Raw genomic sequence first — 48902 nt, 5'->3', positions numbered from 1 at the left:
CCTCCGCCAAGCCATCCTGCCTCGTTGAAGCGGTCGGTTCGGCGCTGGCGGCGTCTTGGTCGCCAGCGAGCTTGGCCTTGAACTCTTCGAGTGCCGCAAGCTGCTGACCGGCAGGCATAGCCCGTACCACCTTGGTGGCGAACGCGCGCAGGTCCCGAAGGGGCATGCCCACCGCGGCCTGCTGGACCTCGGGGGACAGCTTCAGGATGCTATTCCGCTGGGAGATGTAGCCGGTCGACCAACCTTCGGCCTCAGCTGCCGCCTTCGCTGAGGGGTACTCGGAGACGATGGCCATCACGGCCTTCGCGTCCTCGAATGCGTCGAAATTTCTGCGGCGGATATTCTCGTCATAGGCCGCACGCATGAGCTTGGCCCGCGACTCGGCCACGGAGTTGTCGAGCAGACAGAACAGCTCCTGCCGCCCCCACTTCACGGCGGCCATGTGCCGGCGACAGCCGTTGACGACGATGTAATCCTTGCCGCGGGTCTTCTCATCCTCATCCGGGTAGAGACCGAGGTACGCGGCGCGGGTGACGATCAGCAGGCTCTGCTGCTGGATGTCGGCGATGGTCTCCAGGTCGCTGAGATCGCCGTACTCGTCGCGGGGGTTGTGCGGGTTGGGCAGCAGGCGGTCGGTCTTGACCGTGATCATGCGCGGGCCCTCGACCGTGGTCGGCCTCTCGGTGCCGGGACCCGCGAACAGATCTGAGGCGTTGACTCGTCGGCTACTCATCAGCGCTCTGCTCCGTTCCGGCGGTCGTTCGCAGTGCGCATCTGCATCTCGAGGGCGAGGTTGGTGAAGTCCTGCAGGCACTCCTGGGCGATCCGGGACTTCGGGTACTGGGTCACCACCTGGCCGACGGCGCCAGCCTTCGCGTGCAACTTGTAGTGGCGGATGACAGTCTTGGCCACGGGCCAGCCGTTGGACCGAGCGAACTTCTTCGTATCGTCCCGATCAGCTTCACCATCGCGCGGATCCCAGTTCGAGACCACGACGGTGTAGGGAAGGCCACGCGGCTTGATCACGTCTTCGATCGTCCTCACGGTCGGTTCCCAGCTCATCGGCTCGGTCTCGATCGGAACGATGACGTGGTCTGCGTTGTCGAGCGCGGCGCGGATTGCGTCGGGCCCTCGGCCTTCACCGATGGGGTCTCCGGAGTTGTCGTCGCGGGCCTCGGGTGGGTACCACCCGGGGGTGTCGACCACGACGTAGTCGACGGCCGTGGCTTCCCGCAGGCGCTTGAGGTCATCGAGATCGTCGTACGCCTCGGCGAAGACGAACGGCAGGTTGTCGCCGACCCTGTCGGCCCACCAGGCCGTTGATCCCTGAGGGTCGACCGATACTGCCGCAACGGGGGCAAGCCGCTTGGTTCCTGCGGGGGTGATCTCGATCTCGTCGGGGGCAAGGACTTCGGCCATCGTCGCGCAGAAGTTCACCGTGATGGTGCTCTTGCCCACGCCGCCCTTACGGCTGACGACGACGAATACGAACGCCATATCTTGTTGTGCTCCATCCGTGGACTTCCCGGGCATATCCCGGTACTTCGGATGTCCGTGGACTTCCCGGCTATCTCCCGGTACTTCGGACTTGGGCATCCTCTCAGATCGCAGGCCGTAGGTTGGACTCTGCCTCACATCCGGTGTGTCTCGGCTGGGTCACGAGCACGGTTTACCACGGTAAATCTGAGGAGATCGCGGCGGCCGACGGTTCGTAGGACGGGACAGCCTGAGGCTTCCGGTAGATCAAGGCTTCAGCCCTCGTGGGGGAGGTAGTATGTGTGAGCCCCGGCGGCTTCTGAAGCGGTCGGCCGAGCCGACGGCCGTGGGTGCCGGGAGGCTCCAGAAGTTGAGTCATCGGGGAGAGGCCTCACTTCGGTGGGGCCTCTTCGTTGTCAGTGTGCGGTAGTCTGCGCCACCGGGTTCGGTCTCGCCTCCTGCGATGCCTGCCGGACTTCTTCCGGCACAAGGCCCTGACGACGTTTACCACGGTAAACACGAGGCGGATCTTTCGGCGCAGGCACTGACACGCTCAGGCTCAAGGTGCTTGTCACTGTGCCGTCCGGTGCACCTGACCTCGTCCGGCTCTACTTGTGACGATTCGCTGATCTGTCCGGGCCAGGTTGGCTAGTCGGCGGCTTCGCAACGGATGATCCAAGTCGTGAACTGCGGGTATCTCCACGTGCAATCCTCTCCACGGTGGCCATCTACGGTCGGGCAGCGGAGGTGCTTCGACGATCAGAATCCAGATCTACCTGAAGGCACTGCCCCGGGGGGTACGGGTGCAGTCTCCGGACGCAGGTCAATGTTTGATCGCCGGACACCTTCGGCTGGACGGGACACCCATCAGACGGTCTACACGACACGCTCGACGGCGGCCTCGAGGCCGTCTTTCATTGCTCAGCGGTCATCGGTTAGGTGGTTCACCGGCCTCCAGTGATGAGCCGCTCGGCGTCGGAAGCCTGGCTGGTGATGTCGCGGTCAGAGAGCCAGTCGGTGGTGATGTCAGCACGGTAGTCGGACAGCTGCCAGTCCCTCAGCCAGTGCTCGGAAAAGGGGTTAGCCGACTGGCCCCGGCTGCGGAACTTCCTGTCGGCTTCCGCCCAGCGAGCGGCAGCTGCAGCAGCAGCCTGTTCCTCGGGCGATGTCCTGGTGGGGTTGCAGTGGTAGCACAGGAGATCGCCGTTAGTCGGGCGGCCGCACAGGCCGTCGTCACCCTGGCACTCGGAGCCAGTACGCCGAGCTGTGGCGTCGGCAACTGATCGGCTCGCCGCCTCGGTACTGCTGTGGCGGGGGCCGGCCCACTCCTGCCACCAACGTTCCGGGTGTGCGGGGACCGTCGGGCCATCAGAGTCCGAGGTCATAGGGGTGACCATGCTTGGGGTCGGCGCCAAGGCAGCAGCGCGGAGTCGACCAGCGACGACGGCGCCGACGCTGGTGGTGAGCTGCGCCGGGTGAGGCAGTTGCCGGCCGGTCAGCAGGGACTCGATTTGTGTCGGTAGCCAACCGAGAGCGAGCAAGCCATCGACAACCAGGCCCTGGTCCCATAGCACGGGTCCGATCACCTGAGACCACCGCGGGTCGTCCAGGGCGAGCTTGGCACAGACTGCCCCGAGCAGCCGGACGCCTTCGGTGACCCGGGTCGGCTCGGTCTTGGCCGGGTCAGGCTTGTGCTGGACCACGTGCTTGCTCGGCCCGTCCGTTTCAGCGCTATCCTCCCGCACCTTGTGAACGGAGGGTTCACCATCGAGCGTTGAGGGAGGAGGGTTCAGCCCCGGCAGAGCTGGACGCCGGTTCTGACCTGCGGCGATCTGGTGTTTGTGCAGGTCAGAGCCATAGTTGATCTTGAATGGCCCATTCGGCAGGACAGGACGTCGGTCGAGGTCTGGGCGCAGGCTGTCAGAAAGGGCGGCAACCGCGGTCTGGGCGTCGGCAAATCCGGCCCGCGCCGTGGCGACGGCGGCCGCGATCGGGGCGATGCACCATCGAGTAAGGCCCATTCGACCGCCCCCGTCGCGAAGTTGCTCGGTGGTTAGCACGCCGGCCTGGCGCATCCGGGCGACGGCCTTGCGGGTGCCGGAGGGAGAGAGGCCCCAGAGCCTGGCTAGCACTCCCTGCTCGCCGAAGAACACTCCGTCCGGGTGCTCGGCGGCGATCTGGAGCAGCCGCCACCGGTCGTCCGGCCCGAGCATAGTGACGTCGGTGTCGGACAGCAGAGCGACGGTCCACCGGGCGAGGACGGCGCACTGGGCCCGGTTCATGCGGCGGGCTGCCCCACGCGCGGCGGCGTCAGTGATCGGTCGGACAGCGACCCGATAGACCGACAGGGAGCCGTCGTGGCGCCGAGTTCGGGCCGCCTTCCGCAGGAAGCCAAGACCGGAGACCCTCGCGAGGTAGTCACCCGCGCTCTCGGCGTCGACTCCAAGGAGTGCGCCGACCCGGGCCAGGCCGGGTGTGGCGAACCCGTCACTGCCCGCGTGGGCGACGTACAGGTGCGCGGTCAGACGCTCGCCGCCGCCTAGGCGCGCGAGGTAGGGGTGGGCGTTGATGTGCCGGACGACGTCGCGTACGCGGGCAGCCTGGTCCGGGCCGAGCGACAGGGCAGGTAGACCGCTGGCCTCCTCAACCGCAGCGACCTTGGCACGGGCGCGCTCCAGCGCGGCCACCGTCGAGGGTGCGTTGCCCCGGCGGCGGGAGCTCGAGGCCTCGTACCTATCGAACTTAGATTCGAATTCGAGGTCGGGCGAGCTCTGTGGCGGGTGTGCGGTGTGGGCGGAAATGTCCCCCGAGAGAGTGGAGATTCGGTCGACATCCCGAATTTGGGCAGTCTCAACCTGACAAAGGGCAGGGGAATCCTGCATCATTGGTTTCGTCCTCAGTTCAGACGAGGGCATGCAAAAGGCCGCCCTCGGCGTCCCCGGATCTTGATCCGGGTGGTCGCTGGTGGTGGTTCTGGGAGAACCAAGAAGGACCCGCCCCGGGAATGGGGGCGGTGAGCGGTGTCCCGCAGCCGGGGTGGAAGCCGGAAGCGGGCCCTGGTCGGACAGGCCGAGGCGGGAACTTCGGCGAGGTCGACCGTGGCATGACGGTCGCAGCACAGGTGCGGGAACACCTGGAGCGGCCTGGACGGTGGTGAGTGAGTGCTTTCCTCGGGAAAGGGAAGCGTCAGAGCACCGCCGGAGAGACTTAGCTCAAGGCGACCAACTCCTGGAGGAGTGTGTCGACGAGCGGACAACCGAACCCGGAACGCCTATACGGCTGCATCGGGACGGACATCTGAGGAGAAAGAGTCGGGGGATCGAGCCGGACGGCCTCAGACATGACGCGACCCACCGGGCCGACGCGGAGCGTTCATGCGCGCGACGGGGTGGGTCTTCTTGTGTCCCTCGGGGGGTACACGGGTACCATCAATCATGTCGAGACCACCTTCCATGGTCTTGACGCCGATTAGGCCCCGAGCGATCCGTTCCCAGCAGCCGCCAAGCACCTGGGAGCCGAGACCTCGGGGTTCGGCGTTTGTAGGACTCTTCTCTTAGCACCCATCCAAGATCAACCTGCGGATGGTCGGGTATCACATTACCGCTCCTGGAACCCGTGTGGCGATTCATCAGCCCCTGCGCGTCGAAGACTATCCACAGGGATCAGTCAGATGACCATCCGATGAGCTGGCTACCTGCCAGTACCTGCCAAGATCCACGTCGAAGGGGCCACCGATCTCTAGCAGATCTTGGATAGATAGGCCTCCCACCTGCGATGATGCACCCCCCTTTGCTCTGTCTTTCACACAGCACCAGGGTCACGACCTCTTGGCCGATCGCCCAAGACGAGAACCCTCGCATTGGGTTACGTCTTGGACGATCGGCCGTCGTTGACTTCGGATCGCGCTCTCCTGAGGCGTCGGATGCTCAGCCCTTCGTTCACCAGCCACCAGGACGTTTCCGGAATCGGCGCAGGCCTGCTCGATGATGGCGGGGAGAGGCAGTCTGGAGTGAACCGGGCAGACCGGGTCTGGGGCCTCGAGAAGGACACGGTTGGCGATCGGCCCGGCGATCGTCCACGAGGAGTTCAGATGCCATGGCCCCGCAGGCCGAGCAAGGGTAGTCGTTGGCGCCGGGCCGGTTGCGGAGCGTGGGAGCAGATCCATGCGGCGCGGTGTCGCATCGGTACTGAGCGAGCGGTAGACCACCGCGTGATGGCTGCCAGCCACCGGCAGGATTGAACCGTCCTCGCGGGGCAGGACGGGCTGTCGCAGCCGGGCAGGGCCGGAAGGCCGTGGACACGGACACAGGCCAGCGGGCGGGGCCAGCGGCAGAGTGCCGATAGGCGATCGCTGGACCGTGGCCATCCTGGTTGGCCGGATGTACGGGCGGGGTCGCGACGTTCATGCCCCCGTCTCACTGCCGCAGAAACCGGTGGCGTGGGAGGACTGCGCGCCGTGCCGCTGAGGCTGACCAAACTGCGCACGATGCCGTGGTGGTTCGACCGTTCAGGCGTGCTGTTCTATGAGGCTGGCCGTGGCATGACGGTTGCGGCACAGGTGCGGGAACACCTGGAGCGGCCTGGACGGTGGTGAGTGAGTGCTTCCCTCGGGAAAGCGAATCCGTCAGAGCACCGCGATGACGGTTGCCACCGGCAGGGCGGCGGCCTCCGAAGGTGGCGTGTATCTCACCGCGGGAGCGCCGCTTGCTGGCCGGCACCGGCTCCGGTCACTGTCACCTCACCCCTGATGTTCGCAAAGCCGTGAGACCAGGCCTCAGTTGCGGAGGACGATGGATCGACATCGATGAGCAGCACGAGCGGCGGCTGCATGAACGGAGATTCCGCATGGGCAACGTCTGGCGCCTGTTCCTGGGGGACCACGAGATCCTCGAAGGGAGATGGGACGCACCGGCCAAACTCATGACCGTCTTCCAGGAGGAAGACAAGTACATGCACCGACCGTGGGCGCGGATGATCGACAGGGCAAAGGCTGGCTTGCCTGACTTTGACTTCGACGACCCGGAGACCTTCCGCACGTACCCGGACATTGACCCGGAGGCCTACCGATACCAGCGCGCCGACGATGCCGAGCGCTTCGGCTACAGGACAACGGTCGGGACCGCCGTCACCAGGCTCAAGCTGATGGGCTTCACCGCAGAGCGCTGTCGGCAGATGATGACGCTGTCCTACCGGGAGCAGATGCTGCAGGGGGACGTCATCGAGGCTCCGGACGGGAAAGCCGGGCCTGGCGGCGAACCAGAATTTTACGTGGTCCACGGCGACGACGTCACCGACATTGGGCTCCAGGCCTACCTCAAGCGTGCCGCCGATTGGAGTTTCGCGGGGAGGAACCTGACCGAGCTGGAGCAGCTCTGCCTCCAGAAGCTCGAGCACTACTTCGGGGCCGAACCAGACCAACGCTGGCTCCTTGCCGGGCTCCTGGGAGGACAGGACCCGCAGACCGTCCTCCGGCTTGACCTCGGCGACCTTCTGGCGGACGGCGCGTTCAGGAGCACCGATAACGTCGCGGCGCAAGCACTCCAGGATCTCCGCAACGAGACGGCCAGCACGGGGCCCGTCATCGTGATCACCGAGGGCAGGTTTGACTCCCGTGTCCTGCCCCAGGCACTGAGACTCGTCCGACCGGATATCGCCGGGTACTTCAAGTTTCTCGACTTCGACGCCGCGAAAGCCCAAGGCGGAACCGACCGGGTCGTGGCGACCCTGAAGAGCTTCGCCGCAGCCGGGGTAATGAACCGGGTGATCGGGCTCGTCGACAACGACACCGCCGGCCGGGAAGCGATCAGGCAACTCGCCAGTATCACACTGCCCAGTCACTACAGCGCTTGCCTGCTGCCCGACCTCGACTACGCGCACTCCTACCCAACCCTGGGGCCCTCCGGCGAGAGTAACGACAACGTCAACGGCCGAGCATGCTCGATCGAGTTCTACTTCGGCCTCACGACTTTGCAGGGCCCCGACGGGGCCCCGACCCCAGTTCAGTGGAAGGCCTTCAAGGAGTCGGTCCAGGACTACCAGGGCGAGTTGACCAACAAGCAGTACATCCAAGGCAGGATCGACGCCTTCCTGGCCGCGGCCGAAGGCGGTGCTCCCCTCGACGAGTCATGGGAGCCAATGCGACTGATCGCTCAGACACTGATCGACAAAGCCGAATCGCGCTGACCAGGCGGGTCAACGATCAGCCCCAGCGACCGCTGCTCAGGTTCACCCGGACCGGGGGAGCGGTCGCTGAGCAGCCTCGATCGCCCCAGCCGGTGGGAGACAACGGCCACCCGGCGCCGATCGCACGCCCCGGTGTCTGTGAGGTCCGAGGAGATGCTTGACACTCCGGTGCTGAAGCTAGCTTGACGATGTCTCGCGATATGCCTAACGGTTCCAGGTGATGCTGTCGGTCAGCGAGTGACGGGACCGCCCGCCTCTGCGGGGGTGGGTGAAGATCTTGACGTCGCTGTTGAGGACGCGGAAGCAGGTAGGCGCGGTTGAGTCAGGGGGCTGGCGACCCGCCATGGGCGTTGCAGACCGACCGTTTCCTTGCCACGGAAGGGTGGGTATCGGCGGCCCGTGGGCGTCGTACCGCTGGGGGCGGGCCGAACTCAGCATGGTGCCGGGGTGGCGCTCTGCTTCCAGCCGTGCTGTTCCATGAGGTCGGCCACCCAGGCACGGAGGTCGGTGCTGGAGATCTCGACGACCCAGGTAACCGGGCGGCGTAGGTGGTTGGGGCACGTCAGCGTTGCTGAGAGGGCCGCGGGGAGTGGGTGCTCGAGCTTCACCCGCACCGCTGGGAGCGCCTTGCACGGTGCGTGGTGCTCTGTCGCGCGGAGCCGCTCGGTGATCAGACGGGTCAGGTACCGCGGCGGAAGGGTGCCGTCGGTGCGGCATCCCTTGCAGGCGAGGAGGTGCCGGACCACGCCCGGGGCGGCGATACCCGGACCATCGGGCCAGTCCCACAGCCCGGTGCCGGCTGCTTCGCTGGAGTTGCAGCTCGCACACACAGGTCCTCGGACAAAATGATGCAGGTGGCAATGGTCCCAGGCCGCGGCCTGCGTGGTGCCGCAGGCCGAGCACAGGTAGTCGTCGGCGCGGACCCGCTTTCGGCGCGTACTCTCATACAACACCCCGAACATGGTGCCGGCGTAGCGCTGGAAGGTTCGGGCCGCGCACTTCGGGCAGCGCGTGACCCAGCCGCTCTGGCCGGAGGTGCGCCAGGCCCAGGAGGCCTCCTCGCCGCCGTCCGTGCTGCAGTCGACGCAGATGCAGCTGGCCGCGAACATCTCCTCGGAGCGCCGCTGCCATGTGTCGAGAACGGCGAGCCAGGCCGTGGGCAGACACCACGAACCGTCGGCCCGGCTGAGCAGATCGAAGACAGGGAGCCCCGCGATCGCGAGATCGCTCCTCCCGCCGGGGTACCCGTGACGGTCACGCATGCGCTCGAGTGCCGCCGTGGCCTGGAGCAGCAGCGCCGGGTCCGCGTCGGCGTCGAGCAGGTGCGATCCGTCGGCCGTCGGCTCCCCAGCGACCCGCGTGAACAGGTCCCGCTGGACCTGCAGGCGCCAGTCCAGGTCGCGGCGGTCGGAGCGGGGTTCGATGCCGGTCCAGACGAAACGTGCAGGCACGAGCTGGCCAGGCTCGGCGGCGGCGCGAGTGAGTGCCTCGATTGCCGCTGGCAGGTCGCGATCGTCGACGTGCCACCTGTTGCTGCGCTTGTAACCCCGAAGAGGAGTGGCGCCGAGGAAGAGATGGCCTGTGGTACGGAGCCAGTGGGCTTTGAGCGCACGGGGCATGTGCCGGAACAAAGGCCCCGGCAGGGCCTCGCGCACTGAACGCTGCGCTGACGGCAGGGAGATGAGCACCAGCGGACCATCCCATGCAGCAGTGACATCGCCCATCCGGTTGAGGATTGCGGCCGGTGAGGGGGTGAGCTGATGCCCGCGGCGGACAGGCTGGTGTTGAGTAGGTCGGCACAACCGGACCGGGCAGTTTGATGGGCCGCACGCCAGGGGGGATTGTCCTACCGGGTCGGATCGCATGCCAGCTCTGCGTCTCACGGGCCCAAGGCCTCGTGGAGGCCATCGCTGTCGATCCGGCGAGCGCGTTCGTGCGCTGGAGAGTCATCCGACGCGACGGAACTGACTGCCGTTCCGCCCGCGCCACTCGGACACGGTGATCACGCGGCCGCGTTGTCGTTTCGTATCGTGTGCCTGGATGCGGACGACCGCTGAGCATGCGGGCTTGATGCTGCGGAGGTCAGCGGTTCCGGTGACCGGCCCACACTGATTCGACCGTGCCTGACCGGTCCAGCCAGGCGTCGCGGATCGCGCGGGTGGCGGCGGCAGCGTTGTGTTCGAGGAACCCGATGCCGTGCGGCTGGGCGGTCAGGTTCACGTACTGCCACCATGCCCAGTGTCCGCCCCACCCCTTGTGTATGAACCGGCGGTTGATGTCGGCGCTGACGGCTGGGTCGGTGCAGTAGATCCCGTAGAAGGGCCGCAGGTAGTTGTCGTCGGGGTCAGGACCGCAGTGCTGGTCGGTCTCACGGCGGATGCCGAGTCCGAACCCGAGCACTGGGGTGTCGCCGGTCAGCCACTGTGGCCGGCTCATTATGACGGCCGTCTCCGGGTAGCTGGCTTCGTTGCCTTTGGCTATGTACGGGACTGTGGCGACGGTGAGGTCTTCTCCGATCTCCGCCGCCAGGGCCGTGAGGGCAGTGGTCATGTGGGCGGGCAGCAGCTTCAGGAGACGGCGCGCGGCGTCCTGTGCGGCCAGGAGCGCGGTGCTGTGCGTGATCCAGAACCGGGCGTCGTCATCGTCGTCGGTGCTGATACCCACGGTTGTCTCCAAGTCGTCCAGGTAGTTCTCTGCATGGCGGCGGCCTACCGCTGCTGGCCCGGCCATCGGCATGGCGAGTAGGCGTGCGAGCTGGCCGGCGAGGTCGCGCAGGGCGACAGGTCGAAATCGCTTGTCCCGCGCGGGCTCGCCAGCGGCGGTGAGATAGACGAAGACCGGGTCGGGCAGGTCCGCGAAGTCGTCTCCTTGGCGGGTCGTCTGCTTGTTGCCTTCCGGCGCGTCGACTTTCAACTCGATGACGACCGACGCCGCGGGGCTGGTGACGATGAGGTCCGGCCGGCTGGTGGCACCGCGGACCTGCTGGTGTACGTGTGCCCGGGCCAGGCGGGGGTTGGCGGCAAGCTCGGTCAGCCCCGCGAGGCTCAGCAGGGCGCTCAGCATCCCCGTCCCGAGACCGTGGACCTCGCGGGGGGCGAGGAGGAACTTCAGGTATTGCTCATGATGGGCCTCCTTGCGTTGCCCGTTCAGGATCTGCAGCGCGCTCGGTCCCCGGCCGCGACGCCGGGACCGCGGCAGCGTCAGCAGGTCGGCTTCGATATCCGACCAGCGTGTGGCACCGATGGTCACCTCGGTGCGGGTGGTGTGCTCCTCGGCAGCCGGAGCCGACTGCTGCTTGGGGATGGTCATGGTTGGTCCCTGGTGACGTGGTGAATGGCAGTGCGGACCGTCGGGTCCACGCTCGTCTCGCGGGTCTCGATCGTCTGCGGACCGGCGCCGGTCGCCATCAGCAGATGCGCGCGGCCCTCGAAGTCGTACGCGACCTGCGGCCCGTTGATGGGTCCCCTGGTCACCTCGCACTCCTCGTCCGGTACCTCCAGCAGGCGCCGCACCAACACGAGCAGCTCGGTGAAACCCGTCAAGGCAGGCGTCCGGCGCCAGCTCCCATAGGCGACCGGCCAGTCCAGTCCCGTGTTTGTGTCCGCGCCCATGCTCCGCCCCTGGTCGACCGCCGCCCGCCCCTGGGTTCGGCGCCTCACATTCTGGCCCACGCCGCGGACACCCGGTAGCGAGTTGTGAGCCCGCGTACTGGGCGAGCGGGGCCGGCCTCCACAGGCAGTGCGAAGTGGCATCCAGGCCCGCTGCGGGCGCACTCCGCGCGCAGCTGTCCGTGACCTGGACCAGGGACCCCAGCACAGGGTACTCGCCGACGTGCAGGTGACGTGCAGCGAGGGCGGGCGGGCCCATTGGCTCTCATCCGCCGATGCCCGCAGGGGACGGAGCAATTGTCAATTCCTGTGGATCGCCTGGGCAATGCAAAGGGGATGACGGGCGTGGAGCTGAGTCGCCGAGGCTAGGGGTGGCGGCTGGCTCGGGGCGCTCCGTTCAGTCCGGCGGGCTCGCCTACTGTGGCAGCATGACGATGCACAAGGCTGGCCCAGTGAGTGTTGACGCGATGATCGAGGACCTGAGGACACTCGTCGATGTCGAGTCCCCGTCGCGTGACATCGATGCCTTGACGGCATCGGCCAAGGCTGTCGCCGGTGTTATCGAGAACCGTCTCGGCGGGCAGGCCGTCTTCTTTGAGACCGATGCCGGGCCGCACGTCCAGTGGTCCGCCGGTGGCGACCCCAAGGTACTGATCCTCGGGCACCACGACACGGTGTTTCCGCTGGGCACTCTCGAACGCCGACCGTTCACGGTCCGGGACGGGCACGCCACCGGCCCCGGGGTCTTCGACATGCTGGGCGGTCTCGTGCAGGCCATTCACGGGGTGGCGCTGCTCGACGACCGGTCGGGCGTGGAAATCCTGGTGACCTCCGACGAAGAGGTCGGCTCCCGTACCTCGCGGGCCCTCATCGAGGAACGAGCCCTTGCCTGTGACGCAGTACTCGTCGTCGAGGGCGCGGCCGAGGGCGGGGCCGTGAAGACCGGGCGCAAGGGATGCGGCACGTTCGAAGTCACTGTCACGGGCCGGGCTTCGCACGCGGGCCTTGAGCCCGAAGCCGGCGTCAATGCCCTGATCGAGGCATCTCACCAGGTGCTGGACATCGCGGCGCTCGGGCGACCCGACATCGGCACGACCGTCATCCCCACCGTCGCGTCGGCGGGCACGATGGACAACGTCGTTCCCGCCGAGGCGACGATTCTCGTCGACGTCCGTGTCACGTCATCCGATGAGAAGGACCGCATCGAGTCCGCATTCGCCTCTCTGGCCCCGCACCTCGACGGGGCGGAGATTGCGGTCCAAGGAGCCGTCACCCGGCCCCCGATGCCAGAGACCGCCTCGGCCGATCTCTTCGCGGTGGCGCGGCTGCTCCTTCCCGACCTCGAAGGCAAGGCGGTCGGGGGCGGAAGCGACGGCAACTTCACGGCCGCTCTCGGCGTGCCGACACTCGACGGCCTGGGAGCAGTCGGCGGCGGGGCGCACGCCGACCACGAGTACCTGGTGATCGACGCCATGGCCGAGCGGGCACATCTCATCGCCGGCCTCGTGAACGCGATCCAGAACTCGTAGAGAGAGGCTGCCGAACGGTCCTGCTCACGCGGCCTCCTCCTGACGCTCGACCAAGACGCCGTTCTTGAACCGTGTGCCCGCGCGGACCAGGGGGACCAGGTGGGCGCCGGTGATCGCGCGCCATCGCGCTTGGGCGGACTCGACGAGCTTGAACACCATGGCCAGGGCTGCGGCCGGGCTGCCGGCGCCGCGGGTGACCTTGGTGCGGAGCTTGACGGTCGAGAACGTCGACTCGATGGGGTTCGTGGTCCGCAGGTGGATCCAGTGCTCGGCTGGGAAGTCGTAGAACGCCAGCAGTTCGTCCTGGTCGTCGGTGATCTTCGCGACGGCCTTCGGGAACTTGGCGCCGTAGGTCTTCGCGAACGCCTCGATCGCCTTCTCGGCGTGGCCGCGGTCCTCAGCGTTGTAGATCTCCTGCATCGCCTTCGTCGCCCCGGGCTGCGCGGACTTGGGCAGGCAGTTGGTGATGTTGCGGGCTTTGTGAACCCAGCACCTTTGCGGCCGGGCAGCGGGGAACACCTCGGCGAGCGCCCGCCAAAGACCCATGGCGCCGTCGCCGACGACCAGCTCGGGGTCGCGCATGCCGCGTCGGCGGCAGTCCCGCAGTAGGTCGGCCCACGACTCGGTGGATTCCCGCAGGCCCTCGGCGAGCGCGATGAGCTCCTTGGTGCCGTCCAAGCGGACGCCGAGCAGGACCAAGACGCACGAGTGGGCCTGGCCGAGGCGGACCTTGGGGTGCACGCCGTCGGCCCAGACGTAGACGTAGTCGCGGTCGGACAGGTCCCGGGTCTGGAAGGCGGCGTGGTCGTCGCTCCATTGCTTGGTCAGCCGGGTGACGGTGGCGGGCGACAGGCCGGCGGTGCCGCCGAGGAACTGCTCCATCGCGGGTACGAAGTCCCCGGACGACAGCCCGTGCAGGTAGAGCAGCGGCAGCACCTCGGAGATCTTCGGGGACTTGCGGCACCATGGCGCGAGGATCTTCGAGGAGAACCGCTTGCGCTCGCCGGTGGCGTCGTCGACGCGGCGGTCGTTCACTCGCGGGGCCCTGACCTCGACGGGACCTGCCGCGGTGACCACGGTGCGGGACCGGTGGTGGCCGTTACGGACCACCAGGCGGTGCCCGCGCTCGTCGGCCTCGGCGGCCAACTCGGCTATGTACTGGTTGACTTCCGCCTCCAGCGCGGCGGCGAGCATCCGGCGGGCGCCTTCGCGGACGATCTCATCGATCAGGGAGCCGGACTGGGTGGAGCCGTCGTCGGTGACTACGCTGAGCACGGGCGTGCCCTTCCCGACCCGCGGTGCAACGCGGGCCTACTCGGAGACCTTACGGATCATTGGGGAAGGTATGCCCTCTATGCGCCCTCCCGGGACTGATCCACAAGTCCTGAGCATTGCTCCAGGGGACGGGCGGCCTGGTGCTGACGACGGTGCATCAGGGGCTTTGGGCCCCGTGATCCTGCCGCGCGGGAACCGTCGCCGGATGTTCCCGGGGCACGGCATCTGGCCACTCCCAGGGGCGCATGGCCGCCCGCCGGATAGGGGCGTCTCCTATCGTGCAAAGCCTCCAGGGCAGCGTGCCGCCGGACAAGCCGGCCACGTGCGCGCTGCGACACAGAACGACAGTCGTCGCCACTCGAGACCCGCGGCGGTGCGGACGGGGGCGAGCCGACCAGGCGGTGGCCGATACGGCAAGACCAGAGCCCGCCCTCCTCCGCCGCACGCGTACGGCGCTCTCCGCGCCGCCTCATGCCCCGAGCCGTCAAGAGAGAGGGACCGCAACGGATGAGTGCCGGGATCGTCAGCGTAGGAGCCTACGTACCTGCCCGCGCCGTAACGAACAGCGACCTTGAGCCGCTGACCGGTCTCAAGGCTACGTGGATCCGTGAACGCACTGGGATCGAGGAACGTCGCCACTGCGCCAAGGACGAAGACGTGGTCACCATGGCTCACAAGGCCGTGGCCAACGCCTGTGCCCGCGCGGGGATCGCCGTGGGAGACATCGATGCCGTAGTCACCTCGACCAACACACCGACGTTCATCATGCCCGGGCTGGGTGCCCGCCTCATGGCACAGTCCGGCCTTACCCCGCGCTCGGCGCCCGTTGACATCGTAGGACCGGGGTGCGCGGGCGCAGTCAGCGTCCTGCAGGTCGGAGAACAGCTCGTCCGGTCCGGCGTGAAACTCGTAGCTGTCGTCCAATCGGAGGCGAGCAGCACCTTCATGGACTTCGACGACATCAGCCCTCAGTCAGCGTTGGCGGCCAGCATCTTCGGGGACGGCGCCTGTTGCTGGCTGCTACGTCCCTGCCGGCCAGGCAGCGGCATCGTCTACAGCTCTTCCCGCACCGTGCCCGAAGGGTATGAGGGGCTGGTCTTGCAGGGCCAGAACCTGCGTGGTTTCAGCATGGACGCGAGGGCCGTGAAGGGCTTCGCCATCAAACAGGTCCCCGCCCTCATCCGCGACCTGGAGGCCGGCAGCGGGAGCGCCGTTCGGGACGCCGGCCTGGTGCTTTTGCACCAGGCCAACCTGCGGCTGATTGAGAGCGTGCTGGCGGGCCTGGACGTGCCGATGTCGAGGACCTGCACAACCGTCCAGGACCTGGGCAACACTGCCTCGGCATCTGTCGGCATCAGTGCCGCTCGCGCCATCGACGCCGGTCTCATCCAGCCGGGCGTGACCGTCTTCCTCGCGGGTTTCGGATCCGGGTGGACCACCGCAGGATCCGTCCTGCGATGGTGCGGATCATCCGACTTCGACCTCTGACCTCCGGGGTCGATGTCCCGGCCTGGCCGGGCTACGGCCAGGAGATGGTCGACGTCGAGCAATCGCCTCTGTGCTGGATCACGGTGTGTGCCGACGTCCTCGACACCACAACGCGCCCGGGCTGCCGCACACCGGGAAGCACTACAGCAGCGGCCGGAGCACCGACACTACGGGCCCTCGTTCCAGCGCACCGAGCCACAGTCGGCAGGGCACCGCTGGCGAATACGGCGAGGCTGACCTGATCCGTGACAGGAGCTGGCGGGCGGGCCACTCACTCCGCCCTCCCGCCCGGCCCGACCCCCACTCGGTCGTCCTCACCGCCTGCACACTGCGCACCGCCGACGAGCAAGTACCGCGCTGGTGAAGACCGCCGGCTTGGCCAGGCCTTCACCGATCCCGTGCCCGCTGAGCCATCCCGGCCGGTCTACCGGTTGATGCGGGCACCAGGCCCCGGGCGTTCTCAGCTGAGCACTTCCATGAAGGAGTTGGCGAGAGCGCGACTGCCCCGCCCTGCCGGGTCACGAACGGGTCAGGGCCTCTTCCCGCAGGTCGTTGAGTAGCGCCTGCACCTCGCTCCGGTCATCCCCGGCGGACGCGAAGCTGAGGTACGTTTCGAAGACTGCGCGGGCGAGGTTGCCTACGGCCTCGACGCTGGAGTCGGCGTTGTGGGCCCAACCGTGAAGGTAGGCGGTGGTCAAGTCGGCCAGGTGGCCAGGAAGGCTGGCGTTGAACGTCTCCGCGGCCTGCGCCTGCTCCGCCTCTGGCAAACGTCCGATGCCGGTAACGGTCAGCAGCCATTTGTCGAGCATGATCGTGCCGTAGTCGGCGATCAGCGAAGTCAGCGGCTCCTCACCGGGACTGGGGTGAGCCAGCGCAACCAGGGCATCGTCATCATTCTTCCAGGCTGCTTCGAACGCGGCGACCACACGAAGGACCTGGTCCGGAGTCAGGATTTTGGCGGGCATAACCACACGGTAGCCAACCGGCCACGTCTGCGGGCAAGTTCCCGTTCGCCGGTCCGCGTACGGCGGGCCAGGGCGGGCCGCGGCGCCACCAACCGCGCCTCGGTCGGGCCCACCGGCCAGGACGGGTTCCTGCACCGACACCAGTCAGCACGCAAGCGGTCGTCAACTCGGCGCCTCGTGTCGCCGCCGACTGGGATGGTCAAGCCGAGGAGCTGACCCGGTTGCCAATCCCATCCTGGTGACAGCCACCAGATGCAGCACAGCAGCCAGTGGAGATCGCGCGAGACTCTGGTCGAGGAGGACGCTGTCTGCTCGGACGCCCTCGCGGTGCGGCCCGGTCGCTCCAGCCGACGGCACGGCCCGACGGGCGCGGCCAGACGCTTCCCGGCAGGTGCAGACGCACCCGCTCGGCCCGGACAGCCGGATTCCAAATCCTGTCGGACGGGAAGTTGTGGCGGAGTTTCCCGCATCGCGGTCTGCCGGCGCCGTCAACCGCCCTCATCCGGTGCCGGCGAGGAATCCGATGCCTAGCGTGTACCACGAAGCCAGCGGAGAGGCTTCGGAGCTCGGCTCGGCGTTGTCGCGTACCGCCGAGCCGAGCCGGTCGACCTTACCGGCGTGAATCCGCCAAAGGAGCAACCACTGTGGACTGGTTACATTGCCGGATAGCCGAATTCGACGCCCAGGAACGGGCGAGAAAAGCGGAATTCGCGCGTATGGCCAGCCTGCTGCGAGAACGCCCTGGCCGCCGTTGGTGGCCCAGGCGCTCCGGGAACCGCCGGGGGACCAGGAACAAGACCATCGGCCCGCGGACCTGAACCCCACCGCTGCGACCAACGCCCGTACCGCAGCACCTTCGCGGAGGGACCCGAACCCATCCGAACCCCTGGGACCTGCATGCCTGCCCTGACCCGACACCTCACGGCTGCTTCGAGCCGCGACGACCTGGCGGCACCGATGCGAGCAGTCCTCGGCGCGCCTCACGTCCCGCGTGTCCTCACCGGGTCCCTGGTGGGCCGCCTGCCCGTCGCGGCGGCACCGCTGGCCATCCTGCTGTGCTTGGCCGATGCAGGAAGCGGCTACATGTGGGCGAGCGCGGTCGCGGCGATCTACGGACTGGCAGCGACCATCGGACAGCCGGCCCTGGGCCGGCTGGCGGACCGGTACGGGCAGAAGCCGACGCTGCTGGGATCGGCATCGGTGTCCTGCGTCGCGTTCATAGCCCTCGCCGCATTGCCGGCGCGGGCACCCCTGCTGTGCGCCGTGGCTGCCGCAGTCGCCGGGGCCGCCACACCGCCGCTCGAAGGAGCTCTGCGCGCCCTGTGGCCGCGGATGGTCCAGCAACATCTGCAGCAGGCGGCGCTCGGCATGGACGTCGCGTCCCAGTCGGTGCTCTTCGCGCTCGGTCCTCTCCTGGTCACCGCCATCGTGAGCTTGTCGGGGCCTGCAACGGCGCTGGCCCTGGTCGGCAGCATGGGGCTGGTCGGCACGTGGGCGATGGCCAGCAGCGCACCATCGCGCTCCCAGCACGGCCATCCGCGCCACGGTGACTGGCTCGGCCCCCTGCGATCGAGAGAACTGAGGGCCATGGCGTCGGTACTGGGACTCGTCGGGGTCTGCCTCGGAGCCCAGAACGTCGCCGCGACCGCCTGGGCGCAGCAGGCCGGCAGCAGGGCTGGCGCGGGCCTGCTGTTGGGCGCGTTCAGCGCCGGCAGCGCCATCGGAGGCGTGTTCTTCACGCGGCGTCGGGAAACCAGCATCCGTGCACTCGCGCTGTGCCTGCTCGCCTTCACTCTGGGCTGGGTACCGCTCGTGGTGGCTCCCTCCCAGCTGTGGGTGATGACCGCTTTGGCCGTCCTGCCGGGGCTGGCCCTCAGCCCCCTGCTCGGAAGGATCTTCGAGCGGGTCGGCCGCGCGGTGGACCCGGCCTGGGCCACCGAGGCCTTCAGCTGGCTCGTCACCGCAGTGGGAATCGGCAGCGCGGCCGGCACTGCCGCGGTCGGTGCCCTCATCGACCGTACCGGGCCGTCAGCGGCCTACGGATTCGCCGGAGCATGTGCGGCCGGAGCCCTCTCGCTCCTGGCCTTTCAGCAGCCGAGGCCCCGAAAGGAAACGCGGACGCACGCAACTGCACCCGTAGGAAGCTGAAGCACCGCATCACCACGCACAATCCATCCCAACCCCGTGCCACCCCCGCCTGGATGACCGTACGCCACGACACCGGAATGACCGAAACCCCATTATCCGAAAGCCCTGCGGCACCACTTCCACCACCCATTCCTTGAGCCTGGATAAAACCGCCGCAGGCATGGCCGAGAAAAGACAACAATTCCATGAACACCCAGCGCAGACACGCCGTATGGGACTGGAACGGCACCCTGCTCGACGACAACGAAGCCCGCCTCCTGGCCGTGAACGAGTCGCTCGCCGCGATCGGCCAGACTCCCATCACCCTGCCCCAGTACCGCGACACCTACTGCGTCCCGGTCCCCCGCTTCTACGCCAGGCTCCTCGGTCGCCCGCTGACCGTCACCGAGTGGCGAACCGCCGACGACACCTACCAGGCCGTCTACCACGAGCACCTCCCCCAGTCGGGTCACCTCATGTCCGGCGCCCGACAGGCCCTGCTCTCCTGGATCGCCCGCGGCGGCACACAGTCACTCCTGTCCCTGCACTCCCACACCCGGCTGCTCACCGAACTCTCACAGCACGGCATCGGAACACTGCTGCGCGCGGCCGAGGGCCGACGCGGACCGACCGGCGGGACCAAATCCGCCGCGATGCACCGCCACGTCCAGGCGCTCGGCATCCCCAGGGAGCACGTCGTGGCGATCGGAGACTCCGCCGACGACGCCCTCGCCGCCGAGCAGGCCGGCATCGCCGTCGTCCTCTACACCGGCGGATCCCACAGCGAGACCGCTCTCGCAGCCACCGGTGCGCCCATCGCCCACACCCTGGCCGAGGCCGTCGACATGGCGCTCGGCACGCCGGCGAAGACCCGGCCCAGAGCCCAGGCGGGCGCCGCCGCCTGAAAGACCGGGCGCAGCCGTCCCGGAGCTCGGCTTACGAACCGGGCCCTCCAATCGCACCGACCGCTCAGACAAGGACGGAACCATGACCACCTTCACCCGCACCCGCACCCGCGCCACCTCGAGGACGCGCCGGATCATCCTTGGCGCCGCCACCCTGACGCTCGCCGCCGCCAGCGTGATCACCACCACCAGCGCAGCCCAGGCCAGCCCGGCGATCATGGGACCCAACCCCACCTGGATCAATGGGTGGAGCACCTACAGCAACCCGTGGCGCTGCACCACCGGCAGCGACTCCGCCACGTTCTGGTGCCTCTACTACAACTCCAACGCCGAGGGCGCCGCCTACAAGTCGCCCTTCCGGGAGGGCCAGGGCCCGCGCGACTGGACGTACGGGATCTTCCAGGCCGACGCCTACGGCTCGCGCGGCGCGGGCCAGCACATCTGGCACAACGCGGCGTCCGCCGAGAACGCCTCGGGCTGCCCCCTCGGCGTGTGGTCCGGGTACGGCGCCGTCGGCGACTCGAACTGGGTGCCGCCCTACCGCGGCGGCAACCTCACCAAGGCCGTCAAGAACAAGAACGAGTGGGCCGGCGTCTACTGCGACTAGCCCACAACGGCGCTGGCAGAAGCACTGGTTGACATCCATGACGGGCCGGACACCACAGCCCGCCAACGCCGCACCACCGAGGACCGGCCCCGCACCCCAACGGGGCCGGTCCCTCAACCGTCCTTCCCACACCGTGGAGACCCGTGCAGCCCCCTCGAATCACCACCAGCGCCGCGGACGCGGCCCCCACAAGGGTGCAAACGCGGTGGATCCGCCGCGTTCTACGGACGACGGCGGTCCTGCCGATCACGGTCCTCATGCTCGCCGGCTGCTCCGGACCGCAACCGGCTCCGTCGGCTCCGGTGCCGACGCCCAAGGCCACCAACGGCGTCGAGGGCCTGCATCTACCGATCGAGGCCTACATGCTGACGTCGAGCCAAGCGTCCGACTACAACTGGGTACGCCAGGTTGCCATGGGCTCATGCATGCGGCGCTTCGGCCAGGACTACCCGGTCCCCCCACAGCCCGCCACAGAGGGCTCCCAGATGTACGGCCTGCTGGAAAGGAGGTACGGCATCGCCGATGCGCAAAGCGCCCGCATCTTCGGATACCACCAGCCCCACAGCAGTGCCGGGCCCGGCGGTACAGCCGCTACCCAACCGGTCACACTCGGACAGCTCAGCGACAGCGCCCGCACCGTCCTGACCGGCGCCGACCCGAAGACCGGCGTCCGCGTCACCGAGTACGCCGGAAAAGCACTGCCCGAACACGGATGCCTCGCCGAGCTCGAGCGGCTGATGCCCAGCGCGGCAGGAGGGCCCGGCGGACCCGCCAGCGGGGGAGAAGGCCTCGTCACAGAGATCAAAGCCCAGACCTTCACCGACTCCCAGGCCGACGCCCCGGTGACTTCCGCCATTGCGGCCTGGTCCACCTGTATGAAGACCCGCGGCCACGACATCCACGATCCCCTCAGCGCAACCGCGAACATGGACTCCCTCTCCGACCCCGCGCCCGACGCGAAGGAGATCGCCCAAGCCGAGGCGGACGTCGCCTGCAAAAGCGACACCAACCTGATCGGCATCTGGTTCGCCGCCGAATCCGACCGCCAGAACGCCCTGATCAACCGCCACGCGGACGAGCTCTCCAAGATCAAGCAGACGCTCGCCGCCGAGGTCACCGAACTCGCCAAGCTGCGAGCCCGCGACTGGAATGCCACAACCCCGTCCTGACCAACCGTCCAAACCAACCAGACGCGTACCCCGCGCCGGAGGCTCTACACAGCGACCTTCTCGCAGTTCCCAATCGGCGGCCGAGTCGTCGTGGGGAACCGGGTGGCCGAGCCTCCGGAACCATGATCGGCAGCGACATGAAAGCCACGCCCGGTCCCCCTGGGTGCCACAACCCTACGAATGGCTGCAGCAGACCCAGGAAGGAAGGTAGAGCGACATGAGGTTCGACATCACACACAGCGACGAACTGGAACCGATCGACATCGCGCCCGGCATCACGGCCCGCCGCTTCCCTCCCGGCCCGGACGGCGCGACCGTGCTCCAGGTCGACTTCTCCGCCGGCGCCCGCTGGCCCACCACGGACGTCCACGAGCTCACCGAGATCATCGTCGTCCAGTCCGGCGACTTCCACGACGGCACCCATGTCCATCCGGCCGGAACCTACATCTACGGCCACCCCGGCAGCGCACATCACCCCCAGAGCACCACCGGATGCCGGCTCCTCGTCATCCTGCCCGACGGCGAGCCCCAGGCCGCGTGAGAGCCCGACCAGGCACGACCCGAGACCACCACAGCACAGCCCGCACCGACCATGCCGCAGCACACGCACCGGTCCTTCCCACGAACCGTCCGACCGACCACATATCGCTACCGACCTGCCAGCACCATCCCGCTCTCACTCCTCCACCGCTACGCCCCTGTGAGAACGGCGTGACAGCTCCCACCCGGCTGCTGCGCGCAGCCATGCCAGCGCAGTGCTTGCCCTGCCGCACCCCGACCGCCGTCCGCGAAGCCGGCCGTGAACGACCGCAGCCGACTGCGCTGTGTGCGGGGATCGCCGCCCAAGGGGCGCGCCCTTCGGGCGCCCCCGTACGCCGTCTACCGGTCGGCGGCGGGGTGAGCGAGGATGGGCGGCTGACCGTGTCCCAGACGCGAGAGGGCAGCAGTATGGGCAAGCACGAGAAGCCGGCACCTGACCCCGGGTCGGGAACGCCTCCGCCCGGCAACAAGGACGGGCAGGTTCCGCCCCCGCCGCCGGGCACCGGCAAGCGGGGGCGGTAGCGCGCAGTGGGCGGCGAGGGTCTGGTGGGGCGCCGGGCGGGCCTGGACGCGGCGATGGAGGACGAGCGGGCGTGGCCGGCCGGGTCCCCGTGGGTGCGTGAGGCCATGGCGGCGCTGCCGCGCGACGCGTTCGCGCCGGAGCGGTTGTGGCGGTGGGACGGCCGGGCGTACGTGCCGGTGGAGCGCGCGGTCGATCCCGAGGGCTGGGCCGGCGAGCTGTTCACCGGGGTCCACGACGCGGCCGTCACCCAGGTGCGCGGCGGCCTGCCGTCCTCGTCGCTGTCCGCGCCCGCCGTGGTGGCGGACATGCTGGACAGCCTGCGGCTGGAGCCCGGGCACCGGGTGTGGGACGTCGGCACCGGCCAGGGCTGGACGGCGGCCCTGGCCGCCTGGCGCGCCGGCCCCGGCCGAGTGGTGTCCACCGAGGTGGACGAGGGCCTGGCCGACTTCGCCCGCGCCCGCCTGGCCGCAGCCGGGCTCGACGCCGAGGTGGTGGTCGCCGACGCGAGCGGCACCGGGGTGCCCGGCGGCGGGCAGGTCGACCGCCTGCACGCCACCTACGCCGTGGAGGCCGTGCCATGGACCTGGGTGGAGGCGGTGCGCCCGGGCGGCCGGATCGTCTACCCCTGGGGCCGGCTGGGGCACGTCGCCCTCACCGTCGCCGAGGACGGCAAGTCCGCGACCGGCTGGGTGCAGGGCCTCGCGCAGTTCATGGCCGACCGGCGCGGCCCCGCGCCGACACCCGCCGGCCACGCCGCCTACACCGCGGTGCGCGGCACCGCCGAACCCGACTCCGAGCGGCTACTGAAACGCAACCTGGCCCCGCTCGACGAGAACTGGGACCTGCGCTTCGCCCTGCGGGTGGCCGTGCCGGACGTGGTGCTGCTCACCGGCCGGGACGAGGACGGCGTCAACGCCTGGGTGCACGACGGCGACCGGTCGTGGGCGGCGCTCGCCGCGCGCGGCGACGGCACCGTGGCGCTCTATCAAGGCGGGCCGCGCCGCCTCGGCGACGCCGTCGCCGCGGCCTGGGATGAGTGGGAGGAACTCGGTCGCCCGGACAGATACGACTACGGCATCACGGTCACTCCCGACGCCCAGTGGGCGTGGCAGTGCAGCCCGAACGGGCCGCGCTGGCCGATCGCGCAACCGGCGCCCTGAGTGCGGCCCGGGCGGGCGGTGCGATCCGGCGGCCTGCGACTGACAAGCTTGGCTAAACGGCCGTTTCGGCAAGAGAGAGAAGCGCCGCTGCCTCCTCGGGTTCATGCCGCGGTCCCGGGCGAGGTCTGGATCGCCGTGCACAGGACCTCCGACGGCTGCCGGTCGGATCTGGGCGTGGACGCCTGCCGCTCCAGAGCGAGGACGGCGGCAGGTGGTGGCCGGCGGTACCGCGACCAGTAGGGAGCCGCGGTCTCGGCGTCGGCCGGGGGGAGCCAGCGGTAGCAGAGCAGGCCGCGGACGAGGCTGGTGCCGGGATCGTGGACCTCGGCGTGAGGGGGCCGCCCAGGCGCGACGGTGGTGCCGCTGACCGCGCAGCGGCCCTGATGAATTTGCTGCAGGCGTTCCGTCGGACGCTGGCGGTGATCCTACGGAGGAACGTCCCCCGGTGCGCACGGCGCGCAGCTGGCAGCCCGGCGGGCATCCGCAGTCGGCCGGTACGCAGAACGGAACGGTGTCGAGGAGTTGTCCCAGGTTGGCACGCAGCTGTTGGACGGGGGACAGGGCGGCCGCCGCCCGGTGGCCGGTCAGGGGATGGTCGCGAAGCACGGCGGGGCCGTGGGCGACCCGGTCGGGCGTGACCGAGGCGGGCCCGAAGATCAGCTCGGACCAGGTGTCGAGGGCGCCGCTCTCGTCCGGCTTCCTGCATCTCAAGGGATGCCTGCCGCCGACCGCTGACCGCGTCGAGGACGTCCGCGACCGGCGCCGCGACCCGGCCGCCGCGCGCGACATCCTCGACCTGGACGGTCTCGATCCCCGAGTCCAGCAGATCGTCCTCAACACCCCTGGCGCCCGCGAACTGATCGCCAATCTCGCCGACTACGCGGACCTTCCCGCGGGCCCCGGCGCATCGCCACCGGATGTGCCGGGGGTCGGCACAGGGCATCCGTTCTCACCTAAAATCCTCGCCCGCGAACGTCGCGACCGTGGCCACCAGGTCGAGGTCGAGCACCGCCACGTCCACCTGCCCCGTGTCCTGAGGAGCAACGGGTCATGATCAACGGTTTGGTCGATCGTTCAGCTCCCCGTCCCGAACCACGACCCGATGTTGTTCCACATCTGGAAGTGCTCTGCGGGAACCCCGTCCCGGTACTCCAGCTGGAACGTGTTGTCCTCACGCACCCAGACCTGGACATACCAGTCGCCGGGCTCCTCATCGAGGCGCTCAAGGATCAAGGACCTGCCACGTTGAAGGTTGGCCACCATCGCGCTGATCGCCGGCTTCGACGGGCGCTTGGCCATGACGACCGCGCCGCTTCTCATCACAAGCATCCCGAGATCATTACTCAGGCCCCTGACAACCCCTTAGTCCGGAAAATGGCCACGCCCTTCGAACACGGCCCCGGAACCGTCAGCCCGCAAACGCCCGCCGCACATGATCGAGGCGCGCACGCTGGTCCTCGATCCAGCCGGCCGACGGCGAGAGAGGCAGGCTGACCGTCACTTGCGAGGACGGAGCGTCCTGAAGCGACACTCCGATCGCTCCAGACGCCAACGGCTTGATTCCGAGCTGGACCGTCCGGCCGGAGTTCAGCCACGAGACGAACCGATTGCCGGCCAGCTTGTCCAGGGCTTCCTCCCACTGGTCCAGGTCATCGGACGTGATGCCGACGGGAAAGCTGCCGTTGATGGTCCCGGTCGACACGACGAACTCGCAGTCGAGGAACTCGCTGCCCGAGGCGGGCCGCTCCAGCACACGGAGAGACACAGCGTGACCGGTCGTTCCCGGCGGATCAGCCAGGTGGATCAAATCGCCCAGCTCGTCTTCCATGACAGCCCCTCTCCATCGACCTCGAACAGGGGCATCATTCCGGAGACCACCGACACGCACTGACACCCCCGTCGGTGCTGTCAGTTCTCACCGACATTCCGCAGGCCCGCAGATCAGCATCTGCTGCCCAAACCCGTCGCCAAGTGCTGTCCGTCGTCACCTACGCAGCCAACGGGTCGATCTCCACCAGGGCACTGTATGTGCAGATCGGGACGGAGGGGGCGCAGCACCAGGGCGGTGGCAGCGTCACAGCGACCAAAGCCCGCGACCAGTCCCCGAGAGATCTGACCCTGCGGACGAGTCAGCAGCGCCGGATCTGCTCGGCGTACCTCCGAGACCAGTAGGCTGCCAGGCGCTCTCGCCGGACGCCCTCCGGGTCGAGCCCGTCCGGGCGGGGCGGGTAGTACTCGGCCCGGTGCTGCTGCTCGGCGTAGAAGAGGACGACCCGCAGCCGCTCCGGCGGGACGAGCCGGGCGTCGAAGGTCTCCCCGGCGCCGCCCTGCGGCACCTGTTGCCGACTGAGGAAGCCGCCGCCGACCCGTTGGAGGAATGGCTGCCCGGGCTCCCCGCCTCGGCCGCAGTGGTCACAGCGGCTCCCGTTTCGGTGGTGCCAGGGCAGGCCGGCCTGGTCGTAGCGCCAGCCCCACCAGATGCGCTGTGCGACGGCGTCCATGACGGCCTGCTCGATCTGCTCGGCGTCCGTGGCCGTAGGCGTGCCGTACGCGGAGATGAGAGTCCAGCCCTTGCGGGTGAACTGCCCGATCCGGCGCTCTCTCGGCTCGATGCACACCCCGACCTTCACCGCGCCGAACTCGGGGTGGTGGAGGCCGTAGACGGCGCTGGGCTCGCTCCTGCTGGTGATGGTCACGGTCCTTCCTACCAGCCCCTTGTGACACAGGTCACTTTGCGCACCGCTCGGGCGCCGGCCGCTCCGCTGCCGCTGCGTGCAGGTTGGCGCCGCCGGATTGCCTCCCGGGGACGGCAGCGGCACGCGGAGAAGCGGGGCGGTCAGGGCAGGCGCAGCGTGCTGTCGGCCAGTATCGCCAGTATCAACACCCAGTTCCGCCTGGGGCGCGCTGACCGGGCCGCACCTCGATGAAGGGGCTGCCCCGCAACCGGACATCCCCAGCAGCACTTTCAAGTCCGACGGCCCGGCGCCCGGCCGGGCCACTCGCGAAGGCGGCAAGTGACGAATGATCACCCGGCGGACCTGCTCGAAGAGGCTGATAACCCAGTCGACACCGTTGCCCCCGCGAGGCTACTTCCTCCCCGACCGGGACACGGACCGCGGGACTGCCTACATGGTGCACTTCACCAAGCTGGTCGAGGCCCTCTCTCAGCACCGGATGGGCCACGCCGCGCACCTCGTCTTCTGGCACTTCGTCGAAAGCTTTGTCGACGCCCCCCGGGCGACCGGTTGGGCGGCGAAGGCGTCCATCCCGGCCGGCTTGCAGCTGACCGCGATGCTGATGCCGAGATCGCCTCCTACCCCCGCCCAACTGGTCATTTGGTCAACACCGGATTGAGGCCTATCGTCCGAAGGGCTGCCTGCGCACAGCCCGCATACCGTCGCCTCCACGTGGCGAGGTGGAACCGCGGAGATTCAGCCCGGCCAGGCAGACGCCACAACCCCACTGCGCCCGGCGCGCCCGTGCGTTCGCACAGACGATGCAGCCGCGGCCCCAGAGGTCACCTCTGACCCACCACAGGAGCACCACATGACCGGCATGCCCATGCCCATACCCGGCACCACTCACATCAACAACACGCCTGCCAGTTGCGAGCCGACTGCAGACAACCAGACAACCCCGCAGCTCCCCGCCGACACCAGCGACGATCTCGGCCGGTGGACCGTGCACGAGGGGAGCTACGGCGCCACGGACGATCCGCCCGCACCGGGAACGACACCCCTGATCGTGGCCGACTGGGACCACGACGAAGTCAAGGACCCCCGCTACGGCGATCTTCGCCTGATGTGCTTCACCACCGACGGACAGCCGGCGGTGGTCAGACTTTCGCCGGACGGCGCGCTGCAACTGCGGGACAGGCTCGACCGCATCCTGAGCTGAACACGCGCCAATCCCAGGCGCCGGCCTGACCCGCAGGCGACCAGCCAGGGATTCCCGCCGGCACAGTCACCCCGGCCCTGTCGCCGACCGCCAACCCGCGGAGCGCACCAAGACGAACACAGGCCAGTCCTCCGCCGGCTCCGCGACCCTACGGGGCCGGCTCCATTGTCCACACACAGCCGGACCCGCCCCTGGCTCGGGCGAAACAACTCCCACGGGACGTATCCCGACCCGCCGTAGAGAGCACCGGCGTCCTGTACAAGCGGACGCCTCGGCTCATCCCTGGACCGGCACCGTCATCCCGGCAGGCGTTCGAGCAGGAAACCGCGACCTGCACGATGCCCCTTGACCGAGCGAGCGAAGTCGATAACTTGCCTCGCCACGCCGGCCTGGTCCTCCGCAGCATGCGCGGCTCGCGCACAACGCCCCAACCTCGCGTACCGGACCGCCCCAGCTGCCAGACCAGCCGCATGCAGCAGCCCCACGCAAGCCCACCCGACCCCGGAAGGCCTCCATGTCCACCTTCACACGCGCCACAGACCCGCATGACCCCGACCCGACCGGACAACTGCTCCTGACGACCCTGGACGCCGCGCCCCCGATCGCCCTCGTGCTCGCCGAACTTCCCGCCGCTGGAGGACCTGGTGTCCGCTTCACGTTCACTCCGATCGGGGTGACGGTCTACTACGCAGACCGGGGAACTGCTCAACAGCGCACCGCAGTTGCTCGAGCAGTCACCAGTCACTTCGGCGCCGCCCACTGGGGACAGAAGCTGACCCACCACGGCATTGAACTCACCCACCCACGCCACCTCAGCCCTCACGCGCAGACGGATCCGCTGACCCTCTCCGCTGCGCTGCACGCCGTGGCCGGCGACAACGCCGCCCACCTCCTGGACACTGCGGGGTACCGCACGCAAGCGGCCGCACTTCGAGCAACCCTCCCTCAGCACCGTCACGCGTCTGCGAGCTCCCCGACGCAGACCGCGCCCGCGCCCGTGCGGGCAGCCACGACCTACACCGGATTCGCAGACCCGGTCGAAACAGGGACCGTCTACGGGGATCCCGGGACGCACGTGACCGACGCTCCGGTCGTCGCAGTGGAGCATCTTGTCGCCAAGCCGGCCGTCCGGCTGACGGTGCGCGCCCCCGGAGCGCAGTACCTGGCGGTGGTTCTGACGGGTTCGACCGGACCATGGGACGTCCACCCGCGTACCGCCGGACCGGACGACCTTCCACAACCGGGCAGACCCTCCGCCACCGGCCCTGCAGCCTGACCGGACAGGCCAGGAAGCCCCGCGATCCGTTCAGCGCTCCACCCTTCCTGACCATCGGCCCCACACCGGTTGAACCCAGGGGGTCCGCGCACGCCCCGAGGCTGATCCAGGGGCGTGCGCGGCCTCGCACTCCACCGCGGTTCCTCGGCCACAGGCTGACGCACCACCGAGGTACTCGAGGCTGCTCCCGCGCGCCGAGCCCAGCGCATGGCCGCGTCCGGCTGGGAAAGATGCACCTGCGCGCTGCACCACGCGCGATCTGCCATGTTCGAGGTCCCAAAGCCAGCTAAGACCCGAATCCACCCAAAGCCAAGGAGAACCTCCATGCCCCGCGCCCATGCGGCCACCCAGCGTCCCGGTGACCGGACGTACCAATGCGACGCGTGGGTCGCCCGGCATAGCACCCACGGCGAACACGCCTATGTGATTCTGGATGGAATCGGAGACAACGCGGCAACCCAGCGCTGGACGCGACGACAGGCGATGAGGATCGCTGCCAACTGCACCGCGCTCTCCGAACCGACCGAAGCGCTGCGCATTCAACGCGCCGCCGCTCTGGCCGCCAAGGAATGGGCCGAGGACGACTACGCGGACGCCGTCGCGGTCGCAGCCCTGTGGAACCCCGCATTGGGCTGCCTGGAGGTGGGCTGGTGCGGTGACTCACGTGCCTACCTCCTCATGGACGACGGCAGGATGACACCGCTGACCACGGACCACAATCTGCGTCAAGCCCTCGTCACGCAGGGCCTCGAAGCACACCCGGACGATCGCAACAGCGTCACATCGTCCCTCGCATGGCACGGGGACATCGGCACCACGGTGCTCGACCTGGAGGGCGGCCGCCTGCTCCTGGCCTCAGACGGATGCTATGAGCCGATCGACGATTCAGGCCGGGACCTGGGGCAGGAGTTGGCGCGCTACCGCGATCCCCTGGACACCGCAAACCATCTTGTGAATCTCGCGATCAACCTCGGATATGGCCGCTACCGGGATAACGCGACCTGCCTGGTGGCCGACCTGGCCCAGCCCCGGCCGACACCTTGCTGACCGATAAAGCGGCCGCCCGCAGCCGTAGCCGGTTCGACCAGCCGAGAGCGCTGTCGGTCAAGGCGGTAGACGCTTCCTGACTCAACGCGGCTGCCGCGGCGGTCCGCCGGCCCGCATCCGACAGCTGCGGCCTTGACGCCTGGCGGATGCCACCGAGTCCAGCGCAACGAGCCAGACGTCGGCCCCGCACCTTCGAGGGTCCGCCTTCGACCCGAAGCGCGGCGTGAAAGTCGGAGCGGGTCGGCGGCGGAATCCATTGTGCGCCGCTGCGCCGACGCCCGAAATGAGGCTGTGCTCCACGCCAAATGGCAGTGCGTCGATCCCCTCGACCGCCCGTCACGAGCCCGCACAAGGGCAGGCGCCCCAGGCGTAGAAGAGCAGGCAAGAGAGGCCACGCGCAACGCTGCGGCCGGCGCTATCGCTCTCCTGTACAGCGGCAGCCGACGGGACGCCATCCGCCGGCCCTTCGCAGGGCGTGCAAAGATGCAAGAGCTGTCACAGACTTGACCCCTCGCCGGTCAGGGTCATCACACCCCTGGCGAACCCCAGCCGCCCGCTCCACCTGCCGGTGGCCGCCCGTCCTCCACATGAGGGGGTGGGCCATCGCCTCACCGGGCCAGCGCACGAGCGCACCCAGTAGGCAGGCCTTGCTCGCGAAGCCGTGCTCTCGGCGGAGGTCCCTACGCGTGCCGCTGCGTACGCAACACCGTCCATCTGCCGGCGCCAACCGGCGGTTCGACCCGGCGGGAAGGTCGGCCGGGAAGACCGACGCGATCAACGGATGGACCGGGCATGGGAGACGGCAGACATCCGTTCTGCCCCCACCACAGGTGTGCTGCGACACCGACGGCGGGGACCGGCGCCGGGACGTGCCAGAACCGGTCGGCCACCCCGGCCCTCCAACGGCTCTGAGGCACTCGGGAGAGCGCGAGGTCGCACCTGGCCGCGGCCGCACACGCGAGCAGGCGAACACTCGCCCGGCGCCCCGTCCCCCTGCTGGCCCCACCCGAACTTCTCTCGGGCGGGGCCAGCAGGGGTTGACCACTCCCGCAGGGCCGCTATGGTTCCGGCCGGTTCACCCGATCCCGCTCGCTCCGACTGTTGAGGACCTTTGGGGTGCTCAAGAGGTGCGGGCCTCCTCGGGGCCGCCCTCGCCCGCCAACCGCGATGAGGGACCCAAGAGCCCCGGACCGGCCGTCATTGCCCCGAGCGAGCGGACCCCCGCAGCCCGATACTGCGTCGTGCGCTCGTCCGCGACCGGAGGCTCCTCGGGACACGCCCGCTCTCCCGGTTCCGAGGCTTTGCCGTCGGTAAAGCAACGCCTGCTCCGACTTCGGCGCCTGGTGGTGCCGACCCATTCCCGTCAGGGCGCTTCCGACCGCTTCCGCCTTGACGGTTCCGGACCGTCCAATCACCCCTGGAGGCATTCTTGTTCGGTATCCCTATTCACTACCTCCACCTTGCCTTCGTGGTGTGGTTCGCGTTCGACCTCGGGCTGGGTGTCGGCCGTCGCGAACGCCGCCAGTGGGTCGAGACCTGGTCCCCCTGGAGCCGTATCTGCATACGCTGCCAGGGCATCGGCCCCGACCAGCAGACGACGCAGACTGCGCAGCACCCGGCTGAGCACTCGGACACAGGCCCGGGAAAGGCTTCGGAACCACGATGACCCGCTCGGCCGTCGGCCACAGGGCTTGACCCGCAGGCCTCCACGGGTACCGTCCTCATGTTCTCCCCGGGAGAGCCCCGCAGGGCCCTCCCGGGGAGTGTGGTCCAGCCCACGCGGTCGTCGAGCAGCTTCCGCCCGCGCGGGCTTCCTGGCCGGGCCGTCCCGCCCCCCTTCCCCCCCCGGGGGGCGGGACGGCCCCAGACACGGGCCTACGGGGCCAGGCCAAACATGCCCCGCCAAAGCGGTACAGACAGCCCTTCCTCGTCCATCCACCGGCCGAGCACTGGCCGAGAAGGCCGGCCTCAACCCCTCGAGCCGGTCGTCCTACGGGAACAGCTACACGGTCGTCCTGGACGCAAAGGCCGGGCCGGACTCCACGTACGGATCGATCACGGTCGGCTGCCGTTCCGGGCGTGTCCTACGCGGCTCGCTCGTCCACGGCAAACGGCCAGCCCATCGTGCGCCTGGACGGCGCGCTTGCAGTTCGCGCCGAACTGAAGCGCTATGCCTGCACGCGACGGGCCAGGACACGAGAGCACTGAAGAGTATGGGCCCGCCTGCCCCCGCCTCAGTACCGAGCGTCCCAGCACCCATTCCTGCACATCCGCTCCGGCCCGGCAGCTTCTCTGTCCGGTGCCAGCATCAACCCGAAGGAAATCCTGTGACCGACCACGATGCCGGCGAGCACATCGCCCCGGTGAGAGCGCCCGGCGAGTCTGCTCAGACGAACACCACCAAGCCCGCGACCACCGAGCCCACTTGGTACCCGAAGGCCGAGTCCGCCTATCAGGCGCAGCGCCTGGAACGGCAGGCCGACACGTACCTGCGCCTGCGGCGCCAGGCCGATCAGGTCAATGCCCGCCTGGCGGAGCTCGGCATCACTCCGGTCCGGCCCGCCGATGTTGTCCAGGGACTGGTCCTGCAGCCGGCTCTGCTGCTGGAAGCCGACGACGAACGTGAGCCGTATGAGGTGTTCGCCACCTGGGACGACGACAGCGGCTCGGTGGCCGTGGCCGTCCAGGACTGCCGGGAACCTTGGCAGGGCGGACCTCGGGTCTCGCGGCCGCTCACCGACCTGGGCGACATCGCGGCCGCCCGGCATGAGGGTGCTCCCGCACCCAAGCCTGTGCCGCAGGACCTGCGGGCGCACGCTCTTGCCTCCATCCGCGGACTGAACGCGGACCACCTCACACCGGACGGCCACGTTATCGCCGAGCAGATCGCCGCGCTCACGGCCGCCGTCCTGCACCTGTCCGACTTCATCACCCGCGTCCACGACCGGCCCTGACCGCCCGAAGCGCCCCGCCAGGCCCCGCCGTCTCAGTGTCGCAGCACGAGAGCGGCGGGGCCTGGCCCGTCAAGGAACTGGGAAGTCACCTCCTGCCCCCTTCTTCCCGGGCATGGTGTGGAGCGGCTGACCCCGCCCCATGCCGGGGCTTGATCGGTGGCTGTGCGTGGCTACCTTCCTCCCCGTCGCGAGATCCGCCGTACCCTGGGCCGCGCCCGGGCCGACACCACGGAACGAAGGAAACCCGCATGCCCGACCACAACACGCCCGTCTCGACCACCGAACCGGCTGCCGCCACCGCCCACCAGCGGCAGGAAGCCCGCCGGACCCCTGAGCAGCACGCCGAGAAGGAGATCGCGGCCGCCGACCGGATGAGCGCGCACCGAGCCACGAACCCCCACCACACCATGAACTTCCGCGAAGCCAGCGGCAGCGGCCCCTCGCGCTGCCCCCACGACCCGAACAACCCCGCCTACACCCCCCACGCGGCCGAGCCCGTGGACGCCCCCGCCCCGATGACCGGAACCACCTCCAACCACCAACCCCCACAGAGCCCGTCACCACGATCAGGCCGCGAAACACGCGCACCAGCGGCAGGTTGGCGCCAGGTCCCGATGCCCGCCGCGATCAAGACACTGCCCCGGGACGGGCGCGGATACCCCGTTGGATGGGCGACCAGGTGGGACAGCGGCACCATGACGGTCCGCAACATCGCGGACACGGGACCCACCCTGGTCTGCACCTGCGTCACAGGCCGTGGCCGACCCCTTCTCGGACAGCTCTGCCCGCAGCGCCAGCGCGCCTGCATAGACGAGCGCAGGTGCCAGCAATGCGGGCAACGCATCAAAAACCGACACCCCGCGCTGTTCATCGCCGGAGCCCCCGACACCAGCGGACCCGACTGCGTCATCGAGGCCCCCCTCCACCGTTCCTGCGCCGCCTACACGATCCAGGTGTGCCCTCACCTGATCACCGGCTACCGAAGCGACGCCCTGTACGTCGCCCAGGTGCAGAACTACCTCGTACTGGAGCAACGCGCCCGCCCTGAACGCCTCGACATGGCTCATCACACCCGCATGCTGACCCAGCCCTTCATCCCCGGAGACCCAGCCGCCCACGCGTTCGGAGCCCTGGACAACCTCCTGGCCGTACCCCAGGGCCCCTGGGTACCCGCGACCCAATGGCTGGCGGACTACCAGACGGCCCAATAGGGCCCCCGAACCCCATGCCTGCGCCACAGGCTCACGCACCCACCACGACGTGTCGATGCCCGAGACACAGGCACCGCTGCCTGGGGCCGCGCTGCGCCCTCGGCCCGGCCCGTACCGGCCTGCCAGTGCGGTGCCAGGCAACAAGCCCCCGCTTCGGCGGTGGCCGCGCTTGGCCGGGCGCAGCGCGCCGCCTCGTCCATGACGTGACTGGGAGATCAGCACCGCGGCGCCGTCCGCGGCCAGCTGGTGGAACAGCTGCCACAACTCCTGCCGAAGCGCGGGATCGAGCCCGACGGTCGGTTCGTCGAGCACCAGCAGCCTGGGGGCACCGAGCAGCGCCGCGGCCGGCGAGACCGGGCGCGCTGGCCGCCGGACAGGCGCGCGATCCGGTGGTGCGCGCGGCCGGTGAGCCCGACCAGGGCCACCATCCGGGCCGGATCGGTGCGCGGTGCGCCGAGCACCTCGGCGAAGTAGCGCAGGTTCTCCAGCACGCTCAGGTCCGCGTCGACGGACGGTGACTGGGTCACGTAGCCGAGCCGGTCGCGCAGCCGCGGGCTGTCGGCGGGTCGGCCAAGCACGCGCGTCCCCGGCCCCGATCCGCTGGATTCCCATGATCGCGGGCAGAAGAGTGGTCTTGCCGAAGCCGCTCGGCCCGAGCAGCCCGGTCACCGAGCCGTGGGCGACGTCCAGGTCCAGATCGTGCAGCACCCGTTGGCCGGCCCGGGTCACTCTCAGTCCGCGGATCTCCACGGCGCGCGGTCCAGTTGATGCTTTGGCCGGGCACTTGCCCCTCGTGGTCGAGCGCCTTCGGTGGTGGGTTCTGGACGTTCATGGTGACAACGGCGCCGTCAGCATCTCCTGCTGGCCGTGAGACACCCAGGGTTGGGGTGGAACCAGTACCCGCCCGGCCTCGTTCCTGCCCCGGATGCTCCGGCTCGGTAGAGCCGTCCGGATCGCAGCACGGTGCAGTACGCCGAACGCCCCGTGCCCGGCGTGCGGGAGCGTGTCGGCGCGGGTGCACAGCCGATACGTACGAAGACTCGCCGACACGGCCATCGGAGCACAGGCCACGGCGATCGACCTGCTGGTCCGCCGCTTCGCCTGTGTCCATGCCCCGGGAGGACCCGGACCAGGGAACTCACCGGGACTTGATCGGGGGGCGGTGTTTTCTATGGTGCAGCCACGCCACACGGGCCGTCCGATTTTCGGCTCGTGTGAGTCCAGCTCGCCCGATCTCGCCCTGGCTGGGCAACCCCCCCCCGTGACCTCATACGAGAGGTCCTGGCAGATGGCGCGCCTTTGATGGGTCTCACGCCAATCTTCGAGCCCGGGACGGATTCTGCCCGCTTGTCAGGACTCACGAGATCAGGGCGGACACCGGCACCCGCCCGCTGATGGGCGACAACATCGGAGACAAACTGTGACCAGCTACCGCTTTAACACCGACCCCACCCATCCGGCCCCCGATCCTGGCGGAGCCGACAGGGGCAGAATTGAGGGGCTGCGGATCCGCCCTGCGACCCCCGCCGACGCCGACACTGTGATTGACCTCATGTCTCACATCGACCTCCACCAGCGTGCGGAGGACCTGTCCCAGATTTTCGACACCATCCGCCTTCTGATCACTACCCAGACCACGGACTTGGCCGGGCGGGATGCCGAGCTCGGGTCTGGCTGGCGCCTGTCCCACGGCATCAACCATGCGCTGATCGCCGAGTACGACGGGAACTCTGTTGGGATGGTCCGCTGCGGACCGTCCCCCTGGCTCACAGAGAACCCGCAGTTCAAGGCGATCTACGGTATGCGCCGCGCTCTTACCGCGAAGCTCAGCTCGATCGGCGAGCTCGCGGTGATGCCCGCGTACCGCAAGCGCGGCATCGCCAGTGCCCTGCTGCTGCAGGCGGAGGATGACTACCGCGCTTCTGGTTACAGGGCCCTGACACTTCAACACGACCGAAGCTTGACCAGCTTCTACACCAAACTCGGCTACGCCAGCGCTTCCCGCCTTACCCTTGAGCTCCCCGCCCTTGGCCGCGTTCCCCGCATCAACCGGGGGTGGAGGCAAGCTGTCAAGGCCTTGGTGAACGAAGCGTCCGTGGTCATCGTGTACGGCGACCCGGTCCTCACCGGGCTCTTGGACCGCTGACCTGCGTTCTGCCCGTTTGTCAGCACCGCTTTGCCCCGGGCCCGTCTCCGTTGGGGGCGGGCCCCTCACATGTGTTCCGCCGGAGAGCCCGCCTGTTCCCGGTTCCCGATGTCGACTGGCAGGGGTGATCGCCATGCCCCGGCCGCCCATCCCCCGGCGGGCCCTGGCCGTCCGGTCGCTGGGCCGGTCTGCGTGCGGGCTCTGGTCGCGGTTCGGCCCACCCGCCGTCGTGTGACCGTCGATCCCGCCCGGCTGCGTTGACCCGTCAGATGCCCCGCGGCTCGCTGCCGCGCCGTCCGGGTAAGCGATCCAGCGGACAGCCAGGGTGCCGGCTCCCGCTGCGCCTTGGCTGTCGGCCGCCCGGGCCGGGCCGGGGGAGTGGCTTGGGCCTTGACCGGCAAGGACGGGCCATTATGGTCCGTCCTGCCCCCGGTCCGCCCGCTGCTGGCTGTCCGGAGCACCCCGCTTTGGGTGCTCTGGCTGGTACGGGCACCTTGCCGGGGCTCGCCTCCCCACTGGCCGAGCCAGTGGGCCCAGGGGCGACGGCGGTGCCGCGCTGGTGCGCCGACAGATCGAGGCGGCCCGCCCGGGCCCGCAGCGCCGGGACACAAGCCGCTTCCGTTCCCGTCCCGGGTCCCTCCGGGCCGGTGGGGCCGGAACCCCATTATCCCGGCCGGTGGTGCGGGAAGGTCTTGCCGGCCCGGACCACATCGCGAATCCCAACCAGGAGATGAATTGTGACGGGAATCAACTTACCCGCTCCGTCGTCCGGCCCCAGATCCGGCACCCCGCGGCCGGATACGTCGGTCGTACCCCAGCGCCGGGGACGCGCGTCGGACCTGAACATCCGCAGCTACCTGGACCTCTCCACCGCCCACCTCCGCGCGGAGACCCGTGCAGACCTCGACGCCTACGAGGACGTGGTGGCCTACAGGACGGAGTACGGATGGCTGGTGTACGCCTCCGAAGATCCAGAGGGGGAGTGGCCCTCGGAGCTGGTCCCGATCGTAAGGCTTGCCCGCGAGCACGGTTGCGAGTACGTCCTGTTTGACGCCGACGCGACGGTGGCCGACCGGCTTCCCACGTTTGACGCGCAGTAGAGGACTCCGGCCGAGGCCCGTTGCCGCGCGCCGGGTGCCGAGAAGGGCCAGGTCCGGCTGTTGCGCACGTCCATGCGGTGGCCCAGGCCTCTGGGAGAGGGGCAAGATGCCCTCTCCATCCCTCTTCCTGGCGCCCCGCACCCACTCCCGGTGGACCCCGGTGGCCTGCACCACACGTGCCGCCCGCCCGTCCGGCCGCCGAGACCCTGCCTGCGCGCTGGTGGCCGGGCAGGGGGCGGTCCCGCCCCGCCTGGCGGCCCCGCCCCGCCCCGCATCCCCCTTACCGGGGAGTACGCCCCGCACCCTGCCCGCGTGCAGTGTGCGGGGTGGCTCCCGCCCCCGGTCCGGGGTCCTGCGCTGGGCGTCACCCGCCGGGCGTCCGCCTACGGGTGTCCCACCGGGCGGGGGCGCCGCGGCCTGTCGGCGGGTTGTCCGTTCACTGACTGAATCATGGAGGGAATCCCTGTGCACGACCTGAAGTTCGATCCTGCATCGCCGCTGGGAGCAAAGATCGCCGGGCTGTTCAACCAGATCAAGACCGACATCGAGGAGGACGACGGTTCCTGGCCCGGCGGCGATGTCGTGGACGCGTTGGACCGGTGGTTCGGCGAGTTGGGAATCGACGTCGAAGACGACGTGATCGCCACCAACGCCACGGCCGATGCCAGCCCCGCCGTCGACTTGACCACTGAAGCGATCGAGGACGAGGACGAGGACGACGGACACCATGACTGCCTCGGCGTCCACGCCGGCCCCGAAGGTCCCCGGGACTGCGACGGCCGCGAGTACTGACCAGAGCGTGCCGTTCAGCAGGCGCGACCCGCCCCCGACGGCGGGAAGGGGGTTCCCTGAGGGTTGCCCTTCCACTCCTCCGTAGTCTTGAGAGGGGCGAGGGCAATAACCGGGCATGGGGAAAGTGCCCACCCCCACGGTGGGGCCTGCGGGGTCCTGCCCGATGGTTGTTGTTGACCGGGCGGGGTCTGCGTAGTCGGCGTCCACCTCGGGCCCGGCCCCCGTCCGCGGCTGCCCGCCAGAGCCAGGCGAGCGCCCCCCGCCGCAGCCCCCCGGGCCCGTGCCCGCAGTGCTTCGGCGGCAACGGGCCGAAGACGCCCTCATGCCCGGTTCTGTGTCCCGCGTTACCCGCAGTGCCGCGCCCGCCCGGGTACCCCGGTTCCTGTCGTTGGACCCGGTCCCGCACGCCCGCAGCGCTGACATCCTGGAGAACTCCCTTCGCCGGGCCCCGGTCGACCACCTGGGCCCGGCACCACCGACCGACCGGCGAAGGAGCAGTACCGTGAAGTACGAATGGGAGCAGAGGAACCCCGGCACGAACTGGGGGATCGAGCTGGACCACAACGGCACCGCCCGGCTGGTGTCCGGTCCCTACACCGTGGACCTGGAGGTCCGCGACGCCGCGTACGTGGAGTCCGGCACCGGCGACGTCTCGGCCGGCGTGCGGATCATCGCCCGCGTCCACGTCAGCGGGAAGGGCCTGTTCCAGCACCGGCTGGCCCGACACACCGCCAACGTGATCCCCCTGGACGCCTGGGACCGGCGCCCCGCCTACCTGCGTGAGACCGTCCAGGACGCCCTGGTCCAGGCGGAGCGCGCCTGGACCCGCCTGACGGCCCTGCACTACGACGCCATGGGAGCCTGACCCTGGACCTGGACCACACCCATCCGCGCTGGACGTCGTCTACACCGGGGCCCCGGGGCGTTGTCGTGCTTCGCGTGCGGTTGCGCCGGGCGGCGTTCCTTCCGGCTGTGGTCTGCGGTCCGTGCCCGGATGCCCCGGCCAAGTCCCCGCCCGTCCTCGGGGTAGTCCCGCCCCGAAGGCGTGCGGCCGCCGCTGGCCTGCCCATCACCAGCCTCACCCCAACCCGCCAGGCGGCCGCCTCGGAGAGGACCCGGACGGCCATCGCCCCCGGGAGGGCGCACGGCACGACGGCACCAGCCATGTCAGCCGCTTCCTCCGAGGCCCCTGATACCTCACGGAGAGTCCCGCATGAGTGAGCCCATCGCCCGCGACCGGCCACCGCACCACCGCAGGCAGTGCCCGGTGACGAACGGTCAGACCCCCGCCCCACCCCCCCACACCGGGCGCGACGATCCCGCCCCGTGATCCCGACTGCGCCTGCGGCTGGTCCCCGGTCCGAGGCCGGATCTGGTGCGAGCACTGCCTCATCGACGGCCCCCGGACCGGCACTCTCGCCGACCCCAGCACCACTGCCGAACCGCCCCGCTGACACCCGGCACCGGCCAAGCCCCCCGGGGGTCGAACCCGACGCCGCCACCTGACGACCCGGGGGCACCGGCGGCAGGCCCCCACCACACGACCGAAGAGACCGCCGCGCCCACCGTCTACGGCGCCGCGAACAGCAACCGGCCCCTACGCCGCCTGCACCAGCCTCCAAGCCGCGCAGGCCGCCATCGAGACCGACCAGCGGACCTTCGAGCGGAACCCCACTGACTACCGATGGGACGAAGAGAGCAACGCTGATGGCGGCAGCCTGTGGCAGCTGAGGACCAAGAGCCTCACCGGCCGCTGGGCCAAGGCCTACATCGCTATCCACGAACTCCCGCTCAGCTGACCACGCCCCGGCCTGCCGTCACCCCGCGGCAGGCCGGCCTCCCGACCCGAGGAACCGGCGGATCCCCCGGCGTGTCGTTCGGGCGAAGGGGCCGGCAGGTCCTCGGCCGAGGCGCCGCAACCGGCGATGAGGACGAGCCGCAGCGCGGCGCCCTGCACACCGCAGCCCGTCTGGCAGGCGGGCCCAGCAGTCTGGCCGGCCAGACAGTCCCGGAGCCCCTCGAACCCGGACAATGCCACGCCGGTTGCGGTCGCCCGGTCCAGCTCCCCGGCTTGGGGATTGACCGGGCCGGAAGCCCGCATACGGTACGGCGTGCGCCGCCTCCCTGACCGGCCGCCGCGCCTGATTCAAGGTAAGGCCACGTCCCCGGGGCCGGCGGCAGGCACCGCCTCCCCGGGGGGCCGTCGATTAACGCCGGCCTGGAACCACGTTCACAACACGCACTGACCTGGAGCCACGATGCAGCTCTCCCTTATCCTCACCAGCCCCGGGCGTCCGACGGTCCGGATCGGTCCCTTCGACAACAGGGTCGCCGCGGACCAGTTCCGGTGCGGGCTGGGCGGCCAGCTCCACACCACGCGCCACCCGGAGGGCCTGACCGTGACCATCGCCCCGTTCGACCCCCTTGAGTCGCACCTGACCGCCTCCCTGCCCCAGGACGCCCGGGAGCTGGTCATGCTGGTGCTGGACCACCCCACGGAAACCTTCCCCCAGCTCTACACCCGCCTGATAGCCGAACACGGACCCGACACAGCGCAGGACGTCTGGGAGGAGGTGCAGGCGATGGCCGCCGAGTTCTGCAAGGCCCGTGTGGTTGGCGGCCCCGGCCATTGGTGCGCGCTGCCGGTCGACCACCCGTCGGTCGTGCACGTGGATCGCCACGGATACGGCTGGAAGAACGGCTCCGAGCACCCGCGTACGTCCGTGGTGCTCCTGGCCGACCGGCTCAACTGACAGGCCGCCGGACGCGGCCCGCATCGACACCTGCCCAAGCGCCCGCTCGGGGCTGCGGCTGGCACCGCCACCCCGAGCCCCTTCGAATCAAGCACTGAAGCCCCGGGGTGTCCGTCAGCCCGTGTTCCGGCGGCCGCCGCCGGCGGCGCCGCTTGCTGGTCCGGGGTCTGGGGGAGTGGCTCACCTCGATGCCCCGGCTGGCGGCTGCTCTGGTCTGTCTGCTGCGCCTCCTGCTGCGTCCGCTGCTTCCGCCTGGGGCGGTCTCAGGGCCGCCGCTGCGCCCACCCGCCTACCCCGGGCGTCCCGGGCCTGCCGCCGTCCCGGCCGCCGCTGGCTCCGGCGCACATCGGCCCCCGGGGCTGCGCGGCTGGCGGGTTGACTGGCTTTCCTGCGCGGCTACCTTCCCGTTCCGACGCGAGACCCCGTACTGCCGCCCCCTGGGCAGCCGGCCTGGGGCGGGGGAGCAGCGGCACCCCTCGGGCCGTGCCGCCCGGGCGTTCCCACCGTTGCCGCCGGGCCTGGGGCGGTCGCCTGTGAGTCATGACCCGGATACAGCCGCGACACGAAGGAGCATTCCGCCGATGACCAGCCAGCACGCCAGTACCTCGGGCGATGACTGCCCCGCCCACACGGTACCCGGCGGCGGCCCACACACCGTGCACCGCCAGTGTGAGGGCTGCCTGTTCCCGACTGCCGCTCTGGAAGAGGCCTATCTCGCGGGTCGGCTCACCGTGGTCTGGGAACTGTGTCCCCGCCACGAACGCGAGTGCGCCATCCTCCAGGCGGGATCTAACGGGGCCCTCGTAGCGAACGACGGCTACCACTACTTCTGACAGCCCGCCCCGCTGCCCCGTCCCCTGGCACCCGGCCATCACCCTTTGACGGCCGGGCACCAGGGGACGGCCGCGCGGGTCTGCCGGGCCGCATCGGCCCATCACGGTGCGGTTCAGACCAGTTGACCGGCAGTGCCGCACGGCTACCTTCCCTCCCGTCGCGCCCGTACCGGTGAACCCGCCCGGTGCACCACCCACACCTCCCGCCCGGCGGCTTCCTGCCACGCCCTGGCCCCTTGTGGCCAGTCCTGTCCAGGCAAGGGCCGCCACCACAACCGAAGGAGAACCCTCCCGCCATGAGTGGCTACTACGGCTCGCAAGGCGTCGCCTGGCTGGACGAGGCGCTTCCGGCCGCCCGGTTCCCGGCCGGGCCCTGGGACACGGCGACGCCGCACCAGGCATCCCTCCTCGTCCCCGGCCAGGCCCTGACCACCGCCTGGAACCAGGAACAGGAGCACGTCCACGCACACACCCGCTACACCCTGCTGCCCGGCGACCTGCCGGACACCGTCACGGGCCTGGCCTGGACGACCCGCGACCCCGGCGGCGACGACGGCGCACGGCTGCACCTCCTCGACACCCTCAACCGGTTCGCCGCGTGTGCCGACGGCGCCAGCGCCGTGATCTGGGGCGTCGCCGTCGGCTACGAGGTCGAGTACTTCCCCCAGGTGATCACCTACACCCCCGGCACCGGCTTCACCGACGAGTCGTTGCCCGAACAGGGCACGTACGCGTTCTTCCACCCCGCGCAGTGCCGCACCGCTGTCTTCACGGCGCCGACGCCCGGCAACGAGCCCGCCGCGGAAGAGCGGCGCCGGGTGCCGGCCGATCACTTCACCGCGGTGCTCACGGGCCTCGGCTACCCGACGGCGGCCAGCCGGGTGCGGCTGGTTACGGAGAACGCTGCCTGCCCCGACTGCCTTCAGCCGGCGCTCTTTCCCGCGGACGGGAACCTGGGGAGCAGCGACGAGATCCGCGCCAGCGTGTGTGCGTGCCAGCGCTGTGACGGGACCGGATTCCTCCCGCTGCCTGGCTGACGACCGTGTCCAGGCGCGGCACCGGGAACGCACGGTCCCGTGCCTTCGCCCGCAGCCGCGCAGGCCCGTCCGCAGTACCGCCCCTGGCAGGCAATGCCCGGCCACTGTGGCTGTCCTGTCGGCGTGTCCGGGGGTGACCCGGCCGCGCGGGGTGGCTGCCGTCCTACCCGTCGTGCTGCCGTCCTGTGGTCCCTGCCGGTTCCCGGCTGCCGAGTCGTGTTGCGCCGGCTTTGCGGGGCGGGCATCCCCCCGAGGGCCTCCCCGTCCCCCCAACCCGCCCGACCCGCCCAGGCACATCCCGCCCGGCCGCCCTCGTCCCCGGATCTGCGTCCGGTCCCCTGGCTGTTCTGGTCCGGGGTTGACTGGCCGTGTCACGCCGTTATGGTCCGGCTCGTTCCTCCCGGTACCGCCCGCAACGGTCGTTGAGCAACCGGCCGTTGCGGGCTTCCCCGGGAGGGGGCGTGTCCTCCCCGTGTCCCGCGCTGCGGGTCGAGGATCCCTCCTCCCCGGGCCGCCCCGCACCCCACCCCCCCCCGGGTGCGGGGCGGCCCCCGTCCAACCCACCAATGCCACCTGGCAGCCCCACAGCCCCCGGTTGCGTCCCGCGCGGCGCAGCCGGGCCCCGCAGGCCGCCCGGCACCGCCGACCGCCCCTTGCAGGAGCCCGCCATGAACGCCCCCGTCCCCGCGTCCGGTATTCGCACCGGTTTCCGCCTCACCACCGTCACTCGCGCCATCATCACCGAGAGCCTGAACTTCGGCCTCGTCCTCGACGCTCTGGACGCCGCCGTCGACGACCCCGCTCTGAAGAACCGCACCCTGTGCGTCTGGGAGGTCCCCGGCACGGGAAAGCCGGGCGCCCTGGACGCCACCGTCCAGGACTGGCGTCTGGTCACCCTGGCCAACCCCTGCCCCCGGCGGTACCGCACCCTGCACGACGCCGGGTGCGACCCGCAGGAGCAGGGCTGCTGCTCCTGCGAGCGCCGCACGCCCGTCGCACCCGGCGCCTGGTGCGACTTGTTCGCCGGGCTGACCCTCTCCCACCTGTTCCACCTGGCTCCCAAGACCCGCGCCGAGCTGAGCGCCCTGCGCTGGCCCTTCCCGCCCGACGCCGACCGGTGGACCTACCCGGGTGTGGCCGACACCGTCCCGCACGCCACCCTGGACGCCACCCACGTCACCGCACCGGCCCACTGAACTCCTGGCGGGCGCAGCCGCGCTGTGCGGCCGCACAGCGCGGCTGCTGCCTGTCCCGCCCGGGTGATGGAGGCCCCCACCGGCCGGCCGCCGACAGGCCCGGACCGGCCGCGCGTCGCCCGTCCGGTATCGCTCGCCCGTGCGCCCGGACGAAGGTGCCCGCAGCCGCTGCGTCCCGGCCGCTGCTTCGCAGGCCTCTATCCCACTTCTACCGCCTACTCAGGAGAAGACCCCGTCATGACCGGTACCGAGTCCACCGACCTGGAGACCACCGCCAGGCGCCTCGCGCCGACACTGACCACCATCGAGGAGGAGATCACCCTCCTCGCGTCCTACCTCGGCCCCAGAGACAGCCTGGACCGCATCACGCTCCGGCTCATCCCCCACCAGAGGACCCCGTGGACGACACTGCTGCGCCGTCACCTGGTCATCGTCGCTGACCTGATGGAACAGGCCACCGCCGGGCTGGACATGATGGACCGCTACCGCCAGCTCCCGGGCGTCCCAGCCTCGCAGGTCCGCTGCGGCCTCGACAGTGTCAAGACCATCCTCGACGAGGCCTACCAGGCTGTGTGCCGCCGCTCGCCCGACGAGAGCCTGGACGCGGTGGACGAGGTGCTGGACACGATGCGCCAGATCAACCAGATCCTCATGCAGCACCGCAGCTGACCAGGATCCACAGCACGCCCCGTACTGCCGGACACCGCCCTGGCCACCCGGGCGGCTGGCGCCCACCGACCGCCCTGTTGACCCTCCTCTCGTCTTGACTGGCCCGTTCCCGTCGATACCGTCCGTCGTGTTCCGCCCTCCGGTCCCGCCCGATGCCGACTGTTGAGCACCCCGCCCTGGTGTTCCGGCCGGTACCGGGCTTCCCCGCCGGGGCCCCGGCGCCTCCCCACCATCCCGCTGCGGGAGGTTGAGGCAGGGCCCGGCCCGGCCGCCCCACGTACCCCACCCCCCAGGGGCGTGGGGCGGCCCCCGCCCCGCCCGGTCCCGGCGTCGGGCCGGGCCAAGACACGGGCCGGGGCGGGGCGGGGTCTTGGAGGGCCTGCCTGGACCCATCCCGACGGATTCCTCGAACGGTCAGTGGAACGACCGCCTCGCCGCCCCCATCGACCCCCGCCGCGAACACTCCACCGGCAACTGCCCCTACCTGCCCGGGGCCCGGACCGCCGCGACCGGTCACCCCCGCTGTCACGCTGTGTCCGTTCACAGGACCGCCCCCCACGTCCCGGGCGGCCCCGCACACCACGCCCACGGGTCCGTGTCCCGGGCAGCACAGTGTCCGGCAGGCCACTTGACCACGCCATCGAACTGGCTAGCTTCCTCCCCGGCACCCGCCGGTCGGCGGTGGCCGCGTCCCGGCCGGGCCTGTGCTGGGTTCGCCTTCCCGATCACTCCCAAGCCTCTCGGAGGACAAACCGTGACCAGTACCGACACCATCGATTTCGAGAACGTCGCCGCGTGCTTCCTGACAGCGGTGGACACCATCGAGAAGGAGATCATGGGGCTCGCGTCGTCCCTCGGGTTCTTCGACGACCTGGACCGCATCACACTGATTCCCGACCGCCACCAAACGATCCCGCACACCGCCTCGCTGCGCCGCCGCCTCGCGATCGTCGACGACCTGCTGGAGCAGGCGGGCGCCGGCGTCCTGCGCAGGGAGCTCTCCCAGCCGCTGCCGGGATCCTCGGCGCTGGCGATCCTGGCCGTCATCCACGAGGCGAAGTCGACCGTCGAGCAGGCCCACCGGGCGGTGTGTGCCCAGGTGGAGCATCCGGCCTTGCGAGAACTGACCACGGCCGCGAACGCGATGCGGCAGGTCAACCGGGCCGTACTGGAGTCCCCGCGGCTGGCCGAACAACGCGCCGCAGCGGCGGATGCCGTCGGTGAGGCTCCGCAGAGCTGACAGGCGACAACAACGCCCTGCGCCCCGACCTCCCGGGGCTGTCTCCTTCATCGGCTCGTCACGCGGCGGGCCGATAGCCCTCGCCCACCAGACGGCTGCGCCGTCGTGCCGCCCCCGGCGGCCCGGTTCCCGATACCGCACCCCCGGGCTGCGTGCCGACGGGTCCGGCGGGTGCCGGCCCTTGCCGACAGCCGCCGCCACCCCTGGGGCCCGGCCCCAGGACCCCCGGCCACCTGCGCGCACCGCACCCCCACCCACAACACGACACCCTTCTTGACCGGTGGTCCACCACGGCTGCCTTCCACCCCGGCTTCCCTCCTGGTCGCGAGCCTCACCGACCTATCGACCATCCACTCCCGCCCCGAAACGGAGACGACCCGTGGACCCGGTCCGCATCCACACCCAACGCATCCTCGGCTGGACCCTCACCCTCACCACCAGCCCCACCGCTTTCGCCTCCCTCACCCTGCACCGCCCCCACACCCCCGACCCCGAACCCGATCCATGGCGACGCGCCCCGCAACCGGCCGCCGTCCTCGATCTGACCCTCCACTGGCGCATGGACGACCTCGACAGCGAGTTCCCGCCCCTGCAACGCGCACCACGCCCGCTTCCCGCCCGGCTGCGGGCCTGGCTGCGCCCCCACCCGTCCACCACAGGACGCGGCGAGCGCATCCGCGCGTTCGGACCATGGACCGCCAGACCCCTCCCCACTGTCCACGGCCTGAGCATCGAACGACTGCCCGAACACGACTGCCCCACCCACACCCTCCACCTCTACGACGACGAGGACCTCTACGACCACGGCTGCCCCGAACCCGACAAGACCTTCCCTCCCGCACCGACCCCCTGCACCTGCCCCCGCTACCTCGGCTTCCTGAGCGTCAGCGCCAGCCGCCCCGAGCGCCACCCCACAACCACCACGGACGAACCCCCGTTCTGACCCGCTCCACACCCCCCAGGGCCCGCACCCCGCCGACCGGCAGGGGCGGGCCCTGACCTGTGCCCCCTCCCGCGCCCGCTGCCCCGGGGCGAACGCCCCCACACCCCACACCCCTCGCCGCACCGACCGCCCGTCCCGACACCCGCACCTGCCGCGGACGGCCACCCCCCGGGCCCAGTCGGACGGCTCCGCCCGGCCGCCGCCCCCGAACAGCCAGCGGGATGACTGTCCCGCCCCCGTCCCTGCGGGCCATGCCCGTACACCAGCCCGGCAAGCGGCTCGCCTTCGAACGTCCCGGGGGCGCCAACTCTCGCCGTCCGGGGGGCGCTGGAGTCCGGCACCGACACGCACCCCTTCGAGACCCCGCCCCGCCCGGCCACCAGGACCCGGCCCCGCACGTTCGCCCGCGCGTGGTCCGGACACCAAGCCCCGTCCCGGGCCAGGCCCCACGGCGCACCCACGGTCCCACGCTGCGCCCACCTTGCCCGCCATGCCGGCCGCCGCCCGTGCCCACCGGCTGTCAGGACAAGCACCCGGGCCGAAGCCACCACGGCCGACCCCTGCCCCCGGCCCGGCCGCAGGACAACCCCCGAACCCCACACCACCACCGCCTGCACGGAACCCAAGAACATCCCCGCCTTGACCGGCCGTATCCCGTGGCTACCTTCCACCCCGTCACGAGACCCCGGCACGCCCCAGCCCCGGGCCCGGCCACGCAGCGCCGCCCCGGTGGACACCCACCCGCGGCCCACGCCACCACGGGCCGCCCGGCCACCGCACCCGCAGCCCCCGGCCCCGGGCCTGCCCAGGTCTCCCCACCCCGCCCACGGGAGAACCCGCCATGCCCACCCACGCCCTCACCACCACCCTCACCCGCTACACCATGACCCCGCTGCTGAACATCGCCACCGGCCCCCACGGCTGGCCCGACCACCATTTCGGCTACCGCCCCGGCCACACCCTCGTCCACGCCGCCGACCCCCGCACCCTCACCCAGCCCCTCACCTTCACCCTCGAAGCCACCGACCTGTACGAAGCCATCACCCGCGCCCACACCATCGGCCGCCGCCTCACCACCGACCTGAACCGCAACGCCTGGCCCCAGCACCTGCGCCACCTCGTCACCGGCGACGTCATCGCCATCGCCCGCCAAACCAACCCCCAGGAGCCCCACTACTACGCCCTCGGCCCCTACAGCACCGCCACCGCACTGCCCGGCATCACCCCGCCGCTCCCGCTCGCCCTGGCCATCCGGCACCCCTTCACCCGCGCCCGCCTGATCAACAACCGAGCCCTGACCACCCACCAAGCCCTCTGACCGACACCCCACACCCCCCGGCGGCCCGCCCTGACGACGGGCCGCCCCAACCCGCCCCAGAACAAGGACCAAACACCATGACCACCGACGCCCACGCCCGCTACCACCACGCCCTGCACGCGGTATCGGCAGCACAGACCGCGCTCAACTCCACGCAGGCCCGCAGGCCCGCGCTGACCGGCGACGGTGTCCAGGACACACAGCCCTACCTGCTCTGGGCCGCCGACATGACCAGCGCCAGCGACAAGATCGCCGATGCAGTGTGCAAGCTCGCCGACGCCAAGGAAGCAGCCGCTCTCGCCACCCAGCCCAGGCCGACGCCATCCGGAACCAGGCCAACACCGCCCGCGCGCAGGCCCACGCCATCTTCGGCTCCACCCTCACCGCGATCCGCGCAGCCGCCCTCGACCTCCACACCCAGGACATCGCACCGCACTGACCACCCCGTTATCTTGGGCGGCCCGGAGCCGTTAGCCACATGAGGAACAGCGCCCGTGGACCCTTTTGGCTAACTGATATCTGGGGGCTCATGAGGCACACGCCGCACAGGCCGAGGTCAAACGTTTCGGTCGAAACGTTTGGAACGTCCGTGCGATGAGTTTCGACCGAAACGCTTCCGCGCGAGCTGACCTCTGACAGCCGATCTTGACGACTACTCGTTTCCTGCCACCTGATCCTGACCAGTGCGCTCGCTCGTACCGGATCGTTGGTGTCGGCCGCTGTGTTGACCCGGCCGCGCTACAGGCTCATCGGGTCCACCCCGGCGAGTTGGAGGTTGAGCCAGCTGGTGAGCAGGGCGAGGATCGCGGCGTGCCGCGGGACGTCGTACTGCCGCAGCAGTATCCAGGCGGCGGTGCCCTCGCCGGCCAGATGGAGCCGCAGGACGCGCTGGGCCAGGACGGCGAGGGCGTCGCCCTGCCGGTCGCCCACCGCGA

Annotated in this window: 43 protein-coding genes (1 of these 43 running past the window's edge); 30 read left to right on the top strand and 13 right to left on the bottom strand. The window is 70.0% G+C overall.

What is annotated here, in order from left to right:
* The 3 genes from ABTY61_RS22965 to ABTY61_RS22955 form a co-directional block, all read right to left on the bottom strand.
* The coding region (locus ABTY61_RS22965; protein WP_502895400.1) for a ParB/RepB/Spo0J family partition protein at positions 1 to 652 on the bottom strand (652 nt) is incomplete at its 3' end.
* Between the two features lie 80 nt (positions 653 to 732).
* Positions 733 to 1497: a nucleotide-binding protein gene (locus ABTY61_RS22960; RefSeq protein WP_350506907.1), complete on the bottom strand. Its 765-nt coding sequence runs from the start codon at positions 1495 to 1497 to the stop codon at positions 733 to 735.
* Positions 1498 to 2420: 923 nt separating this feature from the next.
* Complete coding sequence (locus ABTY61_RS22955; RefSeq protein WP_350506906.1) at positions 2421 to 4361, bottom strand: hypothetical protein; 1941 nt, start codon at positions 4359 to 4361, stop codon at positions 2421 to 2423.
* Positions 4362 to 6321: 1960 nt separating this feature from the next.
* Here ABTY61_RS22955 and ABTY61_RS22950 point away from each other — a divergent pair.
* The gene (locus ABTY61_RS22950; RefSeq protein ID WP_350506905.1) at positions 6322 to 7659 is read left to right on the top strand and encodes a HEPN/Toprim-associated domain-containing protein; all 1338 of its coding nucleotides are present in this window, start codon (positions 6322 to 6324) and stop codon (positions 7657 to 7659) included.
* A 431-nt stretch (positions 7660 to 8090) separates the two neighbouring features.
* Here ABTY61_RS22950 and ABTY61_RS22945 read toward each other — a convergent pair whose 3' ends face one another.
* The 3 genes from ABTY61_RS22945 to ABTY61_RS22935 form a co-directional block, all read right to left on the bottom strand.
* The gene (locus ABTY61_RS22945) at positions 8091 to 9383 is read right to left on the bottom strand and encodes an endonuclease domain-containing protein (protein ID WP_350506904.1); all 1293 of its coding nucleotides are present in this window, start codon (positions 9381 to 9383) and stop codon (positions 8091 to 8093) included.
* Between the two features lie 358 nt (positions 9384 to 9741).
* Positions 9742 to 10968 carry a hypothetical protein gene (locus tag ABTY61_RS22940; protein ID WP_350506903.1) on the bottom strand — a complete coding sequence of 409 codons (1227 nt, stop codon included), beginning with the start codon at positions 10966 to 10968 and terminating at the stop codon, positions 9742 to 9744.
* On the bottom strand, positions 10965 to 11270 hold the full coding sequence (locus tag ABTY61_RS22935; RefSeq protein ID WP_350506902.1) for a hypothetical protein: 306 nt from the start codon (positions 11268 to 11270) through the stop codon (positions 10965 to 10967). Before ABTY61_RS22935 ends, ABTY61_RS22940 begins: the two co-directional genes overlap by 4 nt.
* A gap of 425 nt (positions 11271 to 11695) precedes the next feature.
* Between ABTY61_RS22935 and ABTY61_RS22930 the strand changes: the two genes are divergently transcribed.
* Entirely contained in the window at positions 11696 to 12796 is a 1101-nt protein-coding gene (locus ABTY61_RS22930; protein WP_350506901.1) for a M20 family metallopeptidase, read from the top strand.
* A 24-nt stretch (positions 12797 to 12820) separates the two neighbouring features.
* Here the strand turns inward: ABTY61_RS22930 and ABTY61_RS22925 are convergent, their stop codons facing one another.
* Positions 12821 to 14071: an IS256 family transposase gene (locus ABTY61_RS22925; RefSeq protein WP_350506900.1), complete on the bottom strand. Its 1251-nt coding sequence runs from the start codon at positions 14069 to 14071 to the stop codon at positions 12821 to 12823.
* A gap of 507 nt (positions 14072 to 14578) precedes the next feature.
* Here ABTY61_RS22925 and ABTY61_RS22920 point away from each other — a divergent pair.
* The gene (locus ABTY61_RS22920; RefSeq protein WP_350506899.1) at positions 14579 to 15559 is read left to right on the top strand and encodes a 3-oxoacyl-ACP synthase III family protein; all 981 of its coding nucleotides are present in this window, start codon (positions 14579 to 14581) and stop codon (positions 15557 to 15559) included.
* A 518-nt stretch (positions 15560 to 16077) separates the two neighbouring features.
* On the opposite strand, the gene ABTY61_RS22915 is transcribed toward ABTY61_RS22920, so the two are convergent.
* Complete coding sequence (locus ABTY61_RS22915; protein ID WP_350506898.1) at positions 16078 to 16524, bottom strand: hypothetical protein; 447 nt, start codon at positions 16522 to 16524, stop codon at positions 16078 to 16080.
* 897 nt (positions 16525 to 17421) lie between these two features.
* Here ABTY61_RS22915 and ABTY61_RS22910 point away from each other — a divergent pair.
* The 7 genes from ABTY61_RS22910 (at position 17422) to ABTY61_RS22880 (ending at position 24609) form a co-directional block, all read left to right on the top strand.
* Positions 17422 to 18672, top strand: a complete 1251-nt coding sequence (locus tag ABTY61_RS22910; RefSeq protein ID WP_350506897.1) for an MFS transporter — start codon at positions 17422 to 17424, stop codon at positions 18670 to 18672.
* 185 nt (positions 18673 to 18857) lie between these two features.
* Positions 18858 to 19556, top strand: a complete 699-nt coding sequence (locus ABTY61_RS22905; protein ID WP_350506896.1) for an HAD family hydrolase — start codon at positions 18858 to 18860, stop codon at positions 19554 to 19556.
* A gap of 82 nt (positions 19557 to 19638) precedes the next feature.
* Entirely contained in the window at positions 19639 to 20163 is a 525-nt protein-coding gene (locus tag ABTY61_RS22900; RefSeq protein WP_350506895.1) for a hypothetical protein, read from the top strand.
* 302 nt (positions 20164 to 20465) lie between these two features.
* On the top strand, positions 20466 to 21332 hold the full coding sequence (locus tag ABTY61_RS22895; RefSeq protein WP_350506894.1) for a hypothetical protein: 867 nt from the start codon (positions 20466 to 20468) through the stop codon (positions 21330 to 21332).
* A 217-nt stretch (positions 21333 to 21549) separates the two neighbouring features.
* Positions 21550 to 21873 carry a cupin domain-containing protein gene (locus ABTY61_RS22890; RefSeq protein ID WP_350506893.1) on the top strand — a complete coding sequence of 108 codons (324 nt, stop codon included), beginning with the start codon at positions 21550 to 21552 and terminating at the stop codon, positions 21871 to 21873.
* Positions 21874 to 22400: 527 nt separating this feature from the next.
* Entirely contained in the window at positions 22401 to 23555 is a 1155-nt protein-coding gene (locus ABTY61_RS22885; protein ID WP_350506892.1) for a methyltransferase domain-containing protein, read from the top strand.
* 634 nt (positions 23556 to 24189) lie between these two features.
* Entirely contained in the window at positions 24190 to 24609 is a 420-nt protein-coding gene (locus tag ABTY61_RS22880; RefSeq protein ID WP_350506891.1) for a hypothetical protein, read from the top strand.
* A gap of 20 nt (positions 24610 to 24629) precedes the next feature.
* Here the strand turns inward: ABTY61_RS22880 and ABTY61_RS22875 are convergent, their stop codons facing one another.
* The 3 genes from ABTY61_RS22875 to ABTY61_RS22865 form a co-directional block, all read right to left on the bottom strand.
* Positions 24630 to 24884, bottom strand: coding sequence for a hypothetical protein (locus ABTY61_RS22875; RefSeq protein ID WP_350506890.1), 255 nt, complete (start codon positions 24882 to 24884; stop codon positions 24630 to 24632).
* A gap of 79 nt (positions 24885 to 24963) precedes the next feature.
* Complete coding sequence (locus ABTY61_RS22870) at positions 24964 to 25383, bottom strand: DUF5959 family protein (protein ID WP_350506889.1); 420 nt, start codon at positions 25381 to 25383, stop codon at positions 24964 to 24966.
* Positions 25384 to 25684: 301 nt separating this feature from the next.
* Positions 25685 to 26251, bottom strand: coding sequence for a hypothetical protein (locus ABTY61_RS22865; RefSeq protein ID WP_350506888.1), 567 nt, complete (start codon positions 26249 to 26251; stop codon positions 25685 to 25687).
* 433 nt (positions 26252 to 26684) lie between these two features.
* Between ABTY61_RS22865 and ABTY61_RS22860 the strand changes: the two genes are divergently transcribed.
* The 6 genes from ABTY61_RS22860 (at position 26685) to ABTY61_RS22835 (ending at position 33940) form a co-directional block, all read left to right on the top strand.
* Positions 26685 to 26909 carry a hypothetical protein gene (locus tag ABTY61_RS22860; protein ID WP_350506887.1) on the top strand — a complete coding sequence of 75 codons (225 nt, stop codon included), beginning with the start codon at positions 26685 to 26687 and terminating at the stop codon, positions 26907 to 26909.
* A 192-nt stretch (positions 26910 to 27101) separates the two neighbouring features.
* Positions 27102 to 27452: a hypothetical protein gene (locus ABTY61_RS22855; RefSeq protein ID WP_350506886.1), complete on the top strand. Its 351-nt coding sequence runs from the start codon at positions 27102 to 27104 to the stop codon at positions 27450 to 27452.
* A 514-nt stretch (positions 27453 to 27966) separates the two neighbouring features.
* Positions 27967 to 28728 carry a hypothetical protein gene (locus ABTY61_RS22850; protein ID WP_350506885.1) on the top strand — a complete coding sequence of 254 codons (762 nt, stop codon included), beginning with the start codon at positions 27967 to 27969 and terminating at the stop codon, positions 28726 to 28728.
* Between the two features lie 324 nt (positions 28729 to 29052).
* Complete coding sequence (locus tag ABTY61_RS22845; RefSeq protein ID WP_350506884.1) at positions 29053 to 29775, top strand: PP2C family protein-serine/threonine phosphatase; 723 nt, start codon at positions 29053 to 29055, stop codon at positions 29773 to 29775.
* A 2327-nt stretch (positions 29776 to 32102) separates the two neighbouring features.
* Entirely contained in the window at positions 32103 to 32729 is a 627-nt protein-coding gene (locus ABTY61_RS22840; RefSeq protein WP_350506883.1) for a hypothetical protein, read from the top strand.
* A 248-nt stretch (positions 32730 to 32977) separates the two neighbouring features.
* Positions 32978 to 33940, top strand: coding sequence for a hypothetical protein (locus ABTY61_RS22835; protein ID WP_350506882.1), 963 nt, complete (start codon positions 32978 to 32980; stop codon positions 33938 to 33940).
* A 215-nt stretch (positions 33941 to 34155) separates the two neighbouring features.
* Here ABTY61_RS22835 and ABTY61_RS22830 read toward each other — a convergent pair whose 3' ends face one another.
* Positions 34156 to 34518 (bottom strand): hypothetical protein, encoded by a 363-nt coding sequence (locus ABTY61_RS22830; RefSeq protein ID WP_502895406.1) that lies wholly within the window; start codon positions 34516 to 34518, stop codon positions 34156 to 34158.
* A 347-nt stretch (positions 34519 to 34865) separates the two neighbouring features.
* Between ABTY61_RS22830 and ABTY61_RS22825 the strand changes: the two genes are divergently transcribed.
* The 14 genes from ABTY61_RS22825 (at position 34866) to ABTY61_RS22760 (ending at position 48449) form a co-directional block, all read left to right on the top strand.
* The gene (locus ABTY61_RS22825) at positions 34866 to 35243 is read left to right on the top strand and encodes a transposase family protein (protein WP_350506881.1); all 378 of its coding nucleotides are present in this window, start codon (positions 34866 to 34868) and stop codon (positions 35241 to 35243) included.
* Positions 35244 to 35360: 117 nt separating this feature from the next.
* A complete protein-coding gene (locus ABTY61_RS22820; RefSeq protein WP_350506880.1) occupies positions 35361 to 36086 on the top strand; it encodes a GNAT family N-acetyltransferase in 726 nt (241 codons plus the stop codon).
* 737 nt (positions 36087 to 36823) lie between these two features.
* Entirely contained in the window at positions 36824 to 37186 is a 363-nt protein-coding gene (locus ABTY61_RS22815; protein WP_350506879.1) for a DUF5983 family protein, read from the top strand.
* 465 nt (positions 37187 to 37651) lie between these two features.
* Complete coding sequence (locus tag ABTY61_RS22810; RefSeq protein WP_350506878.1) at positions 37652 to 37978, top strand: hypothetical protein; 327 nt, start codon at positions 37652 to 37654, stop codon at positions 37976 to 37978.
* 502 nt (positions 37979 to 38480) lie between these two features.
* Entirely contained in the window at positions 38481 to 38843 is a 363-nt protein-coding gene (locus tag ABTY61_RS22805) for a hypothetical protein (protein WP_350506877.1), read from the top strand.
* A gap of 1393 nt (positions 38844 to 40236) precedes the next feature.
* On the top strand, positions 40237 to 40731 hold the full coding sequence (locus ABTY61_RS22800) for a hypothetical protein (protein WP_350506876.1): 495 nt from the start codon (positions 40237 to 40239) through the stop codon (positions 40729 to 40731).
* 581 nt (positions 40732 to 41312) lie between these two features.
* A complete protein-coding gene (locus ABTY61_RS22795) occupies positions 41313 to 41564 on the top strand; it encodes a hypothetical protein (protein ID WP_350506875.1) in 252 nt (83 codons plus the stop codon).
* A 296-nt stretch (positions 41565 to 41860) separates the two neighbouring features.
* Positions 41861 to 42601 (top strand): hypothetical protein, encoded by a 741-nt coding sequence (locus ABTY61_RS22790; protein ID WP_350506874.1) that lies wholly within the window; start codon positions 41861 to 41863, stop codon positions 42599 to 42601.
* Between the two features lie 668 nt (positions 42602 to 43269).
* Entirely contained in the window at positions 43270 to 43797 is a 528-nt protein-coding gene (locus ABTY61_RS22785; protein WP_350506873.1) for a hypothetical protein, read from the top strand.
* Positions 43798 to 44034: 237 nt separating this feature from the next.
* Positions 44035 to 44466 (top strand): hypothetical protein, encoded by a 432-nt coding sequence (locus ABTY61_RS22780; RefSeq protein ID WP_350506872.1) that lies wholly within the window; start codon positions 44035 to 44037, stop codon positions 44464 to 44466.
* A 754-nt stretch (positions 44467 to 45220) separates the two neighbouring features.
* Positions 45221 to 45706, top strand: a complete 486-nt coding sequence (locus ABTY61_RS22775) for a hypothetical protein (RefSeq protein WP_350506871.1) — start codon at positions 45221 to 45223, stop codon at positions 45704 to 45706.
* 379 nt (positions 45707 to 46085) lie between these two features.
* Positions 46086 to 46649 carry a hypothetical protein gene (locus ABTY61_RS22770; RefSeq protein ID WP_350506870.1) on the top strand — a complete coding sequence of 188 codons (564 nt, stop codon included), beginning with the start codon at positions 46086 to 46088 and terminating at the stop codon, positions 46647 to 46649.
* 841 nt (positions 46650 to 47490) lie between these two features.
* Positions 47491 to 47967 carry a hypothetical protein gene (locus ABTY61_RS22765; RefSeq protein ID WP_350506869.1) on the top strand — a complete coding sequence of 159 codons (477 nt, stop codon included), beginning with the start codon at positions 47491 to 47493 and terminating at the stop codon, positions 47965 to 47967.
* 77 nt (positions 47968 to 48044) lie between these two features.
* The gene (locus tag ABTY61_RS22760) at positions 48045 to 48449 is read left to right on the top strand and encodes a hypothetical protein (protein WP_350506868.1); all 405 of its coding nucleotides are present in this window, start codon (positions 48045 to 48047) and stop codon (positions 48447 to 48449) included.
* 256 nt (positions 48450 to 48705) lie between these two features.
* On the opposite strand, the gene ABTY61_RS22755 is transcribed toward ABTY61_RS22760, so the two are convergent.
* Positions 48706 to 48902, bottom strand: partial view of a hypothetical protein gene (locus tag ABTY61_RS22755; protein WP_350506867.1) — the 3' portion only. 154 nt of this gene lie beyond the right edge of the window; 197 of the gene's 351 nt are visible here — the last part of the coding sequence; the start codon falls outside the window, past its right edge; the stop codon is at positions 48706 to 48708.

Origin of the sequence: Kitasatospora sp. NPDC096128, assembly GCF_040303105.1 — a bacterium.
In the GTDB taxonomy this organism is placed as follows: Bacteria; Actinomycetota; Actinomycetes; order Streptomycetales; family Streptomycetaceae; genus Kitasatospora.
This window is presented reverse-complemented; position numbering and strand designations above follow the sequence as displayed.

Coding starts and splice junctions, on each gene's coding strand:
- ABTY61_RS22915 (WP_350506898.1), bottom strand. CDS start 16,524: ATGCCCGCCAAAATCCTGACTCCGGACCAGGTCCTTCGTGTGGTCGCC.
- ABTY61_RS22795 (WP_350506875.1), top strand. CDS start 41,313: ATGACCAGCCAGCACGCCAGTACCTCGGGCGATGACTGCCCCGCCCAC.
- ABTY61_RS22960 (WP_350506907.1), bottom strand. CDS start 1,497: ATGGCGTTCGTATTCGTCGTCGTCAGCCGTAAGGGCGGCGTGGGCAAG.
- ABTY61_RS22940 (WP_350506903.1), bottom strand. CDS start 10,968: ATGACCATCCCCAAGCAGCAGTCGGCTCCGGCTGCCGAGGAGCACACC.
- ABTY61_RS22900 (WP_350506895.1), top strand. CDS start 19,639: ATGACCACCTTCACCCGCACCCGCACCCGCGCCACCTCGAGGACGCGC.
- ABTY61_RS22910 (WP_350506897.1), top strand. CDS start 17,422: ATGCCTGCCCTGACCCGACACCTCACGGCTGCTTCGAGCCGCGACGAC.
- ABTY61_RS22905 (WP_350506896.1), top strand. CDS start 18,858: ATGAACACCCAGCGCAGACACGCCGTATGGGACTGGAACGGCACCCTG.
- ABTY61_RS22950 (WP_350506905.1), top strand. CDS start 6,322: ATGGGCAACGTCTGGCGCCTGTTCCTGGGGGACCACGAGATCCTCGAA.
- ABTY61_RS22780 (WP_350506872.1), top strand. CDS start 44,035: ATGACCGGTACCGAGTCCACCGACCTGGAGACCACCGCCAGGCGCCTC.
- ABTY61_RS22825 (WP_350506881.1), top strand. CDS start 34,866: ATGCTCCGGCTCGGTAGAGCCGTCCGGATCGCAGCACGGTGCAGTACG.
- ABTY61_RS22835 (WP_350506882.1), top strand. CDS start 32,978: ATGCCCGACCACAACACGCCCGTCTCGACCACCGAACCGGCTGCCGCC.
- ABTY61_RS22870 (WP_350506889.1), bottom strand. CDS start 25,383: ATGGAAGACGAGCTGGGCGATTTGATCCACCTGGCTGATCCGCCGGGA.
- ABTY61_RS22930 (WP_350506901.1), top strand. CDS start 11,696: ATGACGATGCACAAGGCTGGCCCAGTGAGTGTTGACGCGATGATCGAG.
- ABTY61_RS22800 (WP_350506876.1), top strand. CDS start 40,237: ATGCAGCTCTCCCTTATCCTCACCAGCCCCGGGCGTCCGACGGTCCGG.
- ABTY61_RS22760 (WP_350506868.1), top strand. CDS start 48,045: ATGACCACCGACGCCCACGCCCGCTACCACCACGCCCTGCACGCGGTA.
- ABTY61_RS22855 (WP_350506886.1), top strand. CDS start 27,102: ATGACCGGCATGCCCATGCCCATACCCGGCACCACTCACATCAACAAC.
- ABTY61_RS22935 (WP_350506902.1), bottom strand. CDS start 11,270: ATGGGCGCGGACACAAACACGGGACTGGACTGGCCGGTCGCCTATGGG.
- ABTY61_RS22920 (WP_350506899.1), top strand. CDS start 14,579: ATGAGTGCCGGGATCGTCAGCGTAGGAGCCTACGTACCTGCCCGCGCC.
- ABTY61_RS22945 (WP_350506904.1), bottom strand. CDS start 9,383: ATGGGCGATGTCACTGCTGCATGGGATGGTCCGCTGGTGCTCATCTCC.
- ABTY61_RS22765 (WP_350506869.1), top strand. CDS start 47,491: ATGCCCACCCACGCCCTCACCACCACCCTCACCCGCTACACCATGACC.
- ABTY61_RS22860 (WP_350506887.1), top strand. CDS start 26,685: ATGGTGCACTTCACCAAGCTGGTCGAGGCCCTCTCTCAGCACCGGATG.
- ABTY61_RS22790 (WP_350506874.1), top strand. CDS start 41,861: ATGAGTGGCTACTACGGCTCGCAAGGCGTCGCCTGGCTGGACGAGGCG.
- ABTY61_RS22845 (WP_350506884.1), top strand. CDS start 29,053: ATGCCCCGCGCCCATGCGGCCACCCAGCGTCCCGGTGACCGGACGTAC.
- ABTY61_RS22875 (WP_350506890.1), bottom strand. CDS start 24,884: ATGCTTGTGATGAGAAGCGGCGCGGTCGTCATGGCCAAGCGCCCGTCG.
- ABTY61_RS22890 (WP_350506893.1), top strand. CDS start 21,550: ATGAGGTTCGACATCACACACAGCGACGAACTGGAACCGATCGACATC.
- ABTY61_RS22850 (WP_350506885.1), top strand. CDS start 27,967: ATGTCCACCTTCACACGCGCCACAGACCCGCATGACCCCGACCCGACC.
- ABTY61_RS22955 (WP_350506906.1), bottom strand. CDS start 4,361: ATGATGCAGGATTCCCCTGCCCTTTGTCAGGTTGAGACTGCCCAAATT.
- ABTY61_RS22785 (WP_350506873.1), top strand. CDS start 43,270: ATGAACGCCCCCGTCCCCGCGTCCGGTATTCGCACCGGTTTCCGCCTC.